Genomic DNA, 57,671 nt, shown 5'->3' with positions numbered 1-57,671 from the left:
GCCCTGCTGAGCGAAAACACTGAACAGTTTTTCACATCGTTAAGCCATTATATTGATTTAACCATTCAGCAGCTGTTGGAAAGGTACGCTTTTCAATGCAAAAAAAGAGCGAAAGACTTTAAATTTTTATATTCCCAAGGAATCTGGCACGGAAGCGAGCAATTGGGTCCTGATGACACGCTTGAAGACGTGCTCAAGCACGGCACCTTGAGCATCGGCTTTATCGGATTGGCTGAAGCCTTGACCGCTTTGACGGGAAAACATCACGGAGAAAGCGATGAGGCCTTTGAATTGGGTAAACGAATCGTCCAATTTATGCGGGACAAGGCAGATGAAGCTACGGAAAAACACAAGCTCAATTTTTCATTGATCGCCACCCCTGCCGAAGGGTTGTCAGGAAAGTTCGTCAAAAAAGACAGAATCCAATTCGGCGCTATCAAAAATGTCACGGATCGGATTTATTATACGAACTCGTTTCATATTCCCGTCCATTATAAGCTGACGGCGATAGAAAAGATCAGAAAAGAAGCGCCCTTCCACATGATGTGCAACGGCGGACACATCAGCTATATCGAGCTTGACGGGGATCCGAAGAAAAACATACAAGCGATGGATACAATCGTTAATGCCATGCGCAGGGAAGGCATGGGCTACGCCTCTATCAATCATCCGGTCGATCATTGCAAAGCGTGCGGATTCACCGGCATTATTGATAACGAATGCCCGCAATGCAAAAACAGCGATGAAGCTTTAATTGAACGAATCAGACGGATTACCGGATATTTGGTCGGTGACATGTCGAAATGGAATTCCGCTAAAAGACAAGAAGAAAAGGACAGAGTGAAGCACCAATGAAAGTGATGAATATAATCCATGACAGCATAGTAGACGGAGAAGGTTTGAGAACCGTTGTTTTTTTGGCGGGCTGCCCGCATATGTGCGAAGGCTGCCACAACAAACAGAGCTGGAACATCAATAACGGCTTTGACATGAGCATTGATGAAGTCTATGAGGAAATCATGAAGAATCCCCTGACAAATGTAACCTATTCCGGAGGAGAGCCGCTCCTGCATACCGGTGAACTGATTGAACTCTCCAAGAGGATTAAGCAGGATTCTGAAAAGGATATATGGCTGTACAGCGGATATACGTATGAACAGATTTTAAACAATGACAAACACAGCGCCCTGCTGGAATATTGCGATGTATTGGTGGACGGTCCGTTTGAACTCAATAAAAGGGATCTGACATTGCTCTACAGGGGAAGCTCAAATCAAAGAATCATCAAACTGACATGAAGAAGAAGCCCGCGGGCTTCTTCTTGTTTTTGGTAAACACATAGGGCGCCCGGGATTGACTTCCTGCCATATAGCGTCATAATAAATATGAAAAGGTATAGAAGTAAAATGAAAAAGAAAGCGTTTTATTTCTGTGTTTTGCCTGGTTGTATAAGAGACGACAAAGGGAGGAGATGGCTGCATGACGCAATCACCGATATTTCTACAGCCTCAATTCAAAGAAAGAATATGGGGAGGGACCGCTTTAAGAGATCGATTCGGCTATGATATCCCCTCTGACCTGACAGGTGAGTGCTGGGCCATATCCGCCCACCCGAACGGACCGAATGTAGTGGCCGGAGGGCCTTATCGAGGAAAAACGCTTGCCCAGCTTTGGGACGAGCATCGCGAACTGTTCGGCGGGACGGAAGGGGACCGTTTTCCGCTGCTGACGAAAATTCTTGATGCCAACAAAGATTTATCTGTCCAGGTTCATCCGGACGACTATTATGCCGGTGAACATGAAAACGGTGAACTTGGCAAGACGGAATGCTGGTATATCATCGATTGCAAAGAGGATGCCGAAATTGTATACGGACACATGGCAAGGACGCGGACGGAGCTTGTCACGATGATCAACAGCGGGGATTGGGAAAACCTGTTGAGGCGGATCAAGATCAAACCGGGCGACTTTTATTATGTGCCAAGCGGTACAATCCACGCTCTTTGCGAAGGCACACTTGTGCTTGAAACCCAACAAAGCTCTGATACGACATACCGTGTATATGACTATGACCGGACAGATCAAAATGGCGAAAAGCGCGAGCTTCATCTCGAACAGGCCATCCATGTCACCACCGTCCCGCATGTTGACGGATATACTGATGAATCAACGGAAACGAATAAAGGGATCACGATTAAAACATTTGTGGAAGCAGAGTATTTTTCAGTATACAAGTGGGATGTCGACGGCCGCGCCGAAATGACCCAGGACCAGCCTTTCCTGCTCTGCAGCGTCATTAAAGGTGAAGCGGAACTGATGCAGGGAGGCGATGTATACCATATCCAAACAGGGACGAATTTGATCCTGCCGGCGGAAACCGGCGATTTTACCATTGACGGGACATGCGAGCTGATCGTTTCACATATATAAAAAAAGCCTGACGACCTAAAAAGGGGCCGTTAGGCTTTTTTTATTATGAAACATTATATGCAAGGTGACGATAAAAAGAGAAAGCGAGTTTCATAAGAAAAGAGACTCGGGTGGGGGGAAACAAAAACGTGAACAAGTACATCAGGAAAGCCACTTTTTTCGCTGCGGGCCTGCTTTTCATCCAGGCGGCTTTTACAGCGAGCCCTGCATTTGCAGCATATACGGATACGTCCGTATACAAGATTGAAACGACGAAAGAGTTCAGCAGCCAAACCGAAGCTGAAAAAGCAGCCGAACGCCTAAAAAAAGATACGGGGTGGAAAGCTGATGTTCAAACATCGGGAAGAAACGGCACGACATATGAACTGGCAACGGGCGGCATTGATGGGGAAAACAAAACCAAAAGCCTGCTTCTTCAATTCGGAAAAGAAACCGGCCTGAAAGGAACATACGCCCCCATTGGCAAGCGGGAGCCTTTAGCAAAAGCCGTCTCAAAAGAATTTCCGGGAGAAGCGAAAGCGAAAGAACTCGCTCTCCAATTCAAAAAAGAAACCGGTTTGCAAGCGTCCTACGTGAAAACGGGGAAACAGGAATCTTATGTTAAGGTCATCTCTGATCCAGTAAAAGGAGAACAACAAGCAAAAGCCCTGCTGGCGCGCTTTGAAAAAGAGACGGGCCTACAAGGAACCTACGGCCCATACGGAGCGGGACAGGGCACGGTAAAGCTGATCTCCGGGGAAATAGAGGGAGAAAGCAAAGCGAAACGCCTGCTCCCGCAATTCAAAAAAGAAACCGGTTTGAAAGGATCGCTTGAGCTTGTCAAAAAACAGGAAGCGCAATATCAAGTCATAACAGGCGCCATACAGGGGGAGACAAACGCCAAAAACCTGCTGAAACAGTTTGAAAATCAGGTGAAGATCAAAGGCGCCTATGAAGCGGCAGGTCGCCCTGAACAGCTGTACAATGCAGTATCAGGATACTTCAGCGATGAAAAAACCGCTCAAAACGCCGCCGCTCAGATTAAAAAAGCTGCGGGTGTTTCCTCAAGCGTTGAAAGAGTGAAAAAAACGCGGTACTGGGTCGTCAACATGAAGAATCTTGACAGTCAAAAATTGAGCAAAGTCAGCGCTTTTTTCAAAAAGAAAACATGGCGCTATACGTCCTCAAAGGCGGGGAAAAAGCAAACGGCCTTCCGGATTGTCTCTTCCCAGACTGCAAATCAAAATAAAGCGGCCGTAGGAGTCAATTTTTTTAAAAGCAAAAAGGTGAAGGCGTCGTCTGTGCAAAAGAAAGGAAGCACAACAAGCAGCCGCTACCGGATTGTCTCCGCTGAAACAGCAGCGCAAAGCCAGATCACAAAGGCGCTTCAGTTCTACAGCAAAAATGGGGCCCCGGGAACAGCGGCCCAAACGGGAAAGAAAATATACAGCCAATACAGACTGGCATCTGAAGCTGTTTTCGACCAGGGAAACATCACAAAAGCGCTCCGCTTCTTCCAAACAAACGGCATCAAAGCGGCCGCACAAAAAACAGGACAATTACACAGCCAATACAAACTGACGTCTGAAGCGGTGATCGGCCAGGAAAAGCTGGCCAAAGCCCTCAAGTTCTACAGCAAACAGAAGATCGCGGGTACAGTTCAGCCGACCGGGAAATACGGCTACAGGCAATACAAGATCACATCAGCCCCAGTTTCAAGCAAATCAAGTCTTGATAAGGGCGTGGCGTTTTTCGGGAAACACCATATCAGTGTTTCTTATCGCACAAAAACGACCAGCCTGTACACAGTGGTGATAAACGAACAATTCACAGGAAAAGACCGCGCCGAAGCGGCTGCCAATGTGATCAAAAAGAACTACGGATGGCCGGTCAATATCATGAAAATCAAAGACGGCCCGCAAATCATGACGACCGACTACGGGATCACGCTGAACCAGATGATTGACAAACAGATGAAGGCCAGCCCGCAAACCGATGCTGCGGCATATGTTTCTTTAACCTATATCAATACGGCAAATCAAACCGTAACAGCGGATGTCCTGAACGTCAGATCAAGCCCCCGTGCGGCGGGCGGAAATATCATCGGCCAGCTGAAAAAGGGCGATAAGGTCAACATCATCTCCCATGAGTCGGGCTGGGCGAAGATCAGAATGAACTGGAGAAATGCCAGCAGAGAAGAAGTCGAGAAATATGTCAACCCTGAAAAGTTCACACAAGACAGTTCATCATATTTTCAATTTTTAAAGCTATCAAAAACGGCCGGTTTGAATGCCGCGGAAGTCAATGCGAAAATCCTTTATAACAAAGGGATTTTGACCGGAAAGGGCCAGGCATTTATAGATGCCGCGAGAAAATACAGCATCAACGAACTCTATCTCATATCCCACTCCCTTCTCGAAACAGGGAACGGCACCTCGGCATTGGCAAGAGGAACGAGCTTCAACGGCAAAACGGTTTACAATATGTACGGAGTCGGAGCATATGACAGCAACCCGCTCTACTACGGTGCAAAATACGCCTATGAACAAGGCTGGTTCACACCAGAAGCCGCCATTGTGGGCGGAGCCAAATTTATCGGCGAAAAATACATTCACAACCAGACCTACAACCAAGACACGCTCTATAAAATGAGATGGTCGCCAAACGCCCTCCATCAGTATGCGACTGATGTCGGCTGGGCCGCCAAGCAAGTCGGAAGAATGTACAGTCTGTATACATTGCTTGATCAATATACGCTGTATTATGATGTGCCGGTGTATCGGTGACCTATAGGAAGCAGGGACTTGCTTCCTATTTATTTTTCGGTTTTGTACATCCATTTTCCTAAAAAAGCAAATGAGAATTATGTCGAAATTCGTAAAACCCCGTTGCAATTGTCGTTTTGTAAATATTATAATCTAGATAGACTTACAAAATTATATGAATCTGCTTCATTTGGTATGTCTACCATACATTTGTTATTTTTTAGGTGGTTGATAATCGATTTAAAAATAAAAATTTATATTTAATTTTTTGTGGAAGTGCGGGGAGTTTTATTTGAAAGTTAAAATTTTAATGATTACACAGAATTTTTATCCTGAAATCGGCAGTGCGGGTAACCGTATGAAGAACATGTTCCTCATGCTTAAACAAAAAGGATATCATGTAGAAGTTTTAACTACTGAGCCGACCTATCCTTCCAGAGAAATTTATTCTCAAGACTGTTTTTGGAATGAACAAGAGATCGATTCGGATCAAAACATTACTCGATTGTCGGTACAAAACAAACGATATTCTTCCAGCCTTTTCAGCCGTCTTTTCTATTATCTGGAGATTATGTTGAAGATGTTTTTTTATGTCACAAAGGATAAAAATAAATATGACATTGTGTTTGTTACTTCTCCGCCTATTTTTGTAGCTTTTGTCGGACTAGTGGCGAAATACCGTTATAAGGCGAAACTGCTGCTGGATATTAGGGATTTATGGCCAGAATCCTTAAAAGGTGTGGGTGTATTTCATCATTCTTGGGTCATTTGGCTTTTTGAAAAAATGGAGTCTGCTTTATATAGGAAGGCAGATCATATCATCATCAACAGTGAAGGATTTAGAAATCATTTTAAAAAAAAATCAGAGGATTTAATGAAAAAATTGATGTTTCTTCCGAATGCGGCTAGAAAAAATGAGATGGTGTTAAGGGAGGGGCGTCAAGACACTCTTAAATTTCACGTGGTGTATGCAGGCAATATCGGTCTAGCTCAAGATGTCACAATCTTGAAGCAGCTTGCTGAAAAACTTGATCTTCATAATATTTCTTTAACCGTTATCAGCTATGGGGTTCACAAGCAGAACTTTGCGGACTTTGTTCATCGCCATGATCTTAAAAATGTAAATCTTTTAAAACCGATGGGGAGGCAAGACTGTTTAAATCGGATGGCTCTCTGTGATGTCGGAATAGCCACATTAAATAATTCCAATGTGTTTGAAACCGTTTTGCCTGGAAAAATTATTGACTATTTAACATGCAGACTTCCTGTTGTGGCTTCATTATCAGGTTATCCTAAAAACATGATTGAGAATGAAAAAATCGGTTTTGTAACAAACAGTCAATCAGTAGATGAAATGGTAGATTATATTTTAAAGCTTCATCATAACCCTGAACTGTTGCGGGTGATGAAGTCGAATTGCGGGAAATTTATCGAAAAAAATTTCTTGTGGGAAAATAATATTAACAAGTTAACAAATTTGATAGATAAACTTGCCAAAGGTTGATTATGATGATGAGAACGAAAGTTTGTATGTTTGTCTGGAATCATTTCACAAATGACGCTAGGGTGATGAGAGAATGTACGGCTTTGTCTGAAGATATCTACGATGTAGACTTGATTTGTATAGACGATCCGAAAAACCCTGATCTTAAAACCTTTGAAGAATACAATCAACATTTTCGGGTTCACCGTGTAAAAAGATACCCTGATAGCATGATGTTTCTACAAAAAGTCTACAAAAGCTTAAGGCAATCCAAACCTCTGCTGCTCTTGGCTTGTCTTTTATGGTTGTTAGGGATTTATTTTCTGCCGATTCCTGTCATCCTTTGTACTTTTTTTGCTTTTGTTGTTCTCAAAACGAAACTTAACACAGCTATTGTTAGAGGAAGTATCATCTTAAGAATGATTTTAAAAGGTGTAAATAAAAAATATGATATATATCATTCAAATGATTTAAATACGCTTCCGCAAGGCTACATTTGTTCAAAGTTCCGCCTAAAGAAAAAAAAGCTGATTTATGATTCTCATGAAGTTCAGACAAGCAGAACAGGATATGACAGCAGCTTTTACGGAAAAATGGAAGCTTTTTTGATTAAAAAAATAGATGCCATGATTGTCGAAAACCATACAAGAGCGAAGTATAATGAGGAGCTTTACGGTTTTTATCCGTATGTCGTTCATAACTATCCATTTAAGCAAACAGAGTCTATTGAAAAAGTGGACCTCCGCAAATTATTGAACCTCTCCGAAAATGAAAAAATACTGTTGTATCAGGGAGGCATACAAACGGGGAGAGGGCTTGAAAACCTTGTTAAAGCGGCCCCGAAGTTTAATGAAGGAACCCTTGTGTTCATTGGAGACGGCCGAATAAAGCCTGATTTAGAAAAAATGGTTGGGGAATTGGGTATCGGAGACAGAGTGAAATTTCTGCCCAAAGTTCCATTGGCTGACCTTCCTAAATATACACGAAATGCATATTTAGGCTTTCAAGTTTTAAATAATGTTTGTTTTAATCACTATTCTGCATCTTCTAACAAGCTATTCGAGTATATGATGGCCGGAGTTCCGGTTGTCGCTTGTAACTTTCCTGAAATCAAGAGGGTGGTAGAGGGGGAGGGAACCGGTGTAATAGTAGATTCCCATGACTCGGATTCTATTGCTGAAGGGGTTAACAAGCTGTTGAGCGACCCTGGTTTAAGAGAAGAGTTAAGTAAAAACAGTCTAAGAGCAAGAGATTTATATAACTGGGAGCAAGAGAAAACCGCTTTTTTAACAGTTTATAGTAAATTTAATACGGATCATTTGATGTGCGAATAGGTATTATTCACTAGAGCCAATGAATTATTTGCGAAAAGGAGCGTATAAAATATGAAAATCTGCACCATAGGTCTTGGTTATATCGGACTGCCCACATCTATTATGTTCGCAAAGCACAATGTTGAAGTCGTAGGTGTTGATGTGAAGCAGGAAGTAATCGATTCTTTGAATGCTGGCATCATCCATATTGAAGAGCCGGGGCTTCAGGAAGCCTTGAATGAAGTGGTTCAAGCAGGCAATTTTAGGGCCTCTTTAGAGCCGGAAGAAGCCAACGCGTTTATTATCTCTGTGCCGACCCCCAATCGAAATGATGAACATAAATCCTGTGATTTAACATATGTGCTTGACGCGGTTAAGACGATTCTTCCTTTTATTAAAAAAGGAAATGTCATTATTGTTGAATCAACGATCGGACCGAGAAGCATGGATGACTATGTAAAACCTCTTGTGGAGGAAGCAGGCTTCGTCATCGGCGAAGATGTGTACTTAGTTCACTGTCCTGAAAGGGTACTTCCTGGTCAGATTCTTCACGAATTGGTATATAATAATCGTATTGTGGGTGGAATTACTCCGGCCTGCACGGAAGCGGGAGCAAGAGTTTACAGCGCATTTGTCAAAGGTGAAATGATTAAAACAAATGCTAAAACGGCGGAAATGTCAAAGTTGATGGAAAACACGTTTAGAGATGTAAATATCGCTTTGGCAAATGAACTTGCAAAAGTGTGCAATGAACTTGAAATCGATGCCCTTGATGTCATTGAAATGGCCAATAAACACCCCAGAGTCAATTTACATCAGCCTGGACCGGGTGTAGGCGGACATTGTTTAGCAGTCGATCCGTACTTTATCGTGGCCAAAGCGCCTGAAACTGCTAAGCTGATCGACCTTTCCCGTTCCATTAATACATCAATGCCGTATTATGTGGCGGACAACGTAAATGCGTTATTAGAGAAAACAAATGGAAAAACGATCACTGTATTTGGCCTTACATATAAAGGGAATGTGGATGATATAAGAGAAAGCCCTGCGATGGAAATCTATGAAATATTAAAAGAACAGGGAAGATATGAAGTAAGGGCATATGATCCACATGTAAAAAAAGACTTTGTAATAAACGATATTGAAGAAGCCGTGGAAGAGTCTGATTTAATTTTAATTTTAGCCGATCATAATGAATTTAAAGAATTAAACTGGGCTCAGCTATCAAACATGTCGACTAAGCAAATATTTGATACAAAGAACATCGTGAAAAACCGTTCAAACGATTTTAAATATATCAATTTTGGAAGTCTGCATGAATCCGTTCAAAAAGAAACGGTCTTGGCTTAATCGTTAATGCTCCTAATTCATTTTTCAGCCAGCTGCTGTGAGATTGAATAGCTCTTTAAGATACAATGACAAGCGGAGGTAAAGCATTGAAAAAAATAAAAGTTATGACCATATTCGGGACTCGTCCGGAGGCGATTAAAATGGCTCCTCTTGTCCTTGAACTTAAAAAATATCCTGATCATATCGAATCTTTGGTCACCGTTACGGCACAACATAGGCAGATGCTTGACCAGGTTCTGAATGCTTTTGGTATTCAGCCGGACTTTGATCTGAATATTATGAAGGACCGGCAGACATTAGCAGATATCACCACGCGGGCACTGTCAAAATTAAATGAATTATTAATTGAGGAAAAACCTGATATTGTTCTTGTACACGGAGATACAACAACTACTTTTGTCGGCAGCCTTGCTGCGTTTTATAATCAAATCTCTGTAGGACATGTAGAGGCAGGACTGAGAACCAGAAATAAGTACTCTCCTTTTCCTGAAGAAATCAACCGTCAGATTACGGGCGTCATTGCAGATTTGCATTTTGCGCCTACAGAAAAGTCTAAACAAAACCTTTTAGAGGAAAACAAAGATCCTGAACAAATCTATGTGACGGGAAACACTGCGATAGATGCCTTAAAAACGACTGTCCGGGATGATTATCATCATGAAGTACTTGATCAGCTAGGTGATGACCGGATGATCCTTTTGACCGCTCACCGAAGAGAAAACATAGGTAAACCTATGGAAAATATGTTTCGGGCTATCAAAAGAATTGTTGAAGAGCATGATGACGTTCAAGTTGTGTACCCCGTCCATTTAAATCCAGTTGTCAGGGAAACAGCAGAGCAAATCTTGGGAAGCCTTGATCGCGTTCATTTAATTGAACCTTTGGAAGTCATCGATTTCCACAACTTCGCTTCAAAATCATATTTGATTTTAACCGATTCAGGAGGAGTGCAGGAAGAAGCTCCTTCATTAGGAAAGCCCGTGCTTGTTTTGCGGGATACGACAGAAAGACCTGAAGGAATCGAAGCAGGGACATTAAAGCTTGCAGGTATAGAAGAAGAAGTCATTTACAAGTTGACTAAACAGCTATTAACAGATGAGGAAGAATATAAAAAAATGTCTAAGGCTTCTAATCCTTATGGAGATGGACATGCATCCAAGCGCATTGTCGAAGCTCTTCTCCAATATTTTTCATGAAATAATCGATAGTCTGCCGGATGGCAGACTATCATCAATTGTGTGGAATTTATTTTATATTCCCTCACTTATGCAGAAAGGGAGGAAGATGTTTTGAAACCTGTTTTCTCAGAAACAGCTCCGACAGAAGACGAAAAAACGATCGAGTTTTTACAATTGGACGATAACAATCCAATAAAATGGGAATATACATCAGCTGTGGGGGACCGCGTTTTAATTGCAGTGAGGTCAAGTAATCTTGGCGACGAATATTTGTCCGCTATTGGAAAAAAAGTGATGTATTTAAGAAATGACCTTGAAGAAGAGGAAGAAGCAGGTCTTGAAACATTCGACACCATTCTATTGGGAGATCTTCCAAAGATGGTATTTGATTCAGACAGATATATTGAACGGCTTACTCCATATTTATCACCGAACGGAAGCTTCGTGCTATGGACTTTTATAAAAGATCTAAATCTAGATCATCTCCTTAACTTAGTTATAAAATCCTACCATCTCGGGTTGCGCGTTAAAGTTCAAAGGGGGAACAAATGGCTGGGATTGAAATTAGAGCATTCAAAAGATACGGCCGTTAACGATATATCAGAGGCAATCCGCTATGTAATCGATGCTCTTAATCTTCATGACAAGAAACAGATTCAGCCATACGAAAAACAAATATCTGCGCTTTTAAGCGAAGTAATGGCTCTGAAGAAAGAGCTTGTTGATTCATATAAAAAAGAAGAAAAATTGCTGCAGCAGCAAAAAAAGATGGACAAGCAAACAAAGTATCTTGAGAAGCGCTATCAAGCACTCTCTTCTTCAAAATTAGGACGCTTAACCCTTTTTTATTGGAAATTTAGAAAAAGAAGAGGTAATCGTTGATGTCGAATATTGACCAACGTCTTATGACCATAAAACAAAAAATAAATAGATTGACAAAAGAAATTGCGGTTGATAATGCTGCTCTAAAGGAGTTTAACAATAAAAAGAGCTTAGATGTATTAAATGCGAGAAAAAATAAGCTATCAAGCTTAAGAAACAGTCAAGCGGCAAAAAGCGCGCCGTCTTCTCCTCAAAACAGCATAATGACGCCGGCGGAAAAGGAAGCCTATTTGAAGTTTTTGAAGAAAAATCATAAAAAAGGATATTATGATGAAATTCAGGAACAAATCAAACAGCTGCCTGACAGCAATGGTTCAAGGTATTATAAAAAGCTCGATCTTCAAATCGGTATTATTGCAGACGAATTTTTGTTTAAAAGCTTGGAAGACGCTGCCGGTTTTCATTATATTACCTATGAAAACTACAAAAATTTCGGCGATAAAATTGACGTTTTTGTTCTGGCCACCGCCTGGAGAGGGCTGGACGGAACATGGAAGGGTTTGGGGAATCCAAAAATAAAAAAAATACGCGATCGAATTCGCAGTATTATTGAATTTTATAGAAGCAAGCATATTCCTATCGTCTTCTATTCAAAAGAAGACCCTGTTAACTATGAATTTTATATAGACCTGGCTCAGCAGGCGGATCATATTTTTACGACATGCCAAGAAGTCCTTGATGATTATCGAAGGGATTGTCCTTCTGCAAAAACATTTGATGTACTGGAGTTTGGCGTTAATCCAATCTACCATAACCCGATCGGAACAAGAATGTTCAGAAGGCAGGATATATTATTTGCAGGGTCGTGGTACCATAAATATCCGACCAGACAGCATGACAGCCGCATCCTTTTTGACGGAGTATTAAATGCGGGCCGTGAATTAACCATCATTGACCGCAATTTTTCATTGCAGCTCCCGGCTCATTTTTATCCGAAGGAATATGTTCCTTATGTAGTCCCGTCAACAGACCATAAAACACTGCAAAAAATTCATAAAATGTATGACTTTACATTAAATTTAAATTCTGTAAAAGACAGCAATACAATGTTTGCCAACCGGGTGTACGAACTGCAGGCAATGGGTACGGTTGTGCTGTCCAACTACAGCATCGGAATAAACAGTAAATATCCAAACGTTTTTCTTGCTCCTTCAAAAGAAGAATTGACGGATTACTTGAATTCATTATCTGCGAAGGAAGTATATGAACTGCAGATGCATGGCGTCAGAAAGGTATTGAATGGCGAAACGGCATTTGACAGAGTAAATCAAATAGCGGAAATCGCAGGGCTTGAAAAACATGACTTCGCGAAAAAGGTGCTGGTCGTAGCAAAAGAAGATACACCTGAAATGAGAGAGCAGTTTAATCGCCAGTCTTATAAATACAAGACATTTATATTGGAAAAAGATGTGACTGAACAGATTTATGCAGAACATGATATGGTTGCATTTTTCAGCGAAGATTATAATTATGGGGAATATTATCTCGAAGACATGGTCAACGGTTTTAAATACACGGCTTCGGATTATATTACAAAAGATGCTTACTATTGTTCTCCTGAGGAGTATGTATCTGGAGTTGAACACCACTACGTAAATGAAATGAAAGACCGTTACCGCACATTGTTCTGGAGAGATTCTTTTGATTGGCAAGTTTTAAAAAATATACAGCCGGGCGAGCTTTCTAACGGGTACAGCGTCGATCCTTTAGAGCTTTTGACTGCTCCGGAGCGTGGACAAAAGAAAAGCGGCAAGTCATATCAGCTTTCTGTTATTGTTCCAACTTATAATAATGGTGAGCATCTAAGATATAAATGTTTCCAGAGCCTTTCCAGAAGCAGCATTTTTGAGGATATGGAAATTATCATCGTTGATGACGGTTCAACAGACGACTATACCCCTTATGTCGTAAAACGGCTGGAAGAAAGATATCCTAATGTCAAAACGTATCTTTATCCGCAGGGGGGCAGCGGAAGTGCTTCAAGGCCGAGAAATAAAGGGCTCGAACTGTCAACGTCTGAATGGGTAACATATCTTGATCCTGATAATGAAGCCATAAATGACGGATATGCCGCCCTTCTAAAGGAAGCTGAAACATCTTCCTATGACATGGTCATCGGCGATATGATGCGGTTGTCAGATCAAGAGCAGCTGTTCTCTTACTATAAAACGATGATGGGCTTTAATAATGGCAAGGCATCCCGTAAAGCGCCCCATGACGATTTTCTTAAGAAAACCTACTTTAAGGCGATGAGCATTCAGGCGCTTGTAGCCAATAGAAAATGGCTGGAAGGCTCCGGAATTAAAATGGTAGAAGGAGCAATCGGCGAGGACACACTTGTTTTCCATGAAATGGTTCTTTCTTCAAAGGCGTTTAAAGTCATTGATCTGCCTATTCATATTTATTATGCAATGGTAGAAAATTCTTCAGTCAACAATATCAATAAGAGATTTTTTGAACGGTATATTCTCCTTGAAAAAGGACGGATCGCTTGGCTGAAGGAACAAGGTCTATTGGAAGACTACCAGGACATCAGATTGGAAAACTACGTTAAAAATTGGTATATGGCTAAATTATCTCTGGTAAGTGAAGAGGAAAAAGACGAAGCAAGAGATCTTTTGCTTCAAATACTGAAGCTATATGAGGGCATGAATTGGAAAGATGAAGAGATTTTAAATTTTCTGAAGTCAGAAGCTTAAGATAAGGGGGATTTCCCCCTTACCCTTCATTTGAAAAAATGCTCTAGTGCATTCTTCCGTTTAAAATAGCCAAGGTTTCTTCTTTGCCAAGAGGATTATGTCCTTGTACCTTGTCATAATAAAAGTGACATTCAATTTTTTTTATGAAAGGTTCTTGTTTGGTCAGCTCAAATAACTCATTGATAAAAGGATGAAAATGCCGCTCATAATCGTGCTCACAGGCTAAATTTTGATAGTAAATGATATTGGGAATGTAATTTATTTTTTTATAAAAATCTGGAATGCTCAATCTGTACATAAGATGCTGAGGAAACTCTTCCATTCCCTTTTTTTTATAAGATACTTCGAGCATTTTCTGAACATGGGTCTGATAGTAGTTGAAAACTACCGTTTGCGGATTATTGACCAAAGCAGTAGATCCTTTTATAAGTCCGCTGAGGAACAAAGAGGAGAATCCGCCGGCTGAGCTTCCATAAAAAGTGATGTTCTCCGGTTTTATATTTAATATTTCAGTCATTTTTTCAATAATTGCTGAAATCGACTCCAGATAAAAATGATTCTCATTTCCCTGACCCCAGCCGATATTGATATTTCCTAAATAAAGAGTCGGGTCATTATAAAATATAGTTGAACTCGCAATTTCATCTGCCCATGAATGCCGCTGAAAAACAGGGAGGGAATGCTTTTGGGGATCTATTGCCCCGGAACCGAGAATCAGCAATGCATTGTAAGATGATTTCAGGTTTAGAAAAAATTCAAAATTGACTTGTTTATGTTCAACGATTAATATGAATGTTTCATTGAAGGTAAAACATTCCTTTGATAAACTTTCTAATGAAGTGAATGTCTTTTTTATGTTCATAAAGTCCCCTTGTCATTGCTTTTAATTAAAGATATCCGTATTCTTTAATATTTGTCAAGATCGTTTTTTTGAACATTAGAATGCTTATTTCTGGGGCGATTGTCATGGCTTTCTTCCTGTTTTTTTAATTTTTCAAAAAAATAATAGTCTGTGATTAAAATTTTGATATACTCGTAAATGTCGGTTAAATAAATACTTTTTTGTTGCCGATAAAAGAAAGTGAGAGATTAGAATAATCAAAGAAGAAAGGGGGGGAGTTAAGTGAGAAAAGTATCTTTGAAATTTGCTGTTGTTATACTTTTTATTGGGATGATCAGTACGATTTTTGTCAACAAGTCTTCAGGGTATACAGATACTTCTACATATAAAGTAGAAACGACGGCTGCGTTTCTTGGACTGGAAGATGCACAAAAAAATCTGCAAAAGCTTAAAACAAATACCGGTTGGGATGCAACATATCAAAAAACCAGTGATTATAAAAATGTTTATAACTTGTTTTCCGGCGGATTTCCGACTGAATCCCGAGTTAAGGACAGCCTGGCTGAGTTTGAAAAGGGAACAGGCTTAAATGCCGACTACGTTCCAATCGGAACGAAAGATTATTATTACTACGTATCAAGCGGCGGTTTTTCAAGCAAATCCAAAACGGAATCAGTCGCTCAGTCTTTTACAAAGGAGACCGGCATTTCTGCATCGGTTGAACCGGTAGACACGACCAAGGACTACTATTATCAATTGATCAGCGGCGGATTCGCCGGCGAGTCAAAGGTAAAGTCTATCTTAAGTGATTTCCAAAAAGAAACTGGAATCGCGGGAACATATAAACCGACAGGAGATCCCGAGAAGTATTACACTTTGACAAGCGGCGCGTTCAACGGCGAATCAAAAGTGAAGAACATTTTAAGCGATTTCCAAAAAGAAACTGGAATCGCGGGAACATATAAGCCTGTCGGCGATCCTGAAAAGTATTATATTTTGACAAGCGGTGGCTTCAACAGCGAGTCTGCCGCAAAAGCCAATCTTGAAAAATTCGAGAGTGAGACGGGTATAAAAGGAAACGTGCAGCCTGTCGGCGATCCTGTCGAATACTTCAATATCAGAACCGGCGGGTTTGGCAGCGAGTCTGTCGTGAAAAAATATATTCAAGAAATCAAGGACGCTACCAATCTAACTGCGAAATACGAACAAGTGCCGAATTCAACATCCTATAGAATTGTATTTAATGACCTTAAATCTACAGATGCGGAAAAGGCTGAGCAGTATTTGACAAAAAGAAACTGGTGGTTCTCAACGCAAAAAAGCGATAAACAGACATACGAGCGCTACAAAATTATTTCCGAGCCAGTACTGGGAATGGATGCCGTCAACAAAGGGCTGGAATTCTTTAAGAAGAACTCCTGGTATGTGTCATATAAAGAAAATGGAGAAGAGGCATATCAAAAATTTAAAATATACTCTGATCCGATTCTTGGAAAAGCACTGCTTGATAAAGGTTTAGCATTTTTTAAATCACATAATTGGTATGTGGGCTATCAAGATACAGGAAAAGAAGGCTACACCCGCTTTAAAATCTATTCCAATCCGGTTCTAGGCATGGATCAAGTCAATAAAGGGCTGGAGTACTTCAAAAAGAATTCTTGGTATGTAAGTTATCAAAAAACCGGTGAAACCGGATATTCTTCATATCGGGTAGTATCTCATCAGGTATTAGGAAAAACTCAAGCTCAAAAAGGTCTGGAATTCTTCCAGAAAAACGATTGGTGGGCTAAAATCGTTAACACCGGGAAAACAGGATATTCAAGCTATAGAATTGAAACCGGAATGACTTTGCTGTATGACGACCTGCTTAAAGCTCAGGCTTTCTTTAAGGAAAAAGGCTGGTGGAGCAGCTATACGAGCGAGCGCCAGCACCTTTATAAAATCGTGGTTGATGATATCCAGGGGTACAACAATGCTTCTGCAACAGCCGATAAAATCAAAAAAGATTTTGGATGGTCTGCGAGCATCGTCAAAACAAAAGAAGGTCCTCAAATCATGTATACGGATTACGGTCTCACGCTCAATGAAATGCTGAAAAAGCAAATGAGCGTCAACCCGCAGACAGACTCTCCGGGTTATGTATCACTTACTTATATCAATACTGCAAACAGTACTGTGACGGCAGACTTTCTAAATGTGCGATCTTCTCCAGAAGTGTCGGCAAACAACATTGTAGGGGTTCTTGAAAAAGGCGATAAAGTCAGTGTGCTCGGCACAGAAGGAAATTGGGCAAAAATCAACCTCGGCTGGAGAAATGCAAGTGAAGATGAGACCGCATATTATATTAATCCGAACAACTTTTCAATGGACAGCAAATATTACTTCCAGTTTTTGAAACTGTCGCAATATGCAGGTCTATCAGCCAGTGAAATCAACAGCAAGATTTTAAAAGGCAAGGGAATTCTTGAAGGAAAAGGAGCAGCATTTGTTGAGGCATCCAAAACATACAGCATTAATGAATTGTATTTGATCTCTCATGCCCTTTTGGAAACCGGAAATGGAACTTCCCAATTAGCTAAAGGCGTCAAATATAACGGAAAAACGGTTTACAATATGTACGGATATGGTGCATATGATTCTTGTCCGTTGGAATGCGGCTCGAAAACAGCCTATGAGCAGGGGTGGGATACTCCTGAAAAGGCGATCATCGGGGGAGCCGAATTGATCGGCAAAAACTATATCCACAGAAGCGGTTTTCAGCAGGATACACTCTTTAAAATGAGATGGGCTCCAACGGCCAGCCACCAATATGCAACAGATATCGGCTGGGCTTATAAACAAGTGAACCGGATGTACAGCCTGTACACTCTGCTGGATGATTATACGTTGTATTATGACATTCCTAAATATAAATAAGCCAAAAAGATCAGACACAGAAAAATGTGTGTCTGATCTTTTTTGTATATGTAAAAGCCATTGTGATTGATTCTGCTATCATCACAATGGCTCACATGGTCATTTTTTATCTTTTATCATTAACGAATGTTCTTCATTATCGACTACAAAAAGCTGTTTATCTGTTTTGAAAAAGAATCGTTTACGGCTTTTGTCAAAAGTGACTTTATCATCAGATAGAGATATGGAAGCCGGTTCAACAACTTGAATGTCATGAAATACGATTGCTGAAGTTTTTTGGTTTTCTATCACATAATCGACTTTTTCATAATCGAGGTGAATACCGGATCTTCCGTCATCGTATTTTACTTCTTTAGTTCCTCGCAGGCTTTGCTGTACATTCTGCTCGTCCTCTCCCAAAAATGAAAGGAAGTATTGATAAGATGTCTTTGCCTTTTCTGAAAAGTAAGGCGAAAAGGCATTTGCAGCCAATGAAACACTTGCCTGGTCTTCAGCCGGTGAAACACTGCCTTTTTTCACGAAATAACTTTTACCGTTAAATTTAATCTTTGCAACTTTAGAATTTTGGGATACAAGCGTAACTTCAGTTCCAAAAGTCAAAGAAACGGACATTTTTTGTTTTAATTCTTTATCACTGTAAGTTGAAAGCCGATTTGCTTTTATATATGCCGGCTGGTTCACCTTTTTCAAGACTTCGGATTTTGATTCAATATGGCGTTCCTCTGCTTTTTTGTCATTTCCAGGTATTGCTCCAAAGGATGCGATTGTCCGCAGAGGAGTGCTGATAAACATAGTTGCTGCAAATGCAATTAGCAGCATTGAAAGAAAAGCAATTTGAACGGCATTAGCAATTGTTTGTGATTTGTTACTTTTTTTCAAATAACGTCTTGTCCGTTCATCTTCTTTTTCTTTTTTACGCTGTTCGATGTGTTCCTGTTGATACTTTTTCTTTTCTTTTTTGGAGAGCTTATTGAACCAGTCAACAAACTCTTTATATTCCTTTACAACCTTTGGGGTTTCGTCAAACATGCGCATTTCGCCATAATGCATCCAGGCAACGCGGTCACATAGCTTTTCAATTTGACCGATGGAATGGCTGACAAAGAAAATGGTTTTCCCGCTTTTTTTAAATTCAGTAATCCGGTCAATACATTTTTTGTAGAACGTTTGATCCCCGACAGATAAAGCTTCATCAATAATTAAAATATCCGGATCAATGTGGGCGGATATGGCGAAGCCAAGACGGGATTTCATCCCGCTTGAATAGCTTTTGACAGGCTGATTGATGAAATCTCCTATATCGGCAAACTCAACGATCTTATCATAAAGCTCATCAATCTCATTATTGGTCAGCCCCATCATCAAGCATTTGAGCCGGATATTGTCTTTCCCGCTCAACTGGTTGTTCAACCCGGCCGAAATCGCGATCAGGGAAGGCTGTCCATTCATCTCGATTTCACCGGTTGTCGGAGGAATGACCTTTGCCAGCAGATTCGACATCGTCGATTTTCCGGAGCCGTTGATTCCGACAAACCCGATCGTCTCTCCTTCGTATACATCAAAGGAGACATCGCGTACGGCAAAAAAGCCTTTATCATTTTTGTTCGGTAAGAACAGAGCTTTTATCTTTTCAGACTGTTTCTCATACAGATGATACTGTTTTGAAACATTTCGAAACGAAACTTTTAGTTTCATCGTATAATCTCCTTACTTTATTAAAGAAAGTCAACAAACTTGTCCCTGAATTTCATATGCAGGATGGACCCTAACGTTAACAACAGCAATGTGAATGTCCAGAAATACAAGGTGTATTTTATATCTTCAAAAAACCAATTTCCGTTCAAAAAACTGTTCCGAAAGCCGTCAATAATATAAAACAGCGGATTTAGTTTAATAAGAGTCAAAAGATGCGGTCTGTTGGCGAGGCTGTGATGCACATTCCAAAAAATCGGCAACAGGAAAAACAGCAGCCTTGTCCCCGCTTGAAGCAAAAATTGATAATCTCTTACCAACACACTGATCGTCGAATTAAACAAACTGAATGAAAACATGAACGCAAGCATACAGAACAAATAATAAAAGTATTGCAGCCAATGCAGCGTCGGAAAATGTCCGCTTCCCATAAGTACCAAAACATAGATGATTGTCATCACAAAGTAGCTGAATAAATTGGAAACGATCACGACGGCTGGAAGCGAGCTGACCGGAAAATTCATTTTTGAAACTAAATTGATTCTTCTAAACACACTATTTGATCCATCAAGAATCGTCGGGCTAATAAAGAACCAAGGGATGATCCCGGCAAGCATCCAAATAATAAACGGGTAGTTGTCTATATCTCCTTTGGCGCCTTTAATTCCGGTTCCAAACACAAACCAATAGGCCAAAATCTGGATGAGCGGGTTTAGAAACTGCCAAACAATCCCCAAATAATTCATTTGATACTTTGACTTTGTTTCATAAACCGCAAGCCGCATAATCAGCGGAAGCGAAGAAAATACTTCTTTCAGAACTTTTACCATAGCATTCATTCGAATCTTCCTTAGAGTTAAAGTTTTTAGGTCTTTATTTTCAGAACGTTATTTAAAGCACCGCACTATATTGTATCAGATTTCGCTATTTTTTTCACTTTTAAACCGCTGTATGATTTTTACATATTGGAGCTGAATTATATTACTCTCATACGATATAGCAAAAGCCAATGCAACCAGTCAAAGGTATGCAATGGCTTTTGCTACAACTATTATTCAAATACCGTTTTCACAACTTTTTCAGACGAATGTCCCGTCTCCAGATAACAGAACTTCTCATAGAATGGCTCGAATATATCCGGCAGGCGGTAGTCCGGCGCTTCCGTTTCCCTGATTTTTCCGATGACGGCATCGGTCGTTTTGACGAGCGGGCCGGGCGCTTCTTTTTCAAAGTCAAAGTAGAAGCCGCGCAGCTTGTCGCGGTACGTTTCGATGTCGGGAACAAAGAAAATCATCGGACGTTTCAAATTCGCAAAGTCAAAGAAGACGGAAGAGTAGTCCGTGATCAGCAAGTCGGACACCATATACAGCTCGCGGATATCTTCATATGAAGAGAAATCGTATGCAAATCCTTGGTATGGCCCAAGATCAAAGTTTTCCGCCACCAAATAGTGCATTCGTAAGATGATCACGTATTCGTCGCCGATTTCCTCTCTCATCTTTGCCAAATCCAAATCAAGGTCAAATTTGTATTTCCCCTTTTTATAGAATTGATCATCCCGCCATGTCGGCGCATAAATGATCACTTTTTTGCCGGCCGGGAGCTGCATTTTTTCTTTTAATGCGCGAACCGTTTCGGGATTGTTGTCCGTATGAAGAAAATCATTTCTCGGATAGCCGGATTCGATCATCGTTTTATTAAATTGGAATGCACGGGCAAAGATCTCGGTTGAGTATGCGTTCGGGGAGATCAGATAATCCCATTTTGATGCTTCCATTGTGAAATTCTTTTTGTATTTTTCCGTGTTGGTGCCGGGCATGTGCACTTCATCCATATCGACGGCAAGCCTTTTTAACGGCGTTCCGTGCCATGTCTGAAGATATGTGGTGTGCTCCGGCTTTGGAATCCATAACGGCATTCGGCTGTTTACCACCCAATATTCGGCTCTTGCCATGGCGAACAGCCACTTCAGGGTAAACCTTTTAATATAAGGAATGCCTTTTTCCTCAAAGATATCCGTATATTCCGGATTTACGCTCCAGTACAGGCTGTACTCCGGATTGTTCTCTTTCATATATTCATAAATCGCCCGCGGATTACAGCTGTACTGCTTTCCGGCAAAGCTTTCAAAAATGACGGTCTTCTTTTTGACGGGCAGCTTTGCGGCAAGTCCAAAGGTGAAATAATATGCTTTTTTCACACCTCTGTCTATCTTTTTCTTCAGTTTATTTTTTCTCCTGCGGAAAAAGGAAACGGCCCGGTTTTTTTTGCCAACGACAAAATAAACAGCTCTTGTTTTAAATGTATAATCATTCATTCTTAAACGCATGTTTCTTTTTTTCTTTTGCGGATAGACATGAAAACGCGCAGGGCCTTTTTCTGTTTCAAGAACCGTAAACTGGTTTGTTTTCGGATTTGCTTTATTTTTTAGCATTAACGCCTTGCTGCGCTTGACGACTTCTTCGCCTGTTTCAGGGTCCTCGCCGCAAAATTCGATATGAAATTGGAACATCGCCGGCATGATGTTTTCTTCGTAAAGCTTTTTGAGATCAATCTGCACCTCAAAGCTTACAGCTTCATCATGTGCATCTTCCCTGAAACTTTTCTCAAGAGGAAATTGAAACAGCCTTTTTTCCTCGGCATCCGTGATTTCATTTAATACAAGCCTTCTCTGCTTCACAGGGAAGCTTTCTTCTCCTTGCAGCAAAAAAGCGAATCCTTTAAGCGTCAATTGAGCTTCAGGAGTTAATTCGACATGATTAACTTCCGCAACGGCTTTTTTTGCAAGAATCTTCAAAGAAAAGTTTCCTTTTTTCGTTGTATAAGGAAGGAAGAAAATGCCCTTTTGTTCATCTTTCTGCCAGGAAAGTTCAATCGGCTGAAACTCCGTTTTCATTCTTTTCTTCAGAAGCTCAGCTTCATCCATATCTTCCATTGTCCGGTATGTCGCATAGAAGTCGACACATCCTGTATCCCTGACATGGTTTGAAAGCTCATCCAAATGGATCACTGCCTTGTACAGCCGGGCTTCCGGTTCATCTGTTTTTTCGCAGGAGAACGACAGCTCTTCCTTTGATTTCCGATTGACTGCCAGCAGACCGATTTCTTCAGCAGGCAATGAGCTTTCAAAAGAGAAAACAAGATGAAGATGCCAATCTTTTATTTTTAGATCGATTAAATTGCAAGTTATTGCAGCTGCCTTAACCATAAAATAAGTCTACTCCTCTTTTATCAAATCCAAATCATAAAAAGCAGAACGATTTTTTATTTTATTTTTAAAGAAATGTTGCCTTTTACAGTCTTATAAAAGGTGTATGATTTTTGGTTGATGTCCTTTTCAGATTTAACGTCTGACTGCTTAATGATATTAATTCTTTCATAATCATTATACACAAGATACATGACATATCCACCTGAGCGCAGTTCCGCCAGCTCATCAAGGGTCAGCTTCAAGCGATAGGAACCGTCAGCCTCAGCAGTCACGTTAAAGTCATGAGTGATTTTGGCTGTTTCCCTGTGCTGAAACTGTATGCCGTTTATGTGTTCCCTCTGTTTTCCATAAGCCGCGAAATTCAGGACAAAAACATCATCGTGAAATTCATGGCTGTTCACCTCTGCATGCAGGGGAATTTCGATCAGTTTGTATTTTTCGTCTTTTAAAGGACCTTCATAGTAAGCTGTATCGCCTTTAATGACGATTTTTTTATCAGCCTGCTTTTTGGACCAGCGAAATAACTGCTCAACTTCTTCATAGCGCTTTTCTTTCAATAAATCAAATGCAATCTTGTGCAGCGGTTTGAAAAACGTTTCGGAAATATCATATTTCGTCTTCTTTAATATTCCTAGAATCTCTCGGAATTTTTCAAAATACTCTTCTTTGTTTTCGCTCTTTAAGAAATGGTGCCTGTCAAACAGACGGGTAATCGAATCAAACTCAATCAGGCGGTTGATCGCCATTTTCTCTATATTCTGATCAAGCTTTTTGCGCAGGACATATTTCATGACGGCTATGTTGGAATCTGTTTTTTCGATAATATTTGTCTGCTTCGTCAATGATTCGTTATTATCGTCCATCCGGTTCAGATAGTAGATCGGATCTGTTGTTGTTGAAATTTCTTCGCATTTAAACAACACATCCATGAAAAACTGCTTGTCTTCCGCAAACTTCATTTCAGGGAACCTGATCTTGTGATCCCTTATAAAATCAAGACGCATCATTCTCGCACGCGGCCCCAAATGATAAAAAATATGCGGAATCGAAAGCGGAGATATATTCAGCCTTTTCCTCACAGATTCATATTTACCGATAATTTTCTGGCCGCCGGCTTCAACCTGTATCGTTTTTCCTACGGCATAGTTGACTTGACTCTCTTCGAGAATATTATATAGACTTAAAATTCCGTTCGGCGCAAACCAGTCATCTGCATCAAGGAACGTAATGTATTTCGCATTTGCCAGCTCGATTCCCAAGTTTCTCGGATGGGCGGGCGTTCCGGTATTGGTATCTAAAAGAACGACCGTAATATTTTCGTAAAGGCTGGCATATTCGTTCAGGATTTCCCTTGAGCTGTCTGTTGAACAATCATCAACCAAAATCAAAGATATCCGGTGAAAACCGAAGTTTTGTTTAATCACGGAATCTACCGTTATGTTCAGGTACTTCTCCGCATTATAGACAGGGACGACTACGGCTACTTCTTTTTGCTCTTCAAGAGAATGTTCATTTAATACTCGAAAACTATGTTTTTGAAGGATATTTTCCTCATTTTCATTTCGCTTCATCTTAAATAAACGACTGATATTCATTTATTTTCTCCTCTATCCATGGGAATTTGTGCAATACAAATATAGCTAAACGGGCTCTAAATTACAAGAAGTACTTTTCCTTTTTCAGGAAAAGTACTTCCAGAAAGAACTCTATTTCTTTTTCCATTACAGGCCGGCGATTTCCTCTTTGATTTTAGTTGTCGAAATTCCTTCTGTTCTAGGCAGATAGATGACTTCGCAATGTTCTTTTAAGAAATCAAATTTTCCTTCCCAGTCATCCCCCATGACAAAAACGTCAATATCATGGTCGATGACATCCTGGACTTTTTGATCCCAGCTTTTTTCCGGAATGACTTCATCGACGTAGCGGATGGTTTCCAGAATGAGCTTACGGTGCTCATAGCTGTGGTAGGCCTTTTTCTGTTTTTGAAGGTTGAACTCGTCAGTAGAGATCGCTACGATTAGATAATCGCCAAGCTGTTTGGCGCGTTCCAACAGCTTTATATGTCCCCAATGCAATAAATCAAACGTTCCGTATGTGATGACTTTCTTCATGTTAAATGTACGCTCCTTCCTAAACTATAACGTCACAAACAACTATAATTAACTTTCCGAAATTTGCGGATCCGAAAAACACGTATACTCTTCACTAAAAAAAGACAATTTTTCCGTATGTCTTCACTGATCATTTATTATAGCACATTGCCTAGTAAACGTTAAGTGTTGTAAACAGCAAATGAAATTCCAAATTTTGTTTTAAAATTCTCCTCTTTTCGCCCCTCTGTCTGAATCCGGCGTAAAAAATCTTAATCTGATGTAAAGATATTGTTAAGCTTTTATGAATCATCTATGTTAAAATATACGTTAGACCAAATGAATTTATGGGCTTGCCCCTTTCCTTTGACATGTTACTTTCGTTTAAACATATAATTGGACTTTTATGCTGGAAGGAGGAGATGTTTGTGCAAACGGAACGCATTCATAAACTGTCATATGTAAATGCCGATTTGCCCGGCTTTTTGCATCATCTTGAACATTCATACATTAATCGGCGGGTAGGGGCATACATTGCGACCGTCAACCCTGAAATCGGCTATGCAGCTGCTAAAGACAGCAGCTATTGCAATGTTTTGTCATCCGCTGATTTTATCCTGCCCGACGGCATCGGCGTCGTGATGATGTCAAAGCTGACGAATAGCCGGTTAAAATCAAGAATCGCAGGGTATGATGTTTTTATCAATCTGCTAAAGATCGCCAATGACAAAAAGAAAAGGGTCTTTTTATACGGCGCAAAAAAAGAGGTCAATCAAGCTGTCGTAGACCGCATTTCATCTGAATATCCGAATATCAGCGTAGTCGGATACTCGGACGGTTATGCAAAGGACAAAGAAGCGGTCGCCAAGCGGATTGCAAAAGCAAAACCGGACATGGTATTCGTGGCCCTCGGCTATCCGCATCAGGAACGATTTATTTATGAATATAAGCATTTATTCCCGCAGGCGATTGCCATCGGCCTCGGCGGAAGCTTTGATGTGTTCAGCGGAACCGTGAAACGGGCGCCGGGCTGGCTGATTCGCCTGAACCTTGAATGGCTGTACCGCCTTGTGACGAATCCTTCAAGATGGAAACGGATGATGAATATCCCTAAATACGCATTCACCGTTCTGAAGGAGGAAAGGGTTCAAAAACAGAGCTACTATCCTGAACAGGTGAAAGAACCTCAAAACAAATCGATGCATAGCTAGCCATTACATTTTAAAAGAGATTAGGTTGAATCATGAATATACGGTCATTACTCGCCACGTTTTATTCGGCCGCCCTTTCAGTCATCGGCTTCATGCTGAAATGGGTGCAGCCCCGAAACAGAGCCGTTCTTCTCGTTTCCTTCCAGGATAACGCAAGAGCGCTGTTAAATGAATACGAAAAATCAGACTGTCCGTTTGAAATCGAAGTGCTGTATACGAGGCATGCGGTTTCTCTTGCAAAGGAATATCCGTCTGTTGCATCAACCATGATCAATGAGAAAAATCCTGTTCATTTGATGAGGGCCGTTTACCGGATGTTCAGAAGCAAATGCGTGATCACAGACAATTATTTTTTGCTGACGAGCGTCCTTAACAAACGGCCTCAGACGAAGTGCATTCAAATTTGGCATGCAAACGGCGCGCTGAAGAAATTCGGCCTTGAGGATATCGGCAACCGGCACAGAACCGCTTCCGATATCAAGAGGTTTAAAAAAGTGTATGCTTCATTTGATTACATCACCGTCGGATCGGAAAAGATGGCGGATATTTTCAAACGGTCATTCGGAATAAAAGATGAGCAGCTGCTGCGGACAGGCGTTCCCTTGACTGATCAATATTTTCAGGATGATGTACAACATGTCGGGGATTCCGGCAAAAAGGTCATTCTTTATGCGCCGACATACAGAGACTATCATATGACAAGCGTGAAACTCCCTTTTTCAAAAGAACAGCTCTCTGAAGAGCTAAAGGGGGAATTTTTGCTTTTGGTCAAGCTGCACCCGGCCGTCCGCGGCCATGTCATGCTTGAAGAGCATGAAGGCATGATCAAGGACGTGTCAGAGCTTCCATTAAAAGATCTGTTGTACGAAAGCGACGTGCTGATATCAGATTATTCCTCGATTCCTTTCGAATACGCCCTGTTGGATAAACCGATGCTGTTTTATACGTATGATTTAAAAGAGTACGATGAAAAGCGGGGACTGATTGACGACTACGAAGCAGTGATCCCGGGGAAAGCTTGTGCCACCCGTGACATGCTTCTTGAGGAATTGCAAAACATTCAGCACGCCCGTGAAAAGATTCAATGGTTTGCAAATGAATGGAATCAATATTCAAAAGGAGATGCCAGCAGGCAGCTGCTGGATTTTGTTAGCAAACTTCAAGGCGGCAGTGTGAAAGATAAAAGCTTATAAAAAAAACTGGCAGGTGAGGATGCCAGTTTTTTGCGTTTTTATATTTCTTCTTTATTCAATAAGTTTTCCATAAAAGGAACAAGCTTTGTTTTCAGCTCAGGGTCCTGCATGGCAAATTCAAGAGTCGTTTGGATAAATCCGAGCTTTTCACCGACGTCGTATCGTTTGCCTTCAAAGTCGTATGCGAATACACGCTGAATTTCATTTAACTTTTGGATGGCGTCTGTCAATTGGATCTCACCGCCGGCGCCGACTTCCTGCTTTTCTAAATACATAAAAATTTCAGGCGTGAAGATATAGCGGCCGAGAATTGCCAAATTAGAAGGAGCAGTTCCAGGCTTCGGCTTTTCAACAAAGTTCTTCACTTGGTATCTGCGGCCTTCTTTTGTCAGAGGATCGATGATTCCGTAGCGGTGTGTTTGATCTTCAGGGACTTGCTGAACACCAATGATGGAAGAAAGCGTTTTTTCATATTCATCCATCAGCTGGCGGAGCCCAGGCGTTTCAGCCTGCACGATGTCATCCCCGAGCAAAACGGCAAAAGGCTCATTGCCGATAAAGTTCCGTGCACACCATACAGCGTGTCCAAGTCCTTTTGGCTCTTTTTGTCTAATATAATGAATGTCAGCCATATTAGATGCTTTTTGTACTTTTTCAAGCAGCTCTTTTTTTCCTTTTTCTTCAAGGTTGCGTTCCAGTTCAGGCGCATGGTCGAAATGGTCTTCGATGGCGCGTTTTCCTTTACCGGTAACGATAATAATATCTTCAATGCCGGATTCAATGGCTTCCTCGACTATGTATTGGATCGTCGGTTTGTCGACAATGGGAAGCATTTCTTTTGGCATCGCTTTCGTGGCCGGCAAAAAGCGGGTTCCAAGACCTGCCGCTGGAATAATGGCTTTTCTTACTTTTTTCATTAATAAAGCACCTTCCTTAAAGTGTATGTGGTCGATACCTTAAACTTTACCACAATTCTAACGTTTTCACACGTATAACCTTAGTATAAGGATGCTTTTCAAAAATATGATCAAATCGGCAACTTGAAAATGGATTATATATCCATAAACGAAAACAAAAAAACAGCTTGAGTAAGCTGTTTTTTTGTTAATTGTGTAGTGCAAGGCTTTCTTTTAATTCATTTGAGATGGATGCGCGGTCGCTCTCGTCGACTTTGTAGTAATAAATTCCGTTAATTTTGGTTCCTTCGCCTTTCAGCTGGTGCTGTACGACTTTATTACGCGCTGATTTGTAGTTTGACTGAATATCCCACATATCATCAAACGTCAGGTTTGTTTTTACATTGTTTTCAATGACCTCGAACATATCGCCGAATTTCGTAACGGATGAGATATTGGCGCCTTTTTTAATGATGCCTTCGATGACTTGGCGCTGCCGCTCTTGTCTTCCGAAGTCTCCCTTCGGATCTTGCTTTCTCATCCGGGTATATGCAAGGGCCTCTTCTCCGTTTAGGGTAATTTCCCCTTTGCTGAAAGAATGCCCGTCATAGCTGAAGGCAAACGTGCTGTTCACCGTAATTCCGCCTAGTGTGTCAACGATATCCTTGAAGCTTTCCATATTGACCTTCACGAAGTAATCAACAGGTACGTCCAAGAAGTTTTCCACTGTGTCTACGGTCATTTGGGTTCCACCGTAGGCATAGGAGTGGTTGATCTTGTCCATCTTCCCTTTGCCGACAATTTTAGTGTACGTGTCACGCGGAATGCTGACCATTTCCGTTGTGTTGGTTTTAGGGTTGACCGTCATATAAATAAGAGAATCGGCCCGTCCTTTATCGCCTTTCCTTTCATCAACACCCATAATTAGTACAGCGATTGGATCTTTGCTGTTCACGTCAACTTGCTTGTCCCGTTTACCAGACTTTCCAAGATCTTCATGAATGCTTGCGACAGTAGAGGCGGCTTTATTCCAAAGATAGTATGCATAGCCGCCCGTACATAAAACGAATAAGCCTATAATCGTTAAAATAATGAAAAGGACTTTCCTCTTCTTTTTTCTTTTTTCAGCTCTCATCATTTTCCCCGCTTTTTTAATTTTTTATCATCTTATATGATTATAAATTTTAAAATACTAGAAACAACTTATTTTTTTCATATCGCTGGATTTAATATTACAAGTTGATTAAATAGCACTTAAGAATGTTACAATGCACTGCTTTCTTCTTTAAAATTATAGATGTTTGTCGATAAAAAACAAGAGGTGATGAAAAATGAAGAAATTTGCGGCGCTCATGTTCTTTATGCTGCTCCTGGCAGGCTGCGGCACTGCAGAACAGTCAAAGCAAGGCGAGCAAACCAACCAAACCGACCAAACAAATGAGGTTCAAACGGAGGACGGTACGTTTGTAGGACTGGCAGATTCCCATACGATTGAAGTGAAGATTAACAACGAGCCTGTCAGCTTAAACATTGTTGGCGATTATGATGGTGACATTGATCAATTAAAAGACGGCCAAAAAGTAAAAGTGACTTACAAGAAAACCGAAAAAGGACAACTTGAATTAAAAGAAATCAAAAGTGCGAAATAATTGAAGTTTGTCAGTGAAGGGAGACATTTGGAGTCTTGAAAAAAACAAAGCAAGTGATGTTTTTTGCACTGATCATCATGTTACTCTTCGCCCCTTCCGTCTCTCAAGCTGCGGGGTCCATATCGGTCAGGCTGAGCAATTATATCGGAAACAAGACGAGCCTGGATATTTCAACAGCCGGATATTATAAAGTGACCGGCAGCAATGTTGCGGAAACAAAGCGATTTGGCGGGGCAACCCGTTATGATACGGCAAATACCGTCGCTTCCAGTGCATGGAAAAACCCGTCTGCTGTCATTGTAATGAACAAGGATGAGGACCTATTCAGAGATTCGCTCTCTGTGATCCCGCTGGCTAAAAAGCTGGATGCGCCAATATTGCTTTCTCAGCCGAATAAGCTGACATCCGCTACCGAAAGCCAAATCAAAACATTAGATCCCGATAACATCTTGGTGATCGGCGGAGAGAAAAGCATTTCAAAAAGTGTGGAAAGCAAGCTGAAGAAATACGGCAAGATCAAAAGAATCAGCGGGAAAAACCGCTATGCACTCTCTGCCAATATAGCAAAAGAAATGGGAAGCTATAATGGTGCGATCGTCGTAACAGGAAGCGTTTATCAAGATGCACTTGCCATCGCTCCTTATGCGGCTCAAAATGGGTATCCTATATTTTTGGCGGGAAAAGATTATCTTCCTGATGTCAAACTTCCCAAAAAGGTGATTTTGGTGGGGGGCACATCAAGTGTCAGCAAAAATGTAGAAAGCAAGATCAAAAAACAAGCCTCTCAGGTTACGAGAATTCCGGGTACAAGCAGATATCAGCTCTCTGCGAACATTATAAAATATTTAAATTTAAACACTGATAAAGCGGTTGTTGCAAATGGCACAAAGTACGCAGATGTATTAATGGGTGCGTCTTTGGCAGCCAAACAAAACCGGCAGCTGCTGCTCATCAAGAAAGATGAAGTTCCTGCAGAGGGAAAATCCATTTTAAAAGAAAAAGGGACATATGCGCATCATCTGATCGGAAGTACGAATTCACTTTCGAGTAATCTCCAAACAAATTTGTCAAAGGAATTTTATCTGGTAAACGGAAAATCCTATAACCTAAATGTCAGCAGCGGAAACTTGAGTTTGAAAAACATCAAAACATTTGGAGCTGCTGTGAAAATCCAGCCTGAAAAATATTCGACTTCAAACCGGATCAGCTTGAATGGCAAAGAATATTTAGGGACGGTCAACTTTACCGTGGAGTCCGGAAAATATATCAGACCGATCAATTTGGATATTCCTTTCGAGGATTATTTAAAAGGGGTCGTTCCGAATGAAATGCCGGCAAGCTGGCCTTTAGAAGCGTTGAAAGCACAGGCTGTGGCCGCCCGTACATATTCGGTCAGCAAAATTGGACAGACTGTTGCGGATACAACGGCGTTCCAAGTTTACGGCGGATACAGCTGGTCTGCAAACTCCAGCAAGGCAGTGGATCAGACGAAAGGAAAAGTTCTCAAATACAATGGAAGCCTGATTACCGCGGTATATTCCTCAAGCAACGGAGGGTACACTGAAGCAAGCAATGAAGTCTGGAGCTCAAAAGTTCCTTATCTGATTGCCAAAAAGGATTCGATGGATCCGCAAAACAGCTGGTCATTAAAGCTCTCCAAAACACAAATTCATACCGGTTCCCTTAATCTGAACAGCGCCGGTTCTTGGTGGTCGAAAACGACAGAAACCAATGAATCGCAGCTGAAAGGATTAAAGAACTGGATCACCAAAAACAAAGAAACAGGCGCGGATGGCGTCAAAATTGCAGGCATCAGTTCTATTGCCTTCAGCGGAAAGACACAAGGACAGCGTCCTAAAAGGGCGACAATCAAGGTCAATTACCTTGTGAAAAACAATTCGAAAGTGACGAGTAAATCCGCAACCATTGATGTGTTAACGACTGATTTAAGAACCATGATAGGAGCTTCCGTTTTTAAAAGCACCTATGTGAAGGTGAAGGAAGAATCCAATCGGTTTGTCATTGCTGGAAAAGGATACGGCCACGGCATCGGCATGAGTCAATACGGAGCCAAAGAAAGAGCCGCGGCAGGAAATTCATATAGTTCTATTTTGAAATTTTACTATCCGGGAACAACGTTAACGAACTATTAAGCTACATTTTAGCGGAAACAGGAGGCCATCCGTCTCTTGTTTTCCTTTTTCATGCGGCTGATTTCAAATATTTGGAGGGAAAGAAATTGCGATCATTATTAAAGGTCCTGACTTTAAGCTTTTTGGGGCTTGTTCTGTTTATACCTTCTGCACTGGCGGACAACTCAGCAAACAGAATTTCGGGTAATTCCCGCTATGCTACGGCTGTGGCGGCCTCAAAAAAAGGATGGACAAGCGCCAGTACGGCAGTGATTGTCGGTGGAGACGCATATGCGGATGCGATTACAGCAATCCCTTACGCTTATCAAAAAAATGCGCCTGTATTATTGACAAATAAATCCAGTCTTTCTTCGGCAACTAAAAATCGTTTGCTGGAGTTAAAAACGAAGAATGTCATTATCGTAGGAGGAACTCCGGCAGTATCAAATGATGTTGTCAATCAAATTAAAAAACTGGGAATATCAGTGAAACGAATCGCGGGAAGCACCAGGTATGAGACTGCGGCAAAAGTGGCAAACGCCATGTCAAGTACATCTAAAGCCGTTGTAGCAAACGGATTTGTTTACCAAGATCCAATCGCAATCATTCCATATGCGGCTCGAAATGGTTATCCTATTTTATTTACCAATGAAAAAACATTAAACAGCGCAACGGCCGGAGCCATCAAAAACAAAGGCATTACAAAGACGATCGTGGTGGGGGGAACAAACAGCATTAATAGCACACTGTATTCAAAGCTCCCTTCGCCTACACGAATCAGCGGCAAAAACAGATATGATCTTTCAGTGAATATTGCCAAGAAATATAATTTAAGTACAAGCAACACGTATGTCAGCAATGGCTTTAGACATCCCGACTCCGTAATAGGAGCGGCTCTTGCTGCAAAACAAAATAAAGCGATCATTCTGACGAATGGTGATAATTTATCAAAGGAACCGAGAGCATTCATCGGCGACAAAAATATTAAAACCTTCTCCGTAATGGGCGGCACCCCTTCTGTTGCTGACAAAGTCGTGACCCAGCTTAAAAATCCGGCTGTCGGCAAAACGATATTCATCGATCCGGGCCATGGAGATCAAGACCCGGGTGCGATCGGCAACGGACTGCAGGAAAAGGACGTAAACCTGGATATCGCAAAACGGCTGAACAGCAAGCTGAATAGCGCCGGCGCCATTCCGGTGATGTCAAGATCAAACGATACCTTCTATTCGCTTGAAGAACGGGTGAAAAAGGGTGCAAACGCGAATGCCGATCTGTTTATCAGCATACACGCCAATTCAGCAACGGCTTCAGCTTCCGGAACTGAAACCTATTATGATGAAACCTATCAAAGCGCCAACAGCAGACGGCTCGCTGAAGAAGTTCAGCCAAGGGTCGTCAGCGCGTTTGGAACAAGGGACAGGGGTGTTAAAACAGCCGGATTCTATGTAATCAAATACTCTAAAATGCCGAGCGTTTTAATAGAAACCGCCTTTATCACGAATTCGTCAGACGCCGGCAAATTAAAAAGCGCGACTTTAAAGGATAAAGCGGCAAAAGGAATCAATGCCGCCGTTTCCGCTTACTATAGATAGAAGGCGGTCTGATGTGCTGAAAGAAGCCGATATGTCGGCTTCTTTTTTTATGCATTGAAATATAGTATGATAATTCCATTGATTCAAGAAAAAGGAGGGATTTACTAAAAATAAAACGAATTTATCAAAAAATCACACAATTAATATTCTTTAACAGGCCCTTTACATTGAGTTTACGTTCGTATGCTACACTGACGCAGAGATCACAAGTACCAAACAAATCGTGAGGTGTATGTCAGTGAGTATGGACAAAAGCTTAAGAATGTATAATGAATATTCAAGCCAGCAAACCTATTCTTGTGCTCTATCTGAAAAAGCAGAACGCTATTTGAATGTTAAACGGGCAATGGATATCGTCCTTTCACTCATCGGACTCGCTCTTACACTGCCGGTGATCCTATTATTCTGTATCCTGATTTCTATAGAGACTCCAGGCTCTCCTTTTTACCGCCAGGAACGCGTCGGTAAAGACGGAAAGCATTTTAAGCTGATCAAACTGCGTTCAATGAGGATTGACGCTGAAAAATCAGGGGCGAGATGGGCGCAGAAGAATGATCCGCGTATTACTGCGGTCGGGGCGTTTATTAGAAGAACGAGAATCGACGAGCTTCCGCAGCTGATCAACGTGCTGGCCGGAGACATGAGCCTTGTCGGACCAAGGCCTGAAAGGCCGATGTTCACGGCGCAGTTTCATCATGAAATCCCGGGATTTAAAAACCGATTAATCGTAAAACCGGGGCTGACCGGTCTGGCGCAGGTAAACGGAGGCTATGATATCAGCCCGAGAGAAAAGCTGGTGCATGATCTGTATTATATTCGAAATTTGACGTTTCTTCTCGATTTGAAGGTCATGGCAAAAACAATTAAAGTAGTATTGACTGGTGAAGGAGCCAGATAATCCGGGAAAGTTAGGAAAAAGCTATGTCAACCATTACGAAACAAATTTTAAACGGTGCAAAGTGGACAAGTGCTTCAACTGTCATCATCACGGTCATCCAGATTGTGCAGTTTGCACTGCTTGGCAATATGATGACCATCGCCGAATTCGGATTGGTCGGAATGCTGACGACTGTTACGGTTTTTACGCAGATCGTGCTTGACATGGGATTTGGAGCCGCATTGATTCAAAAAGAACATATCAGCGAACGCCAACTATCGACTTTATATTGGCTTAATATCATAACAGGCATCCTGCTGTTTATCGGACTGTTTTTGCTGAGCCCGGTGATCGCAAACTTTTATCAGCGGGATGAACTTGTGTCGCTGATCAGAATTTTGGCGGTGATGTTTTTAATAGCCCCGGTCGGGCAGCAATATCAATATTTGCTTCAAAGGGAATTGAGATTTCAGGTGCTGAGTAAAATTGAAACCGGGGCAAACTTATTGTCTTTTGTGCTGCTCGTCGTATTGGTTTTCCTGATTGATCCGATACTGGCCTATGTTTTGTCACAAGTTTTTCTAAATTCGTTTAAGGGGATCATGTTCTTTGCTGTATATTTAAAAAAATGGCGTCCTTCTTTTGTGTTTGCCGTTCGGGAAGTAAAAGGTTTTTTCTCCTTTGGCGCATTTCAGCTGGCTTCAAGGCTTGTCAACAGGCTTGGCGCCAATATCGATATGATTTTAATCGGCCGGTTTCTCGGTGCGGAGGCATTGGGGATCTATAATCTGGCCTACCAGATTATCACGATTCCTGTGATGAGGATCAATCCGATCATTACTAGAGTCGCCTTTCCCGTCTTTTCCAAAAATCAAAAAGACAACACGACCTTGCGGGAGGGCTTTCTCAACATGACAATGCTCCTCGCGCTGGTGTCTTTCCCGCTTTTGATCGGACTGACGACCGTTTCCGATCTGTTTATCGAAGTCGTATTCGGTGAAAGGTGGCTCCCGGCCGTCCCTGTTCTTAACATTCTGGCAATTGTCGGTCTGCTCAGGGTTCTCATGAATCCGAACGGATCGGTCCTGCTGTCGAAGGGGAGAGCCGACCTGGCGTTTTATTGGGACAGCGGCATCCTCATCCTTTACGGGCTGTCTCTTTACGCCGCTGTGTTGACAAAGGATTTGACGGTTACCGCCTGGACGTATGCGGCCATCAGCCTGATCAACTTTTTTATCGGCAGATGGCTCTTGAAATATGTCATCCAGCTGAAACTCGGAGATTATTTCAGAACGATCGGCAAACCGCTGGCCTTAACGGCTGCAATGGCTGCACTCGCTCTCTTGTTAAGTGCGGGAAGCAGACAGCTGCTTTCTGAAGCCGTACTTCAGCTGGCCGTCTCAGTCGGCATCAGCGCGGTTTTTTACGGCTTCTTGGTCAGCAAGGTTTATCAAAGGGCGGTAAGAGCCCAATTCAGCAGAAAGGGCGGTTAATGTTGAAGGTACTTTGGATGACAAGTGTTTACCCGAGCAGCAGAAAGCCGGGGGAAGGGGTCTTTCATGAAACACAGGTGCAGGCATTGCGCAGACTCGGCATCGATATAACGGTGGTATGCCCTCTGCCTGTGAATCCTGCGCCTCTCAGGCTGTTGAAAAAGAAATACCGGACGATACGGCAAGTGCCTGATTATGAGGAACGAAACGGGGTTCCCGTCTTCAGACCGCCTTATACGGCGCTGCCCGGACAGCTGAAATGGGCCCAGCCGCATCACAGAATAGCCAAATCCGTTTTGCGGACAATCGAAGCAAACGGTCTCCATCCGGATGTCATCCATGCCCATTTTGCGATGCCTTCCGGCGGAGCGGGGGCTGTTGTCTCAAAAAAGCTGCAAATTCCTTATGTACTGACGCTGCACGGGAGCGATGTCAACATTTATCCCCATTACAGCCGGAGCGCATTCCAGGCTTTTAAAACAGCGGTTCAGTCGGCTGCCGATGTATTGGCTGTCAGTGATGCGCTCAAGGAAAAAACAAAGGAAATGTCAGGAATTGACAGTTCGGTGCTCCCGATCGGAGTCAGCCTTGAGCGGTTTCAAAAGCCCTCTGCTTCAAAAGAGGAATTGAGGGAGAAGCTCAAGCTGCCAAAAGATCAAACGCTTATCGTTTTTATCGGCCGCCTTGTCAGGGAAAAGGGAGTGATTGAGCTTGCGGAGGCTGTCCGGCAGCTTGATGACAAATACAAAGCGGTATTTATCGGCGATGGACCGGAAAAGCAGCTGATCCGGCAGAAAGCGGGTGAAAAAGCGATATTGACGGGGCAGGTTGTGAATCAGCAAATCGCCGAATACCTTGCAGCATCAGACATTTTCGCGCTTCCTTCATATTCGGAGGGAATGCCGACCGTTGTCATTGAAGCGCTGGCGCTGAAGGTTCCGGTCTTAAGCACCGCGGTCGGGGGTGTTCCAGGCTTGTTTGGGAAGCATCAGCGTCTTCTCGTGAGGCCGCGCTCTGTATCTGCTTTGAAAGAAGCTGTTCTTGGCTATACGGAGGGCGGCAAATGGCGGGAAGACATTGCTGAGGAGCTGTATCAAACGGTGCACGCCCAATACGATGCCGGACGAAACGCAGAAGCGCTGGCAAAGCGGTATGAAAACGTATGGCATGCTGCAACAAAACAACTCGGTTCATAAGCCTTTTGGCAAATAAAGACGAAGCCGTTTAAAGCGGCGGGTTTGCGTCCATGATGGAAATATAGAGAGAACATACACCTGATGTATAGAGATGGAAAGAGATAAAAAAATCATCGCCTAATAAAAAGCTATTGGATGGAAGGGTTAGCTTAAGAGAAGGGAATGATGATATTGAAAAGAATCGCTGTTATTGGAACAGGATATGTTGGGCTGGTATCTGGAACATGTTTTGCTGAGGTGGGGAATTCTGTCGTCTGCTGTGATATAGACGCTGAAAAAATCAGAAGTCTCTCAGCCGGTATCATGCCGATTTATGAAAACGGGCTTAAAGAACTTGTTGATAAAAACGTAGATGAAAACCGTTTGTTCTTTTCAACGGACATTCCCAAGGCGATAAGAGAAGCTGACATCATATATATAGCAGTCGGGACGCCGATGTCAGAGAGCGGAGAAGCCGATTTAACCTATGTCAAAGCGGTTGCCGAAACGATTGGAAGACACTTGAACGGCTATAAAATCATCGTCAACAAAAGCACGGTCCCTGTCGGAACAGGAAAGCTCGTCCAATCGATTATCGAGCAGGCTTCCCAAGGCCGTCATCTGTTTGATGTCGTGTCAAATCCTGAATTTTTACGTGAAGGAACAGCCATTTACGACACGATGAATATGGAAAGAGCCGTTATTGGGGCAACGAGTGAAAAAGCCGCGGCGATAATTGAAGAACTTCATGAACCATTTCAAACGACAATCGTCAAATCAAATCTAGAAAGCGCGGAAATGATTAAATACGCGGCAAACGCATTTTTGGCAACGAAAATTTCTTTTATTAACGATATTGCCAATATTTGCGAAAGAGTCGGGGCGGATGTGTCCAAAGTTTCTGAAGGAGTCGGGCTTGACAGCAGAATCGGCAAAAAGTTTTTAAAAGCCGGAATCGGCTTTGGCGGTTCATGCTTTCCGAAGGATACGATGGCCTTATTGCAAATCGCAAAATCAGTCGGCTATCCTTTCAAAATGATAGAAGCCGTCATTGAGACGAATCGAAAACAGCGCGCCCACATCGTTCAAAAACTGCTTGATGTGTTTGGCGATCTTGAGGGCAGGACGGTATCCGTCTTGGGGCTTGCGTTCAAACCGAATACAAATGATATGCGCTCATCTCCGGCTCTTGACGTCATCCCAATGCTTCACAGCCTTGGGGCGCGAGTCAAAGCCTACGACCCGATTGCCGCTCCTGAAGCAGAACGTCTGCTTGGCAGCCAGGCCGAATACAGCGAAGACTTGTATGAAACGGTAAAAGATACAGACGCATGCCTGATTTTGACAGAATGGCCAGAGGTTCAGCATATGAATATAACAAAATTAAAATCATGCTTAAACCAGCCTGTCCTGATTGACGGACGAAATTTATTTGAGCTTGAAGACATGAAAAGAGAAGGGTTCATCTATCATTCAATCGGCCGCCCTGAGGTACAGGGAGAGAAGATACTAACAAAAGTTTAAAACGCGGGGTGTTATTGATGGAAAAAGTTTTGGTGACAGGCGGATGCGGATTTATCGGATCACATATCACAGAACAGCTTTTAAAAGAAAATTATCACGTAACGATTCTCGACAATTTATCAACGGGCCATCTTGCAAATATTGACGGACTTCCGGTTGACCTCCATCAGGAGGATATTACCAAGCCCGAAGCGATGGAGCTGATCAAAAGCATTAATCCCGATTATATTATTCATTTGGCAGCACAGGTAAGCGTTGCGGAATCTGTCAGCGATTTTTTGAAGGACGAAAACATCAATATAAGAGGTTCATTGCACGTCATAAAAGCGGCCAGTGAATGCGGTGTGAAAAAAATCATTTTTGCCTCGTCCGCGGCCGTTTACGGAAATCCGAATTATTTGCCTGTCGACACCCGACATATAACAAATCCAGGTTCTCCATACGGTTTGACAAAACTGACGGTTGAAAACTATTTGAAACTGGCCTATGACTTGTATGGAGTCGAGTACTGCATTTTACGGTACAGCAATGTATATGGACCGCGCCAGGATGCAAAAGGAGAAGGCGGCGTCGTCTCGATTTTCTCCGATTTATTAACAAACGGCACCGCGCCGGTCATCTTTGGCGACGGAGAACAATCCCGGGATTTTATTTATGTGGGAGATGTGGCCGCTGCCAATGTGAATGCGCTCAAAGCTCAATCAAACGTTTGTTTAAATGTGTCAAACGGCTTTTCCATCACAGTCAACGAGCTGTTTGCAGAGATGAAAAAGGCCACGAACTCAACGCTTTCCCCGGTATACCGGGATGAAAGACCCGGAGACATCCGCCACAGCACGCTTTGTAATGAAGAAACAAAAAAAATATTAAACTGGGAACCGCAAATGCCGCTTGATAAAGGTCTTGAAAAAACCATTTCATATTATAGAAAAGAAATGAAAGCATAAAAAATCTGGCTGCTGGCTTAATACCGGCAGCCCTTTTCCTAGAAGAAGCGGAAGGAGGGGGACAAATGAGTTTGAAACGTTCGGCGGTCAATGTGCTGATTTGGCTCGCAGCTTTGACCGCAGGCTTTGCTCTAACTCATATATTGGCTCAAACAAGTTCAAAAAAAATCATATTTGTTTTTCTGCTATTGATCGCAATCGGCGCGCTGTTGCTCCTCAAGCCATACTTGTCATACGATCAGCTGAAGATGCCCGTCATCTATCTTCTCATTGCTGCCACATTTGCCAACAATGCATTTTTCACGATTAAACTGGGATTTTTCAGCCTGTTTCCATACAGAATTCTCCTGATCGTCGCGGCTGTCTGGTTTATTGCGGAAATGCTGAAAAGCCAAAGCCACCTTGAACAATGGAAGCAGGTTCATGTGAAGGGCATCCTTGCTTTTTTTGCCTTTTGGTTTTGCTATGGAATGATTTCACTGCTTTGGGTCAAGTCTGTTACAGACGGGTTGAAATATTTATCGCTGTTGGCGATGGGAATGTTTTTCGTTTTTCTGATTGTGATGTATTTTCAGAAATTGGAGCGGCTGCTCTTGTTTTATTACATATGGATGGCGATGACGGTTTTTCTGATGGCCATCGGGTTCTATAATCATTTTACCCTGCACCATCTGCCGAGTTCGACGCTTTACAACGGACCGTTGTATAAACAGCACTATCCGACATCTGTATTTTTCAACCAAAATGACTTTGCGACGTTTCTGGCGATCAGCTTTTTCTTTTACCTATCCTTTTTTAAAAATATAAAAAACAGCTATTTAAAAATTGCGGGCCTGCTGCTTGCGTGCTGTTCCGTTTACTTGATTTTTCTAACCGGTTCAAGGGCAAGCATTTTGGGGATCCTTGCCGGACTCGCGCTGTACGCCTTTATTCTGCTGCCCCGCTTGTTGAAAAGGTGGGTGCTGATCGCCGCGGCTGCCGGATTCATCGCTTTTGCTGCACTTTTCGCCGGCAAGATCACAAACGTGGTTTATACGCTGTTTTTTGCCCCGCAAACCGCACATGATTTCAGTGAGCCGCTGCCGTCAAATGTCGCAAGGGCGAATCTTTTGAAAAACGCGGGACACTATGTGCTGGATACATACGGATTTGGCGTCGGCGCGGGAAATGTTCCTTATTACTTAGAGCACCATGCTCTTTTTGATACAGATCAGGTTGTTGAGGTGCATAACTGGCTTGTCGAAATTATGGCGAACTTCGGTGTAATCATGATGCTCGGCTATATCACGATGTATCTGTATGTCATGCTGGCCCTTTACCGATTTTATAAAAAAAGACTTGCCAGCCGGTACAAACTTCTGTTGGAAGGTTTGCTCGCCGCCCTTCTCAGCTTTCTTGTTTCAAGCATAAGCCCAAGTTCGATTTCCAATTTATTTTTCCATTGGGTATTTCTCGCCCTGGTCATTGCGACCGTCAACACGTTCAGAATCAAAGAGACGGATGAGATCGAACGTTTCAGATGATGTTTTGCAAGAAAATTTAAAAACAGGGAGACATTCATGTGAAAGATTTAATGAAACGTATTGCAGGAAGAATCAAAAAGTATATCGTGCCGATCGTCGCGCTTCCGCTTGTTCTCGGGCTGTTTGGGTATATGATGCCAAAAGGCCAGACTGCCCCGGCCGATTATACGGCAAGCGTCACCATTTCAACCGGGAATTACGGTGAATCGCTATACAACAACGCTAAAGAAGTTCCGTTATTGCTGAAGAACGAGCCGTTTTTAAAAGAGGTTTTTCCTGGTGCAGACGAGGAGGAACTTGCCGAAATGAAAGAGGAACTGGGAATCGACATCAGGTCTGATTCGCTTTTTAATCTCAGTTATACGGGGCCAGACAAAGAAGAAACGTTGAATGTGTTGCAAAAAATCAAGGATGCTTATTTGAAAGAAGATCAGAAACTGTTTTTGAAAAGAGACCAGGTCATTGACAAGAACATTAAAGCGCTTGAAGGTGAGACGGTCAGCGATGATTCAAAGGTGGATAAACAGCGGTTTTTGTATGAGCTGGAAACGAACAGGCTCGACCTGAAAGCGGCTGAGGAAATAGAACCGTTAACCGTTTTGGACAATGCAGCCGGAGGGATGTCTCCTAAAAAAAGAGCGGTATTGGGGATTCTGATCGGCTTGGCGCTGTCGTTTTTTATCATTGTTGTTCCCGAAGTTTTTAGAGAACGTTAAATTTTGATTGGGGATGTGGACAAGGACCATGACGAGCCAAAAACCTTTAATCTCTGTTATTACACCTTCCTATAACGCGGAGGAATTTATCGAAAAGACGATTCAGTCTGTCATCGGCCAGAGCTTTTCCGATTGGGAAATGATCATAGCCGATGACTGCTCGACAGACGGAACAAGAGACATTTTGAAGCGCTATGAAGCGGAAGACGGGCGGATTCATGCCGTTTATTTACAGGAGAATAAGGGGGCGGCTGCCGCGCGGAATGCGGCGCTCAACAAAGCGAAAGGGCGCTATGTGGCGTTTTTGGACAGCGACGATGTCTGGAAAAGGGAAAAGCTTGAAAAACAGCTCGCCTTTATGAGAAAACACCAGCATGCCTTCACATTCACGGCTTACGAGCTGATCAGCCAAAACGGTGAGGCGCTTCATAAAACGATTGAAGCGCCTGAAAGCCTCACATATGATGACGTCCTGAAAAACACGATCATCGGCTGTTTGACGGTCATGCTTGACAGGGAACAGACCGGCAGCATTCAGATGCCGAATATCAGAACAAGGCAGGATTTGGCGACATGGCTGTCCATTTTAAAACGGGGCTTTAAAGCGTACGGGCTGAACGAGCCATTGGCGGAATACCGGATTGTCGAAACATCGATTTCGAGAAACAAGTGGAAAGCGGCCCAGAAAACCTGGTATGTGTACAGGGAGATCGAGCGTCTGCACTTGATGAAAGCGACATGGTGCTTTATGCATTATGCGAAAAATGCGGTAAAAAAAAGATTATAGCGCGGGAAGTGATGGAACGTGGGAGATGAAAAAGTGATACACGTCATCGTGGCGACGGGCGAATGGGGACAAGACCAATTAAGGTACAGAAGGCATCGGCTGGCTGAATTTTTAGCAGAGCAACAAGAGACGAAGGAGGTCTTCTGGGTATGTCCGGCTGCAGAAGCTCCTCAAGAAGCGTTTACAAAGCTTCACAACGGAATTATACAATTTGCGGTAAAGGATTTTTTGAAAAAGAAAATGTTCAGGTTTGCCCGTTATCGGGACGTGTTTTATCAAAAAAAACTGAGACTGCTGCTTGAACGGCTGAAAACTGAGGTAGAAGGCGAAAAAGTGTGTTTATGGTATACATTCCCTGGTTTTCCGCTGTTGTCGTCGCTTTATGACTGGGACCATATCGTATACGATTGCAGCGACCTTTGGGCAGCCCCGATCAGCGGAAAACGAAATCTTGCATCTACATTCAGGCAAAAGGTTATTTTTGAGGCGGAAAGCAGAATTATCAAGGCGGCAAATACAATTTTCTGCACTTCTGAGCACTTGCGCCAAAATGTTGAAAACCGGCTGGGGGAAGAGGGAAAGCCGGTTTTTACAGTGGAAAACGGAGTGGAATATGACTTCTTTGCCTTGAATCATGAAAGGGCAGAGGTGCTGAGCGGAAGAAAGGGCACCGTTTTGGGCTTTATCGGCGGAATTAAACCAAAGCTTGATTTTAAGCTGGTTAAAAAAGCGGCGAGAGCAAAAAAAGACTGGATATTTTTATTTGTCGGCCCCGACGGAACGAATGGTGATGCCGATTTTAAAGAAATGCTTGAGGAGGATAATGTCGTATGGACGGGCCCGGCGGCGCCGGCGGAAGTTCCCGCCTACATGAATGTGATCGATATCGGAATCATGCCCTATAAGCCTTCGCCTTATAATGACGCGGTGTTTCCTTTAAAGCTGTTTGAATTTTTGGCGGCAGGAAAGCCTGTCGCAGGGATGAACTTGCCTTCGACGAAAAAGGTGGAGAAAGAGGATGTATACCGGCATATGACAGGAAGCGATCCAGGCGCTTTTACGGCTCTCTGTGAAGAACTCGAGCGCTCATATGATGATCCTTCGTCTATTGAACTCCGCAAGAAAATTGCGTGTGAAAAGGACTGGCACCGGCTGTTTTTAACAATGCTTGGAAAACTGAACCTCAATCAAGATGCGTAGTCTATAATTTATAATGTTTCTTTTAGTTGAAGCTTGTTATAATAAATAATGAAATTGTATAATGGAGAGGTATGTCCGACATTATAAACTATCCAGACTTCATTTAAAAAGGAGACTTCTTTATGTCTTATGAACGCACAATTTTTGCGTTTTTTGTCTCTCTGATTGTTGTTTTAATCATTACTCCGCTTATAAAACGTTTAGCAATCAAATTCGGTGTCGTTGACCAGCCGGATAATCGAAAAATACACAATAAAGTCATGCCGAGAATGGGCGGTTTAGCCATATTTATAGGAGTCTTGACCGGTTCGGTGGCCGGCGGCCTTTATGAAAACAGAATAACGGCGATTACGCTCGGCGCTTGTCTGATTGTGATTTTAGGAATTATCGATGACAAATACAATTTAAGTGCAAAAGTTAAATTTATCGTTCAAATATTAGTTGCGTGTCTCATCGTCAGTACTGGCTTGAAAATGGAATTTTTATCAATACCGTTTTGGGATGTCCGCTTTGATTTGGGCTTGTGGGCATACCCATTGACGATATTGTGGATCGTGGGAATCACCAATGCGATCAATTTAATTGACGGATTGGACGGATTGGCGGCCGGGATATCCGTGATCGGCTTATCCACAATCGCCGTCATGGCTTTTTCAGCCGACAAAATCTTAATTTTCTCATTATCCATCGTCGTCATCGGCAGCACGATCGGCTTTCTTTTTTACAATTTCCACCCGGCGAAAATCTTTATGGGAGACACAGGCTCGCTCTTTCTCGGCTATGTGATCTCCGTGCTGTCGCTATTGGGGCTGTACAAAAGCGTGACGCTCTTCAGCGTCGTCGTGCCGATCATTATTTTAGGGGTGCCGATATTTGACACAACGTTTGCGATCATCAGAAGGATTTTGAACAAGCAGCCGATTTCGGCCCCGGATAAATCGCATATACATCACAGGCTGATGGCATTCGGGCTGTCACACAGAAAGGCCGTCATTGTCATCTATTTAATCGGCATTGTCTTCAGCCTCTGCGCCATTCTCCTGAAAACGGCGACACTTTGGATGTCGATCTTCATCATCTTCTGCTTGATCCTGTTCATGCAGATCATCGCAGAAGTAACAGGACTGGTGAATGAAAAATATAAACCGTTCACGAAGTTTTACAGGCGTATGGTGAAAAAGAATTGAGACGGAATGGGAAAACTCTGATTTCTTAATGAGATCAGGGTTTTTTGCTATCGTCCTTTATCGGTCCTCACTGAGGTCAGTGACAAGGGCAAGGTGATCATAATAAAAAGCACCTCTTCATGATCAAGAGATGCTTTTCTTCCTAATAAGAAGACGCAGACGTATCGGTAGAACTTTCCGTTCCGTCAACGGTGGATGCGGGGCTTTCTGTCGATGTTCCGCTTGAATCAGCGGTTGCATTCGGATATAAATGATGATTCAACTCATTCTGAACATTGGTCAGGTTTTGTTCGTCCGGCTCAAAGTAATAGACGCCTGCGAGATTCAAATCCTTGCCGGTAATGCTTAACGTCTCAATATCGTTGCCTTTAAAGCCGTTGTATATTTGCTGAAGGGCCAATGCTTGTGTAATTCTAAAGTTCGTTTGTATATTCTTGCTTGCTTTTTGTGCGATCGTATCGATCTTAGCCAGGTTTTGCGGCTTGGAAATTTGGTCGAGCGCTGCCTTCAGAATTTGTTTTTGCCTGTCGTTTCTGCCAAAGTCGCCGCGTTTATCCTGCTTCCTCATCCTGGCATAGGCAAGAGCTTCTTCCCCGTTTAAATGCATGTTTCCTTTTTTGAAGTAAATTCGTTTCGTTTTGGAGACATCGCTTTTTTCATTAAAATCAAACGGTACATCTACATCGATTCCGCCGATTTCGTCAATGACATCTTTGAATCCGTCAAAATCGACCGTTGCATAGTAGTCGATCGGAATCCCTAAGAAATCCTCGACAGTTTCAATCGTTTCTTCTTTGCCGCCTTTGGAGTACGCTGCATTGATCTTTGTTTTTGCTCCTGTTGTGTCACCGGCGAGCTGAACTCTTGTATCCCTCGGGATGCTCAGCATTTTCATCGTTTTTTGTTTAGGGTCGAGCGTCACGACAATGAGGGAATCAGTCCGTCCTTTTTCCCCTTTCGTCGAGTAATCTTCGACACCCATAAATAAGATGGAGAACGGTTTTTTCTTGATGTCGACGACCTCATCGCGAAGCTTCGACTTTTCCCCCCGTTCCAATTGGTCATAGGTGCCGTCAGCCGCAGAGATCGTATTGTAAATCTTGTATATCCCCACTCCGCCAACCGCGAGCAGTGCGAGTAACATAAGGACAAAAAAACGTTTGATCAGCTTCCTTTTTTTATTCTTTTTTTTCCGCACTTTCACTCTTATACGCTCAGCCATATATATATATTCTCCTTTAATTATTAAAAGCTTCTTCCAAGTAAATCTGAATACCTTCCCTGTTTTCACTCTTGCCGTTTGTCAATTCGGTCATCCATTCTGTAAAGATCTGCTTGTCGCTTTCTTTTACATATGTTTCAAACTCAACTTCATCAGTATAGTGAACGTCCTTAATTTGATAAGGGGACTCGCGAAGCTCGTTTTCGAGCTTGCCGATCCATGTGTAGTCGACTTTGGTGTGCATGACGCGCATCAGTTTGCGTTCGACGACGCCGACATGGTTCAGCCCTTCTGATACGGATTTTCCATAAGCGCGTATCAACCCCCCGGCGCCGAGCTTGATGCCGCCGAAATACCGTGTCACAACTGCGCAAGTATCCTTCAAATTGCGTTTTTTTAAGACTTCAAGCATCGGGACCCCTGCCGTTCCGCTCGGTTCGCCGTCATCATTCGCTTTTTGAATTTGGTCGTTTTCCCCGATGACATAAGCGGAGCAATTATGGGTTGCATTCCAATGCTGTTTTTTTATGGTATGAATAAAATCCTGTGCTTCTTCCTCAGAACTGACACGGCTTAAATGACAAATAAACCGGGACTTCTCAATCACGATTTCATGGGTCCCATTACCGGAAACAGTGAGATAGCTTTGAAGCATGCCTGTTTACCCCCTGACAAAAGCCATGCGGCTGTTCATTAAATACGAACAGACTTAGAATTTTTACGCGTATTTTGTTATGATTAAAGTGATATGGATAGGAGATCAAAATAGAACCAAAAAACAGAATACGCATTCTTTCATTATAATTCGACACGAATTTCAGTTCAATGAAATTTATGATAAAACTACATGACAATGCTGTTACGGAGGGAAAATGGGTGAGTGTTTCCAAAATGGACTCCAAAGTCTTAGATTCAATTATTATGAAAATGTTAAAAACCGTGGACGGGAGCAAAGATGAAGTCTTTCAAATCGGCGAACAATCCCGCCAGCAATATGAAGGCTTGGTGGAAGAGCTGAAGCAGATAAAGCAGCAGGTCAACGAAGTCATTGATCTCGGAGACAGATTAGAGGTACATGCCAGGCATGCGAGGAACCGTTTGTCTGAGGTCAGCAGAAACTTTCATAAATTCAGTGAAGCGGAAATTCGCGAAGCTTATGAAAAGGCGCACAAACTTCAAGTAGAGCTGACGATGATTCAGCAGCGCGAAAAACAGCTTAGAGAGAAACGCGACGATCTGGAAAGGCGCCTCCTTGGCCTTCAGGAAATCATTGAACGTTCCGAAGGGCTTGTCAGTCAAATTACAGTTGTCTTAAACTATTTAAACCAAGACTTGCGCCAAGTTGGCGTTTTATTGGAAGATGCACAGGCAAAACAGGATTTCGGTCTTCGAATTATCGAAGCGCAGGAAGAAGAAAGAAAAAGAGTGTCGCGTGAGATTCACGACGGCCCAGCGCAAATGCTGGCAAATGTGATGATGAGATCGGAATTGATAGAACGGATATTCAGGGACAAGGGAACGGAAGAAGGCTTTCAGGAAATTAAAAACCTCCGGCAAAACGTTCGAAATGCCCTTTATGAAGTCAGACGGATCATATATGATTTAAGGCCGATGGCTTTAGATGACCTGGGGCTAATTCCGACGCTCAGAAAGTATTTGAACACAATCGAAGATTATCATGGGAAAGCGAAAATTCATTTCCATTGTATCGGGGAATCTGAAGAAAGACGAATTGCACCGCGTTTTGAGGTGGCGCTTTTCAGGCTTGCTCAAGAAGCGGTCACAAATGCCCTGAAACATTCCGAATCGACCGAAATTCATGTTAAAGTAGAAGTAACGAAAGATTTTGTTACTCTGATTATAAAGGATAACGGAAACGGCTTTGATTTAAAAGAAGCGAAAAGCAAGAAAAACAAATCTTTCGGTCTGCTCGGGATGAAGGAAAGAGTCGATTTGCTTGAAGGGACAATGACGATTGATTCAAAAATAGGTCTCGGGACATTTATTTTGATTAAAGTTCCGCTTTCATTGTAAATATAATTGTAAAATAGAGACAAAAGACATATTGACCATAAAAGCGGTGTGTAGAACAATGAGAATGGGGAGGCGTAGCTTGTGACTAAAGTAAATATTGTAATTATTGATGATCATCAGTTATTCCGAGAAGGTGTCAAACGGATTTTGGATTTTGAGCCTACTTTTGAGGTAGTGGCTGAAGGAGACGACGGTGATGAAGCGGCTCGCATCGTCGAGCACTATCATCCTGATGTTGTGATCATGGATATTAATATGCCGAATGTAAACGGAGTTGAAGCGACAAAACAGCTTGTCGATTTGTATCCTGAATCAAAGGTCATTATTCTATCGATCCATGATGACGAAAACTATGTGACACATGCGTTGAAAACCGGAGCGCGCGGCTATCTGCTGAAAGAAATGGACGCAGATACATTGATTGAAGCCGTTAAGGTAGTGGCAGAAGGCGGTTCTTATCTTCACCCTAAAGTAACGCACAATCTTGTCAATGAATTCCGCCGTCTGGCAACAAGCGGTGTGTCATCACACGCTCAGCACGAAGTATATCCGGAAATCCGCAGACCTTTGCACATTTTGACAAGACGGGAATGCGAAGTTTTACAGATGCTCGCGGACGGAAAAAGCAACCGCGGCATAGGAGAATCTTTATTTATCAGTGAAAAAACGGTTAAAAACCATGTCAGCAACATCCTGCAGAAAATGAATGTCAATGACAGAACTCAAGCTGTAGTTGTGGCCATTAAAAATGGCTGGGTAGAAATGAGATAAAAGTGGACTTGCCATCGGGCAGGTCTTTTCTTTTTTGAAAATCATATTTTATAGTGAAAAACGATTGTTTTTCTTTTAAAATAGGAAAAAAAGTATCTTTCATAAGGAAGGTTTATTTCATGAAAACAGCAGTAGTAACTGACAGTACAGCTTATATACCTAAAGAACTGCGGGATCGCCACCATATACATATGATACCGCTCAATGTCGTTTTCGGTGAAGCTTCATACAAAGAAGAAATTGACATGAGCTGGAAAGATTATTACAAAGAAGTCAAAGCTCATAACAACCTCCCGACGACTTCCCAGCCTGCTTACGGCGAATTGATCGCCCTGTATGAAAAGCTTGCCGAATCATACGATGCGGTGATCAGCATCCATCTTTCCAGCGGAATCAGCGGCACGTTTAACAGCGCTGTGTCAGCAGGCGGAATGCTGGAGAACATCAAGGTGTATCCATATGATTCGGAAATCAGCTGCATGGCCCAAGGTTTTTATGCGATCGAAGCGGCTGAAATGGCGGAAAAAGGAGCAGCGCCCGAAGAAATCCTCAGTCATTTGGATCATATGAAAACCTCGATGAGAGCTTATTTCATGGTTGACGATCTTTCCCATCTGCAAAGAGGGGGCAGGCTGAGCGGCGCACAGGCTTTTGTCGGCAGCCTTTTAAAAGTAAAGCCGATTCTACATTTTGAGAACAAGCTGATCGTTCCATTTGAAAAAATCAGGACGAGAAAAAAAGCCTTAAACCGTATATATGAACTTCTTGATGAGGACGCCGGAAAAGGCAAACCGCTGAGAGTTGTCGTCATCCATGCCAATCGCGAGGAGGAAGCCGAACAGATAATCGAAGAGCTGTCACAGCAATATCCTCATGCGGAATTTTACAAGAGCTATTTTGGCCCTGTAATCGGCACGCACCTTGGCGAAGGCGCAATGGGCATCGCCTGGTATCTAGTATAAATGTAAATCTCCGTTTGATAAAACGGGGATTTTTTGATTTTCTAAGACTCACAGTCCGCTATTTTTCGGTTTTGCCGGTTTTACAAAACAGCGGGCCTGAAAGATACTGATAACAGATTGGAGGTGATTCAAATCGCGTCAGCCGAAAATAGCCGGCATCCAGCATCCGAATACTCCCGCAGGTTTCATTCTATGCTTGAGTCCCGCCACCTTCTCAAAAGCGAGTTGCCTTTTCCCGATCATGTGATTGAATGGCATATCCAAAAAGGTTTGATAAAAACTGAAAAACCGATTGCAAAAACGGCAAAAGGCTTTATTTGCAAACGATGCGGACAGGATCAGCAGACGTTTTTTGCTAAATACCCTTGTTTTATTTGTGATAAAACCTGCGTTTACTGCCGTTCATGCGTGATGATGGGGAGAGTAAGCGAATGTACGCCGCTCTTAACTTGGAAAGACGCTGACCTGCCCAAATGGCCGGCTGTCCGGATGGAGTGGAGAGGCGTTCTTTCCGAGGGGCAGGAAAAAGCGGCAAGCTCGATTGTTGAAGCCATCCGCAAAAAAGAAGAGCTGTTAATTTGGGCGGTTTGCGGTGCCGGTAAAACAGAGATTCTTTTTCAGGGAATAGAATTTGCTTTGGCTAAAGGCTTGAGAGTATGTATAGCCACTCCGAGAACAGATGTTGTTCTTGAGCTTGCCCCGAGATTAAAGAACGCTTTTAAAGGAGTAGAAATTGCCGCTTTATACGGAGGGAGTCCAGACAGGGGGATGCTCTCGCCTCTCATGATTTCTACCACCCACCAGCTTCTGCGCTACAAAGAAGCGTTCGATGTGATCATTGTTGATGAGGTTGATGCATTTCCATATTGTTTGGATAAAAAGCTGCAATACGCCGTGAAAAAAGCGGGAAAGCAGCAATGCGCCCGAATATATTTAACGGCTACACCTTCGCGGGAAATGAAACGGCATGTTGGATCCGGGAGGCTTAAGGCCGTTCAGATTCCGGCAAGGTATCACAGAAGTCCATTGCCAGAACCGGAATTTGCATGGTGCGGCAACTGGAAAAAGAGACTTGAACGAAAAAACATTCCCTCCGCCGTGAAAAATTGGCTTTTCAAGCATAAAGAACTGGATCAGCCTGTCTTTTTATTTGTGCCCTCGATTCAGACGCTTCAATCTGCGGTCAGGCTGTTGAAAAAGGAACATTTCAATACAGCGGGCGTACATGCGGATGACCCGGATAGAAATGAAAAGGTAAAGCAGTTTAGAAGCGGAGCGTTTGATATTCTCGTCACAACAACCATATTGGAACGGGGGGTAACGGTCAAAAAAGCCCAGGTCGGAGTGCTCGGTGCGGAGTCAGCCGTTTTTACAGAAAGAGCTCTTGTTCAAATATCGGGAAGAGCGGGGAGGCATCCGCAGTTTCCGATCGGAGCCGTTTGTTTTTTTCATTTCGGCAAGACGGTCAATATGATAGCCGCCCGCCGTCATATTCAACAAATGAATAAAATGGCTAAACTGGAAAATTTGATTGACTAGTCCGATAATCATGGTACAGTATACTCAAAAGATGAAAAACGAGGAGCGGTGCCGGAATGCTAGTCAATGCAAAAGAAGCTGTCATGGAAGAACTGTTTAATCAATATATAGACCAGCTCAATATGAGCTGCTTATGCAGCAGGTGCAAAGAAGATGTGCTGGCTTTGGCTTTGAATGCGGTCAAGCCCAAATATGTCACAGATAAATCCAAGCTGGCGTACATAAAGGCTGAGCTTGTTGACAAGCAGAAAAATACATCAATGCTTGTCACTTTGGCTGAAGCCGCCAGAAGGGTCAATGAAAATCCGCATTGCGAACAACATAAGAAAGGAAGAGGATAAGCTGATTTGTTTAATTTGTGAAGCGCCTCTTTTACATTCTCTTTCATGGCGTTCTTTTTTCTTTTTCAAGACGGAAGAAAAAATATGCAGAGAATGTAAAGAGAGCTTTATCAAAATAAAAGGGAGTGTGTGCCGCAAATGCGGCCGGCCTCAAAGCAGCGAAAAGCTCTGCCCGGACTGTTTAAAATGGGAAGCAAATCCGAAAACCTGCGGCCTTCTCCAACAAAACCGCTCCGTATATGTCTATAATCCTTTCATGAAAGAAGTTCTCGCCCGTTTTAAGTTCAGGGGCGACGCAGAACTCGTCTACGCATTTGCTCCTTCATTTAGCCGCGCCTTTCAAACATACTGCTCCCATTCAGATATCGCACTGGTACCGATACCCCTCAGTGAAGAACGTAAAAAGGAAAGAGGCTTTAACCAGGCGGAAAGGCTTGCTTCCTTATTGAACAGGCCTATCATGCAGCCATTGATCAGAACGGAAAATGAGAAACAGTCGAAAAAAAGCAAGGCGGAGCGTCTTAAACAGAAAACGGTTTTCAAGACGGAGAAGGGTTCTGTAAAAGGTTTGAACGTCATGCTGATTGATGATTTGTATACGACTGGGGCCACTCTTCATCATGCGGCTGAATGTCTGAAAGCGGACGGGGAAGCAAATACAGTATCATCCTACACTTTAATTCGAAGCTAAATCATTTCTTTTCCCTGCCGATATAAATGATAGAATTTAAGGATAGGGGTCAAAATTATGAATCAATTGGCGAATTGTCCAAATTGTAATGCATTGTTTTTAAAAAACAGCTTTCAAACCGTCTGTAATTCTTGTCTCAAAGAAGAAGAGCGTTCATTTGAAAAAGTATACAAATTTCTAAAAAAACAGGAAAACCGGCAGTCTACGATGATTCATATTGTGGAAAAAACGGGTGTCGAGGAAGAGCTTATTTTGAAGTTTATCAGACAGAAACGCATCCAGCTTTCCAACTTTCCGAATCTCGGCTATCCGTGTGAAAGATGCGGCACCACTATCCGGGAAGGCCGGTATTGCCAGTCCTGTGATCAAGATTTAGCATCGCAAATAAGCCAATTAGACCAGCTGGAACAGCTTGAAAAAGAGAAGGGCAATAGTTCCAAAGGCACATACTATACCTTTCAGCCTAAAAACAACTGATTCCCTAAACTAACTCGCAGCTCAGACGATAAAATGAGTATGATCATAGATGACTATGACGGAAAGTGAGAGGAATCCCATGAAGATCAACCAATATGGAACACAATCTGTTAGTCCTTATCATAAATCTTTTGAAAAACAAACATTGCCAACTCAGACAGCAGCCCAGCAGGATAAAGTTGAAATTTCTGCAAAGGCAAAGGAGCTGCAAAAAGGACCTGATTTAATGAAGGAACGCCATGAAAAAATCGCCCGGCTGAAAGCGGCAGTTGAAAATGGCACATATCAAATCGACCGCGCAGGCATAGCAGAAAAAATGGTCAATTTCTATAAACAGCAATAAAGAAGGAGGAAGACATATCAGTGAAACGGGTGATAGAAGAGCTTGAGCGCCTTTGCGTCCTGCACGAGCATCTGCTGAAGCTGTCTGAACAAAAAACAGAGGCACTGAAGAATAATGAAATTAAAGATCTTTCTGACATCGTGACGAAGGAACAAAAATATGTGCAGGCGATTGAACAAACGGAGCAAGCACGGATTGAGGCTACACAAGATTGCATCGGCAAAGCCGATACAACCATCAGCACATGCATCAGCGAGGCGGAAGGCAGTGAAAAAACGGCGCTGGAACAGCTATTTGAAAGGCTTTCACAGCTTGTCGCCCGTTTGAAAGATGTGAACGACCTGAACAAACAGCTGACGATTCAGTCGCTTCAATTCATATCACTCACATTTGACATGCTTTTTCCGAACGAAGGAAACGCAAATTACGGAAAACCGCAGGAGCCGCCCAAGCAGGGGGCCTCAAGCAGGCTTTCTCTTTTTGATTCAAAGGCTTAGAACGGAGGGAAAGAAAGATGACGATACCAACTTTTATGGGGCTGGAAACAGCGAAAAGAGGGCTGGCCGCCCAGCAGGCTGCTTTAAGCGTCACAGCAAACAACATATCAAATGCCAATACGGAAGGATATTCAAGGCAGCGTGTCACTTTTAAAGCGACAACTCCTTATCCGTCGGTCTCAATGAATTCCGTCGGTCTTGCCGGACAAATGGGAACAGGTGTTGAGGTCGGTTCGGTTGAACGGGTGAGAGACAGTTTTCTCGATTATCAATATCGGTCCCACAGTACAAACGCAGGTTATTACAATTCAAAAGTCGATGCCTTTGCACAAATGGAAGGCATAATGAACGAACTGGATGACAGCGGGCTGAACAGCGTACTCAATTCTTTTTGGAATTCAATCCAGGAATTAACGAACAATGCGCATGAGCCGAGCGCGCGGTCGGTTGTGGCGCAAAAAGGGCAGACGGTCGCCCAGACGTTCAACCATTTGTATGAATCATTAACGACTGTCCAAAGAAATTTAGGCGATCAGCTGAATCAAGACGTCTTGACGATGAATTCGCTGCTTTCTCAGTTGAACAGCTTGAACGAGCAAATTGCACAAGTTGAACCAAACGGCTATCTTCCGAATGATTTATACGATAAACGCGACCAGCTGCTTGATCAGCTGTCCTCCATGGCCAGTATAAAAGTCAGCTACAATAAAACAGGCGGCAATTCGCTTCCTGCTGCAGAGGGAACCGTTTCCGTCGAAATTCTCGGCAGCAACGGCCAGTCTCTCGGCAAGGTGCTTGATGGTCAAACTTACACAACTGCGGATGTCAAAGTAAACTATGACAATGACACAGGGCTTGTGACAAGCATCTCACTCGGCGGGACGGACATCGCAGCCGACGCTTTTACAAGCAAAGGCTCGCTTTTAGGTTTAATTGAATCCTTCGGTTATATGTCAAACGGCGAAGAAAAAGGGATTTATCCCGACATGCTCACCAATCTTGATGATATGGCGCTTGCTTTTGCAAAAGCGTTTAACGAGGTCCATCAAAACGGCTTCACCAATACAGGTGAAAAGGGAGGCGCGTTCTTTGAATTTACCGGCACAGAGGCTGAGCCTGCCAAAGGGGCGGCGGCGAAAATAAAAGTAGCCGATGATATCATGGCTTCCAGAGGTGAAAAGATCGCCGCATCGCTGAACGGCCAAACGAGTGATAACGCAAATGCGACAAACCTGGCAGCGGTCTTTACGAGCAAAATTACAATCGGCGAGAAAACGACGACTGTTTTAGACTACTACGCCGGCATCATCGGCGAAATGGGTGTTCAGGCGCAGGAGACGAACCGCCTGGCGAAAAATACGGAAACACAGCTCAATTCAGCAGAAATCAACCGGCAGTCGGTGAGCGCGGTTTCGCTGGATGAAGAAATGTCAAACATGATCCAATTCCAGCATGCTTATAATGCAGCCGCGAGAATGATCACACTGCAGGACGAAATTCTAGATAAGATAATTAACGGCATGGGTGTCGTGGGAAGGTAGGTAAAGAACTATGCGGGTAACCCAAGGCATGATCGCAAGAAACTCTTTGCGCTACATAAATTCCAGCTACGGGAAGCTGGATAAGCTTCAATCACAGATTTCATCCGGGAAAAAAATCACGAGGGCGTCAGACGATCCGATCGTTGCGATGAAAAGCCTGAAATACAATACGCAATTATCCCAGGTGCAACAATATAAAAGCAATGCCTCACAGGCGTTTACATGGCTTGAAAACACGGAAACGAACATTACTGAGGGCATTGATGTTATGCAGAAAGTAAGAGAGCTTGTTGTTAAAGCTAAAAACAATACAAACGGTGACGATGAGCTGCAGGCGATTGGGGTTGAAATCGGCCAGTTGAAGGAACAGCTGACGCAGATCGCCAATACCCAGGTCAACGGACGCTACATTTTTAACGGGACGAACTCGGATGTCGCTCCGATCGTCAAAAATGCTGACGGATCTTATACGTATAATTTTGAAAACTATACAAGCACTTCTGACGTAACCATTAATGTTTCTCCTAATGCGACATTAAAGGTGAATGCAAATCCGATTACAGCCTTTGGCGGACAATCAGACAGCGGGCAAAACGTCTTTCAAATGCTCGATTCTCTTGAACAAGCCTTAAAATCAGGTTCATTGGACGGCATGGACGCCATTTTGTCAGATATTGATCAATTTTCCAGTCAGATGAGTGCTGAGCGGTCTGATATAGGCGCGCGCTACAATCGGCTTGAATTAATCAATACGAGGTTAAGCGCACAAGAAGAAACTTCGACTAAAGTGCTGTCAGACAACGAAGATGTTGAGCTTGAAGAAGTAATCACCGATTTTATTACACAGCAAAGCGTCCACAGAGCCGCACTTTCTGTAAACGCGAAAATCGTTCAGCCGACATTGATAGACTTTTTAAGATAAAAGCGACTCTCATTGAGTTGCTTTTTTTCAACAAAAGGAGGCAGACAGCATGCAGATGCCAAGGTTAATTATGCAAAATATCCCCGGCCGCATCGGTTTAACAACGATACCGCCGGACTTGAGAATGGAACAGCCCCAAGCAGATGTGGAGATCGAACAGCCGCCCGCTGAGCTGGAGATCACAACGACTCCTTCAAAGCTTACGATTGACCAGACGAAAGCCTGGGAAGACTTGGATAGGAAGAATGTGTTCAAACGGATTGAAGAAGCTGCACAGCAAGGCTATCAGGATTGGCTTGCCGGGATGGCGAGAACGGCCGAAGAAGGGGACGAAATGATGAGGATCGAAATCGAAGGCGACCCGATTGCCGATCAGGCCAAAAGAAACAGCGAGCCTGAACCGATCCAGATCGGCGTCCACTTTACACCTTCTTTTGATCGAGTAAAAATCGCGTATGAACCATCTAAAGCGAATATTGAAGTGACACCGCATAAGCCTGTCATTGAAGTAAAGCCGAATAAGCCGATTGTGGATTATACGCCAGGCAGCGTGAAGGTTGACATGCTTCAATATCCGGAGTTAAAAATAGATGTGGAATATCCAAAACAAAAGTAAAACGAAAAGGATCGTGAACAATGATCATTCAAACAAAATACCATGGAGACACGCAAATCCAAGAAGAACAAATGATACTGTTTGCAAACGGCCTGCCGGGATTTTCGGATGAGAAAAAATTCGTCATCCTGCCGCTTTCAGAGGACTCCCCGTTAGTCGTCCTCCAGTCGGCGGAAACGGCAGAGCTTGCCTTCATCGTGGCCAGTCCGTTTGTTTTTTTCAAAGACTACGGTTTTGATCTTGATGAAACGACAGTTGAGCTGCTGGAAATCGAATCGGCCGAAGACGTTGAAGTGATGGCTATTTTAACAATTGAAGAGCCTTTTGAGAAATCGACGGCCAACTTGATGGCTCCGATCGTCGTAAATCGCAAAAAAATGCTCGCCAAACAAGTAATTTTGCACGACTCCCCTTATCAAACAAAGCATCCGATAGGAGGGGGAGCATGCTAGTCTTATCCCGCAAACTTAATGAATCGATTCAAATCGGCGATGATATTGAAGTGAAAATTATTGCGGTTGACGGAGATCAGGTGAAAATCGGCATCGATGCGCCGAAGCACATTGACATTCACCGCAAGGAAATCTATTTGTCAATCCAGGAAGAAAACAGCCGGGCCGCTTCTATTTCAAACGATTTGCTGGCGAAATTATCCTCACAAAAAAAGTGAGGATTTTTTTATTTTGGCTATAAACATTCCAATACCGGCTCCGATATAAAGGATGTAGCAGGAAGGGCAGCCTGAATGCTGCAAAAGCACATGGACGTGCGATCAAACATA

50 protein-coding genes (1 of these 50 running past the window's edge) are annotated in these 57,671 nt (G+C 42.8%); 40 read left to right on the top strand and 10 right to left on the bottom strand.

The window, feature by feature from the left end; translation table 11 throughout:
- The 10 genes from BTR1S_RS00250 to BTR1S_RS00205 all read left to right on the top strand — a co-directional run.
- On the top strand, positions 1-855 hold the 3' end of the coding sequence (locus BTR1S_RS00250) for an anaerobic ribonucleoside triphosphate reductase (RefSeq protein ID WP_006639303.1). The gene continues 1,014 nt to the left of window position 1, outside the view; the window shows 855 of its 1,869 coding nt (coding positions 1,015-1,869); its start codon lies beyond the left edge, outside the window; its stop codon occupies positions 853-855.
- Entirely contained in the window at positions 852-1,298 is a 447-nt protein-coding gene (gene nrdG, locus BTR1S_RS00245; RefSeq protein ID WP_006639302.1) for an anaerobic ribonucleoside-triphosphate reductase activating protein, read from the top strand. The genes BTR1S_RS00250 and nrdG overlap by 4 nt, the downstream gene beginning before the upstream one ends.
- Before the next feature lie 181 nt (positions 1,299-1,479).
- Complete coding sequence (gene manA, locus BTR1S_RS00240) at positions 1,480-2,430, top strand: mannose-6-phosphate isomerase, class I (protein ID WP_006639301.1); 951 nt, start codon at positions 1,480-1,482, stop codon at positions 2,428-2,430.
- Between the two features lie 128 nt (positions 2,431-2,558).
- Positions 2,559-5,195, top strand: coding sequence for an N-acetylglucosaminidase (locus BTR1S_RS00235; RefSeq protein WP_029419597.1), 2,637 nt, complete (start codon positions 2,559-2,561; stop codon positions 5,193-5,195).
- A 271-nt stretch (positions 5,196-5,466) separates the two neighbouring features.
- The gene (locus BTR1S_RS00230) at positions 5,467-6,678 is read left to right on the top strand and encodes a glycosyltransferase family 4 protein (protein WP_006639299.1); all 1,212 of its coding nucleotides are present in this window, start codon (positions 5,467-5,469) and stop codon (positions 6,676-6,678) included.
- A 5-nt stretch (positions 6,679-6,683) separates the two neighbouring features.
- The gene (locus BTR1S_RS00225; protein ID WP_029419596.1) at positions 6,684-7,991 is read left to right on the top strand and encodes a glycosyltransferase family 4 protein; all 1,308 of its coding nucleotides are present in this window, start codon (positions 6,684-6,686) and stop codon (positions 7,989-7,991) included.
- Positions 7,992-8,042: 51 nt separating this feature from the next.
- Positions 8,043-9,320: a nucleotide sugar dehydrogenase gene (locus tag BTR1S_RS00220; RefSeq protein ID WP_006639297.1), complete on the top strand. Its 1,278-nt coding sequence runs from the start codon at positions 8,043-8,045 to the stop codon at positions 9,318-9,320.
- 86 nt (positions 9,321-9,406) lie between these two features.
- Positions 9,407-10,516 carry a non-hydrolyzing UDP-N-acetylglucosamine 2-epimerase gene (gene wecB, locus BTR1S_RS00215; protein ID WP_006639296.1) on the top strand — a complete coding sequence of 370 codons (1,110 nt, stop codon included), beginning with the start codon at positions 9,407-9,409 and terminating at the stop codon, positions 10,514-10,516.
- Positions 10,517-10,609: 93 nt separating this feature from the next.
- Complete coding sequence (locus BTR1S_RS00210; protein WP_051397552.1) at positions 10,610-11,380, top strand: hypothetical protein; 771 nt, start codon at positions 10,610-10,612, stop codon at positions 11,378-11,380.
- Positions 11,380-14,079 (top strand): glycosyltransferase, encoded by a 2,700-nt coding sequence (locus tag BTR1S_RS00205; protein WP_029419594.1) that lies wholly within the window; start codon positions 11,380-11,382, stop codon positions 14,077-14,079. Before BTR1S_RS00210 ends, BTR1S_RS00205 begins: the two co-directional genes overlap by 1 nt.
- Before the next feature lie 43 nt (positions 14,080-14,122).
- Here the strand turns inward: BTR1S_RS00205 and BTR1S_RS00200 are convergent, their stop codons facing one another.
- Positions 14,123-14,941: a hypothetical protein gene (locus BTR1S_RS00200; protein ID WP_006639293.1), complete on the bottom strand. Its 819-nt coding sequence runs from the start codon at positions 14,939-14,941 to the stop codon at positions 14,123-14,125.
- A 261-nt stretch (positions 14,942-15,202) separates the two neighbouring features.
- Here BTR1S_RS00200 and BTR1S_RS00195 point away from each other — a divergent pair, with 261 nt between their 5' ends.
- Complete coding sequence (locus tag BTR1S_RS00195; protein ID WP_029419593.1) at positions 15,203-17,836, top strand: glucosaminidase domain-containing protein; 2,634 nt, start codon at positions 15,203-15,205, stop codon at positions 17,834-17,836.
- Positions 17,837-17,935: 99 nt separating this feature from the next.
- On the opposite strand, the gene tagH is transcribed toward BTR1S_RS00195, so the two are convergent.
- The 5 genes from tagH to tagD form a co-directional block, all read right to left on the bottom strand.
- A complete protein-coding gene (gene tagH, locus BTR1S_RS00190; RefSeq protein WP_006639291.1) occupies positions 17,936-19,531 on the bottom strand; it encodes a teichoic acids export ABC transporter ATP-binding subunit TagH in 1,596 nt (531 codons plus the stop codon).
- Between the two features lie 20 nt (positions 19,532-19,551).
- Positions 19,552-20,367 carry an ABC transporter permease gene (locus BTR1S_RS00185; protein WP_006639290.1) on the bottom strand — a complete coding sequence of 272 codons (816 nt, stop codon included), beginning with the start codon at positions 20,365-20,367 and terminating at the stop codon, positions 19,552-19,554.
- A gap of 212 nt (positions 20,368-20,579) precedes the next feature.
- A complete protein-coding gene (locus BTR1S_RS00180; protein WP_006639289.1) occupies positions 20,580-22,736 on the bottom strand; it encodes a CDP-glycerol glycerophosphotransferase family protein in 2,157 nt (718 codons plus the stop codon).
- Positions 22,737-22,792: 56 nt separating this feature from the next.
- Positions 22,793-24,334: a glycosyltransferase family 2 protein gene (locus BTR1S_RS00175; RefSeq protein WP_006639288.1), complete on the bottom strand. Its 1,542-nt coding sequence runs from the start codon at positions 24,332-24,334 to the stop codon at positions 22,793-22,795.
- Positions 24,335-24,460: 126 nt separating this feature from the next.
- Positions 24,461-24,850: a glycerol-3-phosphate cytidylyltransferase gene (tagD, locus tag BTR1S_RS00170; RefSeq protein ID WP_006639287.1), complete on the bottom strand. Its 390-nt coding sequence runs from the start codon at positions 24,848-24,850 to the stop codon at positions 24,461-24,463.
- A gap of 407 nt (positions 24,851-25,257) precedes the next feature.
- Here tagD and BTR1S_RS00165 point away from each other — a divergent pair, with 407 nt between their 5' ends.
- Together BTR1S_RS00165 and BTR1S_RS00160 are read left to right on the top strand one after the other, a co-directional pair.
- Positions 25,258-26,040 (top strand): WecB/TagA/CpsF family glycosyltransferase, encoded by a 783-nt coding sequence (locus tag BTR1S_RS00165; RefSeq protein ID WP_029419592.1) that lies wholly within the window; start codon positions 25,258-25,260, stop codon positions 26,038-26,040.
- A 32-nt stretch (positions 26,041-26,072) separates the two neighbouring features.
- Positions 26,073-27,233 (top strand): CDP-glycerol--poly(glycerophosphate) glycerophosphotransferase, encoded by a 1,161-nt coding sequence (locus BTR1S_RS00160; protein ID WP_006639285.1) that lies wholly within the window; start codon positions 26,073-26,075, stop codon positions 27,231-27,233.
- A 38-nt stretch (positions 27,234-27,271) separates the two neighbouring features.
- Here the strand turns inward: BTR1S_RS00160 and galU are convergent, their stop codons facing one another.
- Positions 27,272-28,150, bottom strand: coding sequence for a UTP--glucose-1-phosphate uridylyltransferase GalU (gene galU, locus BTR1S_RS00155; RefSeq protein ID WP_029419591.1), 879 nt, complete (start codon positions 28,148-28,150; stop codon positions 27,272-27,274).
- A 187-nt stretch (positions 28,151-28,337) separates the two neighbouring features.
- A complete protein-coding gene (gene tagU / locus BTR1S_RS00150; protein WP_006639283.1) occupies positions 28,338-29,264 on the bottom strand; it encodes a polyisoprenyl-teichoic acid--peptidoglycan teichoic acid transferase TagU in 927 nt (308 codons plus the stop codon).
- A gap of 196 nt (positions 29,265-29,460) precedes the next feature.
- On the opposite strand from tagU, the gene lytA reads away from it, so the two are divergent.
- The 13 genes from lytA (at position 29,461) to BTR1S_RS00085 (ending at position 44,934) form a co-directional block, all read left to right on the top strand.
- The gene (gene lytA, locus BTR1S_RS00145) at positions 29,461-29,778 is read left to right on the top strand and encodes an acidic lipoprotein LytA (protein ID WP_006639282.1); all 318 of its coding nucleotides are present in this window, start codon (positions 29,461-29,463) and stop codon (positions 29,776-29,778) included.
- A gap of 35 nt (positions 29,779-29,813) precedes the next feature.
- Entirely contained in the window at positions 29,814-31,931 is a 2,118-nt protein-coding gene (locus BTR1S_RS00140) for a SpoIID/LytB domain-containing protein (RefSeq protein ID WP_029419590.1), read from the top strand.
- 86 nt (positions 31,932-32,017) lie between these two features.
- Positions 32,018-33,505 carry an N-acetylmuramoyl-L-alanine amidase gene (locus tag BTR1S_RS00135; protein ID WP_006639280.1) on the top strand — a complete coding sequence of 496 codons (1,488 nt, stop codon included), beginning with the start codon at positions 32,018-32,020 and terminating at the stop codon, positions 33,503-33,505.
- A 244-nt stretch (positions 33,506-33,749) separates the two neighbouring features.
- A complete protein-coding gene (locus BTR1S_RS00130) occupies positions 33,750-34,403 on the top strand; it encodes a sugar transferase (protein WP_006639279.1) in 654 nt (217 codons plus the stop codon).
- A 23-nt stretch (positions 34,404-34,426) separates the two neighbouring features.
- A complete protein-coding gene (gene tuaB / locus BTR1S_RS00125) occupies positions 34,427-35,875 on the top strand; it encodes a teichuronic acid biosynthesis protein TuaB (protein WP_029419588.1) in 1,449 nt (482 codons plus the stop codon).
- Between the two features lie 2 nt (positions 35,876-35,877).
- The gene (tuaC, locus tag BTR1S_RS00120) at positions 35,878-37,071 is read left to right on the top strand and encodes a teichuronic acid biosynthesis protein TuaC (RefSeq protein WP_029419587.1); all 1,194 of its coding nucleotides are present in this window, start codon (positions 35,878-35,880) and stop codon (positions 37,069-37,071) included.
- Positions 37,072-37,242: 171 nt separating this feature from the next.
- On the top strand, positions 37,243-38,574 hold the full coding sequence (gene tuaD, locus BTR1S_RS00115; protein ID WP_087962540.1) for a UDP-glucose 6-dehydrogenase TuaD: 1,332 nt from the start codon (positions 37,243-37,245) through the stop codon (positions 38,572-38,574).
- A 17-nt stretch (positions 38,575-38,591) separates the two neighbouring features.
- Positions 38,592-39,521, top strand: a complete 930-nt coding sequence (locus tag BTR1S_RS00110; RefSeq protein ID WP_006639275.1) for an NAD-dependent epimerase/dehydratase family protein — start codon at positions 38,592-38,594, stop codon at positions 39,519-39,521.
- Positions 39,522-39,586: 65 nt separating this feature from the next.
- Positions 39,587-41,044 (top strand): teichuronic acid biosynthesis protein TuaE, encoded by a 1,458-nt coding sequence (tuaE, locus tag BTR1S_RS00105; RefSeq protein WP_006639274.1) that lies wholly within the window; start codon positions 39,587-39,589, stop codon positions 41,042-41,044.
- A gap of 38 nt (positions 41,045-41,082) precedes the next feature.
- Positions 41,083-41,760 carry a teichuronic acid biosynthesis protein TuaF gene (gene tuaF / locus BTR1S_RS00100; RefSeq protein ID WP_029419585.1) on the top strand — a complete coding sequence of 226 codons (678 nt, stop codon included), beginning with the start codon at positions 41,083-41,085 and terminating at the stop codon, positions 41,758-41,760.
- Positions 41,761-41,788: 28 nt separating this feature from the next.
- Positions 41,789-42,547, top strand: coding sequence for a teichuronic acid biosynthesis protein TuaG (gene tuaG / locus BTR1S_RS00095; protein WP_006639272.1), 759 nt, complete (start codon positions 41,789-41,791; stop codon positions 42,545-42,547).
- A gap of 18 nt (positions 42,548-42,565) precedes the next feature.
- Positions 42,566-43,747 carry a teichuronic acid biosynthesis protein TuaH gene (tuaH, locus tag BTR1S_RS00090; RefSeq protein WP_029419584.1) on the top strand — a complete coding sequence of 394 codons (1,182 nt, stop codon included), beginning with the start codon at positions 42,566-42,568 and terminating at the stop codon, positions 43,745-43,747.
- A 122-nt stretch (positions 43,748-43,869) separates the two neighbouring features.
- On the top strand, positions 43,870-44,934 hold the full coding sequence (locus tag BTR1S_RS00085; RefSeq protein ID WP_006639270.1) for a glycosyltransferase family 4 protein: 1,065 nt from the start codon (positions 43,870-43,872) through the stop codon (positions 44,932-44,934).
- Between the two features lie 142 nt (positions 44,935-45,076).
- Here the strand turns inward: BTR1S_RS00085 and BTR1S_RS00080 are convergent, their stop codons facing one another.
- Both BTR1S_RS00080 and BTR1S_RS00075 read right to left on the bottom strand, forming a co-directional pair.
- A complete protein-coding gene (locus BTR1S_RS00080; protein WP_006639269.1) occupies positions 45,077-46,156 on the bottom strand; it encodes an LCP family protein in 1,080 nt (359 codons plus the stop codon).
- 16 nt (positions 46,157-46,172) lie between these two features.
- Complete coding sequence (locus tag BTR1S_RS00075) at positions 46,173-46,811, bottom strand: YigZ family protein (RefSeq protein ID WP_006639268.1); 639 nt, start codon at positions 46,809-46,811, stop codon at positions 46,173-46,175.
- Between the two features lie 221 nt (positions 46,812-47,032).
- Between BTR1S_RS00075 and degS the strand changes: the two genes are divergently transcribed.
- The 14 genes from degS (at position 47,033) to csrA (ending at position 57,560) form a co-directional block, all read left to right on the top strand.
- A complete protein-coding gene (degS, locus tag BTR1S_RS00070; protein ID WP_006639267.1) occupies positions 47,033-48,190 on the top strand; it encodes a two-component sensor histidine kinase DegS in 1,158 nt (385 codons plus the stop codon).
- 81 nt (positions 48,191-48,271) lie between these two features.
- Complete coding sequence (degU, locus tag BTR1S_RS00065) at positions 48,272-48,961, top strand: two-component system response regulator DegU (protein WP_003185730.1); 690 nt, start codon at positions 48,272-48,274, stop codon at positions 48,959-48,961.
- A gap of 119 nt (positions 48,962-49,080) precedes the next feature.
- Positions 49,081-49,923, top strand: a complete 843-nt coding sequence (locus BTR1S_RS00060) for a DegV family protein (protein WP_006639266.1) — start codon at positions 49,081-49,083, stop codon at positions 49,921-49,923.
- Between the two features lie 117 nt (positions 49,924-50,040).
- Positions 50,041-51,462: an ATP-dependent helicase ComFA gene (locus BTR1S_RS00055; protein WP_501162037.1), complete on the top strand. Its 1,422-nt coding sequence runs from the start codon at positions 50,041-50,043 to the stop codon at positions 51,460-51,462.
- A 56-nt stretch (positions 51,463-51,518) separates the two neighbouring features.
- Positions 51,519-51,803, top strand: coding sequence for a late competence protein ComFB (gene comFB, locus BTR1S_RS00050; RefSeq protein WP_006639264.1), 285 nt, complete (start codon positions 51,519-51,521; stop codon positions 51,801-51,803).
- A complete protein-coding gene (locus BTR1S_RS00045; protein ID WP_006639263.1) occupies positions 51,760-52,494 on the top strand; it encodes a ComFC family protein in 735 nt (244 codons plus the stop codon). Before comFB ends, BTR1S_RS00045 begins: the two co-directional genes overlap by 44 nt.
- A gap of 57 nt (positions 52,495-52,551) precedes the next feature.
- Positions 52,552-52,971, top strand: a complete 420-nt coding sequence (locus tag BTR1S_RS00040; protein ID WP_006639262.1) for a TIGR03826 family flagellar region protein — start codon at positions 52,552-52,554, stop codon at positions 52,969-52,971.
- A 79-nt stretch (positions 52,972-53,050) separates the two neighbouring features.
- Positions 53,051-53,314, top strand: coding sequence for a flagellar biosynthesis anti-sigma factor FlgM (flgM, locus tag BTR1S_RS00035; RefSeq protein WP_006639261.1), 264 nt, complete (start codon positions 53,051-53,053; stop codon positions 53,312-53,314).
- A 14-nt stretch (positions 53,315-53,328) separates the two neighbouring features.
- Positions 53,329-53,811, top strand: a complete 483-nt coding sequence (locus tag BTR1S_RS00030; RefSeq protein WP_029419581.1) for a flagellar protein FlgN — start codon at positions 53,329-53,331, stop codon at positions 53,809-53,811.
- 17 nt (positions 53,812-53,828) lie between these two features.
- The gene (flgK, locus tag BTR1S_RS00025; RefSeq protein ID WP_029419580.1) at positions 53,829-55,352 is read left to right on the top strand and encodes a flagellar hook-associated protein FlgK; all 1,524 of its coding nucleotides are present in this window, start codon (positions 53,829-53,831) and stop codon (positions 55,350-55,352) included.
- Between the two features lie 10 nt (positions 55,353-55,362).
- Positions 55,363-56,274, top strand: a complete 912-nt coding sequence (flgL, locus tag BTR1S_RS00020) for a flagellar hook-associated protein FlgL (protein ID WP_006639258.1) — start codon at positions 55,363-55,365, stop codon at positions 56,272-56,274.
- Positions 56,275-56,323: 49 nt separating this feature from the next.
- A complete protein-coding gene (locus BTR1S_RS00015; RefSeq protein WP_029419579.1) occupies positions 56,324-56,890 on the top strand; it encodes a DUF6470 family protein in 567 nt (188 codons plus the stop codon).
- A gap of 20 nt (positions 56,891-56,910) precedes the next feature.
- On the top strand, positions 56,911-57,342 hold the full coding sequence (gene fliW / locus BTR1S_RS00010; protein ID WP_029419578.1) for a flagellar assembly protein FliW: 432 nt from the start codon (positions 56,911-56,913) through the stop codon (positions 57,340-57,342).
- Entirely contained in the window at positions 57,336-57,560 is a 225-nt protein-coding gene (csrA, locus tag BTR1S_RS00005) for a carbon storage regulator CsrA (protein ID WP_006639255.1), read from the top strand. Before fliW ends, csrA begins: the two co-directional genes overlap by 7 nt.
- The last annotated feature ends 111 nt before the right edge of the window (positions 57,561-57,671 follow it).

This window comes from Bacillus sonorensis NBRC 101234 = KCTC 13918, from assembly GCF_001592005.1.
Classification (GTDB): domain Bacteria; phylum Bacillota; class Bacilli; order Bacillales; family Bacillaceae; genus Bacillus; species Bacillus sonorensis.
Note: the sequence above shows the minus strand (reverse complement) of the source record. Positions and strands in the feature narration are given on the sequence as shown.

Coding starts and splice junctions, on each gene's coding strand:
- nrdG (WP_006639302.1), top strand. CDS start 852: ATGAAAGTGATGAATATAATCCATGACAGCATAGTAGACGGAGAAGGT.
- manA (WP_006639301.1), top strand. CDS start 1,480: ATGACGCAATCACCGATATTTCTACAGCCTCAATTCAAAGAAAGAATA.
- BTR1S_RS00225 (WP_029419596.1), top strand. CDS start 6,684: ATGATGAGAACGAAAGTTTGTATGTTTGTCTGGAATCATTTCACAAAT.
- BTR1S_RS00220 (WP_006639297.1), top strand. CDS start 8,043: ATGAAAATCTGCACCATAGGTCTTGGTTATATCGGACTGCCCACATCT.
- BTR1S_RS00205 (WP_029419594.1), top strand. CDS start 11,380: ATGTCGAATATTGACCAACGTCTTATGACCATAAAACAAAAAATAAAT.
- BTR1S_RS00200 (WP_006639293.1), bottom strand. CDS start 14,941: ATGAACATAAAAAAGACATTCACTTCATTAGAAAGTTTATCAAAGGAA.
- tagH (WP_006639291.1), bottom strand. CDS start 19,531: ATGAAACTAAAAGTTTCGTTTCGAAATGTTTCAAAACAGTATCATCTG.
- BTR1S_RS00185 (WP_006639290.1), bottom strand. CDS start 20,367: ATGAATGCTATGGTAAAAGTTCTGAAAGAAGTATTTTCTTCGCTTCCG.
- BTR1S_RS00180 (WP_006639289.1), bottom strand. CDS start 22,736: ATGGTTAAGGCAGCTGCAATAACTTGCAATTTAATCGATCTAAAAATA.
- BTR1S_RS00175 (WP_006639288.1), bottom strand. CDS start 24,334: ATGAATATCAGTCGTTTATTTAAGATGAAGCGAAATGAAAATGAGGAA.
- tagD (WP_006639287.1), bottom strand. CDS start 24,850: ATGAAGAAAGTCATCACATACGGAACGTTTGATTTATTGCATTGGGGA.
- BTR1S_RS00160 (WP_006639285.1), top strand. CDS start 26,073: ATGAATATACGGTCATTACTCGCCACGTTTTATTCGGCCGCCCTTTCA.
- galU (WP_029419591.1), bottom strand. CDS start 28,150: ATGAAAAAAGTAAGAAAAGCCATTATTCCAGCGGCAGGTCTTGGAACC.
- tagU (WP_006639283.1), bottom strand. CDS start 29,264: ATGAGAGCTGAAAAAAGAAAAAAGAAGAGGAAAGTCCTTTTCATTATT.
- lytA (WP_006639282.1), top strand. CDS start 29,461: ATGAAGAAATTTGCGGCGCTCATGTTCTTTATGCTGCTCCTGGCAGGC.
- BTR1S_RS00130 (WP_006639279.1), top strand. CDS start 33,750: ATGGACAAAAGCTTAAGAATGTATAATGAATATTCAAGCCAGCAAACC.
- tuaB (WP_029419588.1), top strand. CDS start 34,427: ATGTCAACCATTACGAAACAAATTTTAAACGGTGCAAAGTGGACAAGT.
- BTR1S_RS00110 (WP_006639275.1), top strand. CDS start 38,592: ATGGAAAAAGTTTTGGTGACAGGCGGATGCGGATTTATCGGATCACAT.
- tuaE (WP_006639274.1), top strand. CDS start 39,587: ATGAGTTTGAAACGTTCGGCGGTCAATGTGCTGATTTGGCTCGCAGCT.
- tuaG (WP_006639272.1), top strand. CDS start 41,789: ATGACGAGCCAAAAACCTTTAATCTCTGTTATTACACCTTCCTATAAC.
- BTR1S_RS00085 (WP_006639270.1), top strand. CDS start 43,870: ATGTCTTATGAACGCACAATTTTTGCGTTTTTTGTCTCTCTGATTGTT.
- BTR1S_RS00080 (WP_006639269.1), bottom strand. CDS start 46,156: ATGGCTGAGCGTATAAGAGTGAAAGTGCGGAAAAAAAAGAATAAAAAA.
- BTR1S_RS00075 (WP_006639268.1), bottom strand. CDS start 46,811: ATGCTTCAAAGCTATCTCACTGTTTCCGGTAATGGGACCCATGAAATC.
- BTR1S_RS00060 (WP_006639266.1), top strand. CDS start 49,081: ATGAAAACAGCAGTAGTAACTGACAGTACAGCTTATATACCTAAAGAA.
- comFB (WP_006639264.1), top strand. CDS start 51,519: ATGCTAGTCAATGCAAAAGAAGCTGTCATGGAAGAACTGTTTAATCAA.
- BTR1S_RS00045 (WP_006639263.1), top strand. CDS start 51,760: ATGAAAATCCGCATTGCGAACAACATAAGAAAGGAAGAGGATAAGCTG.
- BTR1S_RS00040 (WP_006639262.1), top strand. CDS start 52,552: ATGAATCAATTGGCGAATTGTCCAAATTGTAATGCATTGTTTTTAAAA.
- flgM (WP_006639261.1), top strand. CDS start 53,051: ATGAAGATCAACCAATATGGAACACAATCTGTTAGTCCTTATCATAAA.
- flgK (WP_029419580.1), top strand. CDS start 53,829: ATGACGATACCAACTTTTATGGGGCTGGAAACAGCGAAAAGAGGGCTG.
- flgL (WP_006639258.1), top strand. CDS start 55,363: ATGCGGGTAACCCAAGGCATGATCGCAAGAAACTCTTTGCGCTACATA.
- BTR1S_RS00015 (WP_029419579.1), top strand. CDS start 56,324: ATGCAGATGCCAAGGTTAATTATGCAAAATATCCCCGGCCGCATCGGT.
- fliW (WP_029419578.1), top strand. CDS start 56,911: ATGATCATTCAAACAAAATACCATGGAGACACGCAAATCCAAGAAGAA.
- csrA (WP_006639255.1), top strand. CDS start 57,336: ATGCTAGTCTTATCCCGCAAACTTAATGAATCGATTCAAATCGGCGAT.